This window comes from Flavobacterium praedii, assembly GCF_026810365.1.
Classification (GTDB): domain Bacteria; phylum Bacteroidota; class Bacteroidia; order Flavobacteriales; family Flavobacteriaceae; genus Flavobacterium; species Flavobacterium praedii.
The window spans coordinates 3,547,075-3,604,745 of sequence record NZ_CP113948.1; the positions used below are offsets into that span (position 1 = coordinate 3,547,075).

Sequence of the window (57,671 nt, forward strand, 5' to 3'; positions counted from 1 at the left end):
AAAATACGCTTTCTTGTTTTGACTTTGAATTTCTTTTCAAAGTAGATTTGATGCTGTTGACTCTGTTTTTAATAATTTGCAAATTTATTACAAATAAAACGCATAAACAGACAATTTGTTTAAAAAATAACAACAAAAATTTAAAAAATAGTGATTATTGTTATATTTTATGTTGAAGATATTTGATATAAAAGAGTAAAAAAAACAATTTAGTGAGCTGAAAATAATGCTATTTTTGAGTTTTTAGACCTCCTTTTTTTTGCTAAAATACTACGACATCCAAAAAAGAGAAGAGATGAATATTTGATAGTAAAGAAGGTTTTCGGATGAAATAAAAACTATAAATCAGTTGGGCGTGACCGCGTTGAGAAAAGGGGCTTGATTATGATACCGCTCATACAGCCCCTTTCCTCAACGCGGTCGGGCTGTTGCTGCTACTTCGGTAGCTTAGCCCATCCCTCACGCGATCGCAAGGACATTTAGGAAGTTCTGTAAAAATTTATTTTACGAATGAGATTTAAAACGTACAGACAAGTGCCTCTTTTTTGTTAATAACTTAAGGCTTTCAATCCCCATAAAAAACCTAAATTTGAATTTCATTTTTTGAATTTACAATTAATTTTAAAGTGTTTATAACCAGTTAAATGCACTGCTAAAACCATAAAGGTTTTAGCCCCCTCCCTTTCGGGGAGGGCTGGGGAGGGGCTTATGTACTTAATATTCGATACCGAAACCACAGGATTACCCAAGAAATGGGGCGCACCCATTTCTGACACCGACAACTGGCCCAGATGTATACAAATCGCGTGGCAGTTGCATGATGACATGGGGAAACTCATCGAGCATCAGGATTATTTGGTAAAACCCGAGGGATTTAATATTCCGTATGATGCCGAACGTATTCACGGAATTTCCACTGAATTGGCGGAAGCTGAAGGGATTTCTTTGGGAGAAGTTTTAGAGAAATTCAATATTGCTTTAGGTAAAGCCAAGTTTATTGTGGGTCAGAATCTAGGTTTTGATATCAACATTATGGGTTGTGAATTCTATAGAATGGGTGTGACTTCGACTATGGGTTCAATGCCAATTCTGGATACTTGTACCGAGGTTACGGCGTCGTTATTGAAATTGCCAGGAGGACGTGGCGGGAAATTCAAATTACCTACTTTGACGGAATTACACTCTTATCTTTTCGATAAACCTTTTGCGGAAGCACACAACGCCACCGCCGACGTTGAGGCAACTACGCGTTGTTTCTTGGAATTAATTCGTCGTGATATTTTTACCAAAGAAGAGCTGGATGTAGAAATTGGTTATTTCAAGGATTTCAAAAATAAAAATCCGCATGAAATTGAGCTGATAGGGTTAAAACACATTAATTTAAAAGAAGCTTCGGAGAAAATCCGACTGCAATTTGGCGAGAAGCAAGCCGTCTCCGTTTCCAAAGAAGAACTAACGGAGAATAAAAAAGTATTGGTAGATGCCTCTTTTGTGCATTTACACAACCACACACAGTTTTCGGTTTTGCAATCGACTATTGGGATTGGTAATATAGTTTCGGTCACAGCTCAAAATAAAATGCCAGCTGTAGCCATGACCGATACAGGAAATATGATGGGGGCTTTTCATTTTGTGAGTGCAGTGATGAATCACAACAAAGCGGCATCAGCTAAAAACAAAGCCTTAGTAGAAAGTGGTGAGGAGCCTACAGAGACCGAGATAAAACCAATTGTAGGTTGCGAATTTAATATTTGCGAAAATCATTTGGATAAAACGAAGAAGGATAATGGTTATCAAATTGTGTTATTGGCCAAAAATAAAAAAGGCTATCACAATTTGGCCAAGATGGCTTCGATTGCCTATACTGAAGGTTTTTATTATGTTCCAAGAATTGACAGAAACATTGTTGAAAAATACAAGGAAGACATCATGGTTTTGTCCGGGAATTTATACGGAGAGATTCCGAGTAAAATTCTGAACATTGGAGAGAACCAAGCAGAGGAAGCTTTAATTTGGTGGAAAGCACAATTTGGGGATGATTTGTATCTCGAAATTATGCGTCACAATCAAGAAGATGAAAATCGTGTAAATAAAACCTTGGTTGAATTTTCCCAAAAACACCAAGTAAAATTAATTGCCACCAATAACACCTACTATTTAAAGAAAGAGGATGCGAATGCGCACGATATTTTATTGTGTGTCAAAGATGGTGAAAAACAAGCCACCCCGATTGGTCGAGGTCGTGGCTATCGTTATGGTTTGCCCAATCAAGAGTATTATTTCAAGTCGGGCGAAGAGATGAAAAAACTTTTTGCCGATTTGCCTGATGCCATAATTAACATTCAGGAAATTGTAGATAAAGTCGAAATCTACTCGCTGTATCGTGACGTATTGCTACCTAAATTTGATATTCCAGAGGAATTCATAGTTCCCGAAGACGAAGCGGATGGTGGAGTGAGAGGAGAGAATGCTTATTTGAGGCATCTAACAATGAATGGTGCCAAAAAAAGATATGGCGAAATTACTTCTGCTATTCAAGAACGATTGGATTTTGAGTTGTTGACCATTTCGAATTCTGGATATCCAGGTTACTTTTTGATTGTTCAGGATTTTATTGCCGAAGCTCGAAATATGGATGTTTCGGTAGGACCTGGTCGTGGTTCTGCGGCGGGTTCTGCAGTGGCTTATTGTTTAGGGATTACCAATATTGACCCGATTAAGTACGATTTACTTTTTGAGCGTTTCTTGAATCCGGATCGTGTGTCCATGCCCGATATTGATATCGATTTTGATGATGAGGGTCGTGGTCGAGTTATGGATTATGTGATCAATAAATATGGTAAGAATCAGGTAGCACAAATTATCACCTACGGTAAAATGGCAACCAAATCAGCGATTCGTGATACGGCCCGTGTATTGGACTTGCCATTGTTTGAAGCCGACAGGATTGCAAAACTTATTCCAGGAATGATGCCATCCAAATGGAATTTGGCACGTTTTATTTCTGAAAGTGAGGATGAGGTTAAAAAAGCCTTACGTTCAGATGAATTTGATAATGTAAAAGAGTTGATCGCAATTGCCAATTCGGGAGATTTGGCTGGAGAAACTATTCAACAAGCGAAAATTTTGGAGGGTTCTATGCGAAACACCGGAATTCATGCTTGCGGGGTGATTATTACACCATCGGATATTACGAATTTTGTTCCGGTTACTACGGCCAAAGATTCTGATTTGTATGTTACTCAGTTTGATAACTCAGTTGCAGAAAGTGCCGGATTGCTGAAGATGGACTTTTTGGGTCTGAAGACCCTGACTTTGATAAAAGATACCGTAAAATTGGTAAAGTACAGAACCGGAATTCAACTCGATCCTGATACTTTTCCGATTGATGATACCAAAACGTATGAGCTGTTCCAAAGAGGGGAAACCGTTGGGATTTTCCAATACGAGTCCCCCGGAATGCAGAAATACATGAAGGATTTGAAGCCAACGGTTTTTGGGGATTTGATTGCGATGAATGCTTTGTATCGTCCAGGACCTTTGGAGTATATTCCATCATTTGTTAGAAGAAAAAATGGCGAAGAAGAAATCAAATACGATCTAGATGCCTGCGAGGAATATTTAGGGGAAACTTATGGAATTACCGTTTACCAAGAGCAGGTAATGCTTTTGTCCCAATCGTTAGCAGGATTTACCAAAGGTGAAGCCGACGTATTGCGTAAAGCGATGGGTAAGAAGCAAAAAGAGGTGCTGGATAAAATGAAACCCAAGTTTGTTGCCCAAGCTGCCGAAAAAGGCCATGATGCAACCGTTTTGGAGAAAATTTGGAAAGACTGGGAAGCATTTGCGAGTTATGCATTTAATAAATCCCACTCCACTTGTTACGCTTGGATAGCCTATCAAACCGCTTATCTCAAAGCGCATTATCCAGCTGAATATATGGCGGCGGTACTCTCTAATAATATGAATGATATTAAGCAGGTGTCCTTTTTTATGGAAGAATGCAAGCGTATGGGCTTGCAGGTTCTTGGGCCTGATGTAAATGAATCGTTCTACAAGTTTACCGTAAATGATGATTATGCGGTACGTTTTGGAATGGGTGCCATAAAAGGGGTTGGTTCTGGAGCGGTTGCGACTATTGTGGAAAACAGAAAAGATGGAAAATACAAGTCTATTTTTGACTTGACCAAGCGTATTGATTTGCGCGCTGCTAATAAAAAAGCACTGGAGAATTTAATTTTGGCGGGTGGTTTCGATTCGTTTGAGGGAACGACCAGAGCGCAATATTTTCATGATGATGGTGACGGAATAACCTTCTATGAAAAATCCATTAAGTATGGATCTAAATTTCAAGAGAATGAAAATTCATCGCAAGTAAGTCTATTTGGAGAAACTAGCGAGGTGCAAATTGCCGAACCCGTTGTGCCTCCTTGTGAAGACTGGAGTACGATGGAAAAATTGGCCAAAGAGAAAGAGGTGGTTGGGATTTATATTTCGGGGCATCCGTTGGACGATTACAAATTTGAGATGAAATATTTTTGCAATGCTAAACTCGAAGCCCTCAAAAACATGGAGATGTATGTGGGTAAAAATCTAACTTTTGGAGGGATCATTACCAATGTACAACACCGTGTAGCCAAAAACGGAAAAGGATGGGGGACTTTTGTGTTGGAAGGCTATGATGAGAGTTATGAGTTTAAAATTTTTGGCGAAGAATATTTAAAGTTCAGGCATTTCTTTATTCAAAACAATTTTACTTTCATGAAAGTGATGATAAAAGAAGGTTGGGTAAATCAGGATACAGGTAAAAAAACCGATCCTAGAATGCAATTTGTATTAGTGCAATACCTTCAGGATGTGTTGAGTACTTTTGCGAAAAAACTCATTCTTTTGTTGAATATAAAGGATTTGGAAACCGATTTTATCCACCAATTGAACCGACTGTTTCAAGAAAATAAAGGAGACAACACCGTGACTTTTGAAATTATGGAATTAGAAAAAATAAAACGAATCGTCGAGACCACTTCTGAGTTTGAAGAGAGCGAGGATGAATCTTTTGTGGATGAAAACGAAGAAGCAACCGAAGTGATTGAAACAAAAACAGTCACCGAAGTTGAAGAAATAAAAGTGGTGACCAAATTATCGATGCCAAGTAGAAAATTAAAAGTTCAAATTTCAAATGAATTATTGTTTGAATTGGAGAAAATGCAGATTAATTTTAAATTGAATTAAAAATAACAATTAAAAATATGCTCGCATAATATATTTTTACTAATATTGCCGTGAATTACAACGATTTCGCATCAATTCAATTAGATACAAAGTCTTGTCAATTTGAATAACTTAAATAACTCATACATACATGAAAACAAAATTATTTTTATTAGGATTACTAGCTTCTACAATGACTATGGTAGGGCAAACTTCAGGGACTACAGACGCATCAGGTAGTAAAAGAGGTTGGAATTTTTATGCTGGCGGATCTTATTTCGGATCAGTTGTAGCAACAGAATTTCCAACTGTAGGTGGTAATGATGCATTAAGTAAAGTTTACTCAGGAACAACACTTATATCAGAAGAAAGTATTACTGGGTCTTTTGGAGAAGGTTTTCGCTACGGAGGAGGAGCAGGTTACCGATTTTCAGAGCGTTTTGGTGTGCAAATGAGCATTAACTATTATACCAGTAACAGCAAAACAATGGCTCAAACTTCTGGATATACTCCTGCTACTGGAGCTCCAGGAACACCTTTTAATTTTAAAGCAGAAGGTAAAATTAGAGCTTTAGACTTGGCTCCAGCTGTAGTGCTTTATTTGGGAGAAGTTAAAGGTTTTGAGTCTTATTCTAAAGTGGGTGTAATTGTACCAGTAAATGGTTATTTAGAAATTAAAACAGAAGCAGAGCCAGTTACAGGTGCTATGAAAATAAGTAAAACGGATAAAATTAAACCAAACCCTACTTTAGGTTTTATGGCTGCTTTGGGGACTGCTTACAAAATAGGAGGTAATTTTTCTGTTTATGGAGAGGTTGAATACCGTAATTTTACAGTACACGGGAAAACTAAAGAAACTACTTCGTATTCTGTAAATGGGGTGGATAAATTAAGTACACTTTCAGTTTCTTCAGTTCATACAAATTATACTGATGTATTGACAACAGCTTCTAATAGTAAAGTAACAAATGCTGCTGGTTTTGACAGCACTAAAGCTACTGATGACATTAGTTCTTATGTTGGAATTTCTGGATTAGGTATGACTATTGGAGTGAAATACAGTCTATAATCAAATACGATTGAAAATATATTGAAGACCTTCTGAAAAGAAGGTCTTTTTTGTTGCCTAATGTTTTTTGAAATTCGAAGAAGCTAATTCTGCAATAGAAATCTACTATATCTGGATTCTTCTGAAGAGCCCAAATTTACGCCTAATCTTAGAATCGAAAGAGAAGATTCTTCCTTTATTAAATAGTCCGTTAGTACTTGTTTTATTGAGTAATCTAGCTTCGTGATGAAATATAATGTGGAATTTTAGGTTGAAGCCCTAGCCCTGATGGAAGTGAAAAGCCTTTTGAAATAAAAGGCCCTTTTTCTTGAACAAAAAGAGCGACCAGAGGAAGCTCCTTTTTATTCTTAGAAAAAGGGCGTTTTATGATAAAGCTTGTAGCAAACAGCAGGATTAAGCTCCTTATTACTACAGCTTCTTTATTTTGGCAATGCTGTAAATCCCATATTGTATAAAGTAAAGGCTTGTATGTCGCAACTTTCTTGAATGGTAGCGGCCAATGATTTTCCGGCTCCGTGACCTGCATTGATGTCGATTCGGATTAAAACGGGGTTGTTTCCGGTTTGCTTTTCCTGTAACTCGGCTGCAAATTTAAAACTGTGTGCTGGAACAACTCTGTCGTCATGATCGCCCGTGGTGACCATCGTGGCGGGATATTGAACTCCTGCTTTTACGTTGGCTACTGGTGAATATCCTTTGATGTATTCGAACATTTCTTTGCTGTCTGCCGAAGTTCCATAATCAAAAGCCCAACCGGCTCCCGAGGTAAAGGTGTGGTAACGCAACATGTCCATTACACCAACGGCAGGCAACGCCACTTTCATTAAATCGGGGCGCTGTGTCATAGTGGCGCCTACCAATAACCCTCCGTTGGATCCTCCGCGAATGGCTAGAAAATTGGACGAAGTATATTTTTGCGCTATTAGATATTCGGCTGCGGCGATGAAATCATCAAATACGTTTTGCTTTTGCATTTTGGTTCCTGCATCGTGCCATTTTTTGCCGTATTCTCCGCCTCCGCGCAAATTGGCTACTGCGTAAATACCGCCGTTTTCCATCCAAACGGCATTGGAAATACTAAAACTAGGCGTTAAACTGATGTTGAAACCTCCGTATCCATAAAGAATAGTTGGGTTTTTGCCGTCGAGTTTCAATCCTTTTTTGTGCGTGATAATCATTGGAATTTTGGTTCCATCTTTGGACGTATAAAACACTTGTACGGATTGGTAATCTTCGCTTTTGAAATCGACTTTTGGCTTTTGATACACGGCCGATTTTCCCGATTTTGGTTCAAAAGAATAAATTGAAGGCGGCGTAATATAATTGGTAAAGGAATAATACAGAATTTTTTCTTCTTTTTTACTTCCAAATCCAGAGGCTGTACCTATTCCTGGTAATTTAATTTCGCGAATCAATTTTCCAGAATAATCATATTGTTTGACTACCGAAACGGCATCTTTCATGTAATTGGCAAAGAAATACCCGCCTCCTGTTGTTGGGGTCAACACATTTTCGGTTTCGGGGATTACATCTTTCCAGTTTTCTGGTTTTGGATTGCTCACATCTACACTTACAATGCGTTTGTTGGGCGCGTTTAAGTCGGTTTCTATGAATAATTTTTCGCCTTCGTTTTCAATGATGTTGTTGTCACTATTAAAATTATCCACAATCGTTACTATCGGACTGTTGGGTTTGGTCAAATCCTGAATGTACAATTCGTTTCCGTAAGTGGCATTGGAGGCAGAAATCACTAGATAATGATTGTCTTCGGTCACGCCTCCGCCTACATAACGGCGTTTTTGGTCTGCTCCAAAAATGACCTGATCGTCTTTTTGAGCCGTTCCCAATTTATGGTAATACAATTTGTGTTGGTCGGTTTTGGCCGAGAGTTCACTTCCTTTTGGTTTGTCATAACTGGAATAATAAAATCCTTCGTTCCCTTTCCAGGAGATACCGCTAAACTTGACATCGACCAAAGTGTCTTCGAGTTTTTTGAAAGTGTTGACATCCATAAGGACTACTTTTCGCCAGTCACTTCCGCCTTCAGAGATAGAATAAGCTACTTTGGAGCCGTCTTTAGAAAAATCTACTCCTCCCAAAGAACTGGTTCCTAATTTTGAAAAGGTATTCGGGTCCAGAAAAACTTCTTCTTTGCCTTTGGAGTCTTTTCGATACAAAACCGATTGATTTTGCAAACCGTTATTTTTGTAATAATAAATAAAACTTCCTTCTTTGAATGGTGCTCCAATTTTTTCGTAATTCCACAGTTTTTCGAGTCTGGATTTCAAAGCATTTCTAAAAGGGATTTGATCCAAATAATCGTAGGTTACTTTGTTTTCTTCTTTTACCCAAGCAGCTGTTTCGGGAGATTTATCGTCCTCGAGCCAACGGTAGGGATCGTTTACTTTGGTGTCAAAATAGACATCAACCGTTTCCCCCTTTGCTGTTTTGGGATACGTTAATGGAGTTGCTTTTTGGTTTTGCCCTAGAGAAGTTAACGAAGTTGATACTGCCATCAGAAATAAGATTTTTTTCATTTTGAAGTTAGTTTAAGTACCTAACAAAAATAGGCAAAGTTTTTTTAGTAAATTGTATCGAAGGAAGGATTGGAAAACAAAAGTTCTCAGGGTCAACAAAGAAATTTGGGGCATTACCAAAAAGGTCATAGCCATTCTTTTTTTTAAACCATTAAGAAATTAAGATTCATTAAGATTCGAGGTCGTTTTTAATGAATCTTAATTTCTTAATGGTTCAATTTTTCTGAGAATTTATTGCTCCCTTTTTTTCAGGACTAGACATAAAAAAACCCAAACAAGGTTTGGGTTTAGTGAGTGGAGAATATCGGATTCGAACCGACCACCTCTTGCCTGCCAGGCAAGCGCTCTAGCCAAATGAGCTAATCCCCCAATATTTTAATAGAATTCAAAAGTTTTATAACTAATTAAAACCGAACCTTCCCGATCATTATCGGGACGCTCTAGCCAAATGAGCTAATCCCTCAAGTACGGCGCAAATATAACATTTAATTATAGGAATATGCAAATTTCAAAATCACAATTCTTCAATTCCTAAAAAAATATATTTTGCTATGATTCCTTTTTTTAACTTTACATCAAAATATACCTTATGCTTACACCAGACAAAAACGGAACATTACTAACAACTATAGAAAACAAAATTGCTACGGTTCAGTTTGGTCATCCAGCAAGCAACTCTTTTCCAAGAGTATTACTCGATAGATTGACAAATGAGCTTACTTTTTTGAGTGATAATCCAGAGATTTCTGTAATTGTATTAAAAAGTGAAGGTACAGGCGCTTTTTGTGCAGGTGCTTCTTTTGATGAACTTTTGGCAGTAAGTACACTTGAAGAGGGGACACGCTTTTTTTCTGGATTTGCCAATTTGATCAATGCTATGCGTACTTGCAAAAAAATAATAGTAGGGCGGATACACGGAAAAGCAGTGGGAGGAGGAGTTGGTATTGCTGCCGCTTGTGACTATGCATTGGCCACCTCAGAAAGTGCTATTAAATTATCTGAATTGGCTATTGGTATTGGCCCTTTTGTAATTGAACCTGCTGTGAGTCGAAAAATTGGAAAAATGGCAATGTCAGAAATGACTTTGGACGCACACGAATGGAAATCGGCTTCATGGGCTCATCAAAAAGGACTTTTTGCTAAAATAGTGAATTCACAAGAAGAATTAGATAAAGAAGTTGTTGCATTCTCCAGAAAACTGGCACTTTATAATCCAGAAGCACTTTATGAAATAAAAAAAGTATTTTGGGAAGGAACGGCGCATTGGGATAAACTTTTAAAAGAAAGAGCTGCAATTTCAGGTAAATTAGTACTGTCCGATTTTACAAAAAACGCTTTAATTAAATAAAAAATGACTCATATTATTCTATTACTTCAAAATGTAGATATTGCAAAAAAAATTAAACAAGCTCCCGATGAAGGGTATCAAATTGGGGTTCTAATTGGTTCTTATTTGCCTTTTGTAATTTTAGTAGTATTGGCTTATTGGACCTATAATCGAGCCAAAAACCGAAAAGAGTAACTTTTAAATTTCCCCTTTTGAAAAAAATAGTTCTTATTGGGCTCATAGTCTGTTTCTTTTTTTCCTGCCAACAACAAGAACAGCCAATTGTCTCTTTTTATTATTGGAAAACAATTTTTAGGCTTTCGCCAAAAGAAAAAAATACCCTGATATCAAACAAAGTGAAGCGAGTTTATATTAGATATTTTGATGTCGACTTAAATCCAAAAACACAAAATCCGTATCCTAAAAGTCCAATTCGTTTTGAGGATTCAACTCTTAATTTTGAAATCGTACCTGTAGTATATATCAAAAATAAAGTAATGCTTGATAAAAAAGTAGATCTTTTGGATTTGGCACAAAAAACAAACCATTTTATCCAACAAATCAATACTAAAAACAATATCAGCATTGAAGAAATTCAAATAGATTGCGATTGGACTTTGAGAAGTAAAGATAATTATCTGCGTTTTATTCAAATTTTTAAAAAAATTTCAAGCAAGCAACTCTCCGCAACGATACGACTTCATCAAATTAAGTATTATGAAAAAACAAAAATCCCTGCTGTAGATCGGGGTGTTTTAATGTACTATAATATGGGCAAAATTGCTCCAGATTCCCTAAATTCAATTTACGATCGCAACATAGCCAAACGTTATTTAGCAAGTCTAAAAAATTATCCACTACCAATAAATATTGCATTGCCAATCTATTCATGGGGTATACATATTAGAGACGGAAAAATAATTGGTTTAAGAAATAAAATTGATGTTAATAATTTAAAAAATTACAGTAGTTTTGTTCTTACAAATAAAAATTGGTTTTTAGTTAAAAAAGCAACCTTTCAAAATGGTATTTATTACAAAGAAAAGGACCAATTAAAAATAGAAACCATTTCAGAGTCTGATTTGTTTGAAATGGCAAATGATTTAAAAAAACGCACAACTCAAAATCCAAAAGAAATTATCTTTTACGATTTAGATGAATTTAATTTAAAAAACTATGATGCAGCCATTTTTAAAAAAGTTATTGATTGCTTTTAGTACCATTTCTCTTTTGGTTTACGGTACCATTTATGCCTGTTCAGATGGCGATTGGGGTTGGTCTTTTGATTCCAACTTTGCTCCAGAAACTTTTGTAGACAAATCGTATTCTCCTTTGTTTTTGTCTACCGATTTCTTTTATGAAATAGGATATGATACCGAACATCGCACCCGTTTCAACTCAGATAATATCAAAGACTGGAATACGTATCTTGAAAGGAAAATTAACGAAAAAGAGCTGGCGTTTTTCTTAACCGATTCCAGTAGTGCTGATGTGGCCGATTTGATGGTATATTATAAAAAAGAGAAACCGAATAAAGTCTCTGAGAAATGGAATAAAAAATTCAAATTAAGTGAAGCAAAAATTAAAGATTTTTTCTTTTTTTTAAATGAAGCACAAATTATTGAAACCTATTCCACCCAGCAATATGATTCTTGGAATTATGATGAAACGGTAAAACCAGAAGTTTTATCCGATAGCAATTGGATTAAATCACTGGAAAAAAAATACAACGATACCAAAGATCCTTTTCTAAAAAACAGGTATTGGTTCCTTGTTATAAAAGCAAGTTTTTATAGTGATAGACAAGTAAATGGGGTGACATTTTTCAATCAAACTGAAAAGACAATGCCAAAAAACACCTTGTATTATAGAGCACTTGCTTATGTTGCCGGAATCGAATACAAACAAAAACACTATGCGAAATCCAATTATCTCTACAGCCAGGTTTTTGATAAATGTTCTGCAATGCGCGTAGTTTCAGCTTATTGTTTCCATCCTCAAGAAGAAAAAGACTGGAAACAATCCTTGGCGATGGCCAAAACGAATGACGAAAAAGCGGCGCTTTGGGCTATTCAAGGGTATTATAACGATGAAGAAAAAGCAATTAGTGAAATCTATAAATTACAACCCAAAAGTCAGCATCTCGACTATTTATTGACTCGATTAATAAACAATCAAGAAAATAAAATAGACCGTAATTTTAAAGACAGATCCGTTCTTGAAAATAAAAAAAGCACCAAAGACAGTATTAATAAAACGACAATTGATCTGGTCAATAAAGTAGCACAATCCGATAAAACGACAAAACCCTATTTGTGGAATGTAGCAGCTGCTTACCTTGAAACCTTAAACGGAAACTTCAAACAAGCCGACAAAAATTTTGACAAAGCCGAAAGTAAGATGCCAAAAACTCCTCTGGCCATTGCTCAAGTTCGTTTGCTTCGTTTTGTAAATAACCTTAGCAAAATAGATCAATTGAATCCTGAAAATGAAAAAACAATTCTAGCCGATTTGAATTGGTTGTATCTAGAATTGCCAAAAAGTGCGATTGAGAATCTTAGATATGAAAATGCAACCGCTTGGAGCAAAAATTATTTAGCAGCGCTTTACCGCTCTCAAAAAAATAGTGTGATGAACGAAGTTTTCAATCATAATTCCAGTTTTTATGATTCAGAGCAGCAACTTTTAGATATGAAAGCATTTCTTTCTAAAGAAAATAAAACGGAAATTGAAAAAATTGGTGCTTCCATTTACGAAATAAAACTAGCCGATATAAATTATTTTCAAGGAGTCAAAGCAACTTTCGAGAACAAAATTCCAGAAGCCATTGCTTTTATGAAACAAGCAGAAGGAATTCAAACAACGGTTTTTTACGGGAATCCATTTTTAGGAAACATCAAAGATTGTCATGATTGTGACCATCAAGCTCCACAAAAAAAGAAATACAGCATGCTTGATTTTTTGACAATAATTCAAAAAATGCAAGACAATTTAGCCAAAAAAGTGGATGTTTACAACAATAGTCTTTTACTTGGAAATGCTTTTTATAACATTACACATTTTGGTAACGGTCGCCTTTTCTATGAAGGAAAAATAGCAGGAGAAGGTTCAACTCCAGACTATTTTAGAGAATCTATTCGAGATATGATTATCAATTGTTCTGTGGCAAAAGCCTATTACGCAAAAGCTTTTCAAGCAACCAAAAACAACGAACAGAAAGCCAAAACCCAATACCTGTTAGCCAAATGTGAGCGCAATGATTATTACAACAAAAAATATTATTCACTGAATTTATCTACTTGGGACATTCAAGATGACCAAACCAATTTTATCGCTTGGCAAGGCTTCAAAAATCTAAAAGAAAATTATTCGAAAACTAAATATTATAAGGAAATTATAAATGAATGTGGGTATTTCAAGACCTATGCTCGAAAATAGTTTTAAAATTAGTAGGGCGTGCCACCATAAGGAAAAGTGGCCTAACTTAGAAACCGCTTATTCGGCCACTTTTCCTTATGCTGTCGGGCTGTTTGCGCTACTTCGGTAGCCAGCGTCCATCCCTCACGCATATTTACAAGGCCTTTTAGTCTAACCCAGATACAGTAGATTTCTAACGCTGAATATGGCTTTTATCTAGATATTTAATTTTTCTAACACATATTTCATCCCCTAACGGGCCTCCATGACTGGTTAAAAAAAAAGGAAATCAAGAATGTGCCATCGCCATACAAACAATACTAATTTTTGCTCCCGGAATTTTAAGCAATGCTTTTGAACAAGCTTCGAGCGTAGCGCCTGTGGTCAATACATCATCAATCAATAGATAATGTTTGTTCCAGTCTTCTTCACAGAAATCAACATCAAAAACCGTTTCAATTCCTTCGATTCTCCCCAAAAGATTCTTTTTTGATTGCGTTTTTGAATATACTTTTCGCATTAAAATAGAATCGTTCATTGGAGTTTTAAAATGCTCAGCCAAAGCCAATCCAAAATTAGTAACTTGATTATAGCCCCTTTCTTTCATGCGTTTTTTATGCAATGGAACAGGAATGATACGATCTACATCCTTTATAATCGGATTGTCTTTTAGCTCGGAAGCGTACCATTCGCCCAAAACGGTTCCAATTTCTTCATGACCTTTGTATTTCAAATTATGTATGAGTTCTTGAACCATTCCCTTTTTATGAAAATACAACAATGCAGAAACATGTTCTACGGGAATTCGACCATAAAACTTTTTAAAGGCTTCATTTTCTGGATTCAAATGATGATTGGTCAAAGGCAATTCATGACGACATACGGTACAAATTACATTTTCATTTGTACCAATGAATGATTTGCAGCCGGCACAAACGGGCGGGAAAAATAGATTGATCAAGGAATTAAGCATATAAAAGTAGATTTATCCATAAAAATAAGAAAATCACCATTTCTAACTTCATTTTTTTCTTTTTTTAATTTCCCTTTTTATATTTTTGCACTATTATGGCAAAACAAGAAGATTTATTTAAGAATGTAGTTTCGCACGCAAAAGAGTACGGATTTATTTTTCCGTCAAGCGAAATATACGATGGTTTAAGTGCAGTCTATGATTATGCACAAAACGGAGTAGAATTAAAAAAGAACATACGCGAATATTGGTGGAAATCGATGGTTCAAATGAACGAAAACATCGTAGGACTAGACGCGGCTATATTGATGCACCCAACCACTTGGAAAGCATCGGGTCACGTGGATGCCTTTAACGATCCATTGATAGACAACAAAGATTCCAAAAGAAGATACAGAGCCGATGTCCTGATTGAAGATTATGCCGAAAAGCTAAATCTAAAAGCTATCAAAGAAATCGAAAAAGCGCGTGCTCGATTTGGGGATGCGTTCAACGAACAAGAATTTGTGACCACCAACGCAAGAGTGATGGAATACAAAGCAAAAGAAAGACAAATTCTGGAAAGAATGGGTCGCTCTTTAGGAGCTGGTGATCTAGACGATGTAAAAGCATTAATCGAAGAACTGGAAATTGCTTGTCCAGAATCAGGTTCTAGAAATTGGACCGAAGTGCGTCAATTCAACTTGATGTTTGGTACTAAATTAGGTGCTTCTGCAGATTCGGCAATGGATTTGTATTTGCGTCCAGAAACAGCTCAAGGTATTTTTGTGAATTTCTTGAATGTTCAAAAATCAGGAAGAATGAAAATTCCTTTTGGTATCGCTCAAACCGGAAAAGCTTTTAGAAACGAAATTGTAGCCAGACAATTCATCTTCCGTATGCGTGAGTTTGAACAAATGGAAATGCAATTTTTTGTACGTCCAGGCGAAGAAATGCAATGGTACGAACACTGGAAAACTACTCGTTTGAACTGGCATTTATCCCTTGGTTTAGGAAAAGAAAATTATCGTTTTCACGATCATGAAAAACTGGCTCATTATGCCAATGCAGCAGCTGATATTGAATTTAATTTCCCTTTTGGTTTCAAAGAATTGGAAGGAATTCACTCCAGAACTGACTTTGACTTAAAAGCTCATGAACAATTTTCGGGTAGAAAATTGCAGTATTTTGATGCCGAATTGAATCAAAACTACGTTCCTTATGTGGTTGAAACTTCAGTAGGATTGGACAGAATGTTCTTGGCTGTTTTCGCTACTTCCTTAAAAGAAGAAACACTAGAAGATGGTTCAACAAGAACTGTATTAAAATTGCCAGCCGTTTTGGCTCCAACAAAAGCAGCTGTTTTACCATTGGTTAAAAAAGATGGATTACCTGAAATTTCCAAAAAAATCATTGATGATTTGAAATGGGATTTCAATGTTTCCTACGATGAAAAAGATGCAGTAGGAAGACGTTATAGAAGACAAGATGCTTTGGGAACTCCATTTTGTATCACTGTTGATCACCAAACAATAGAAGACCAAACGGTAACCATTCGTCATAGAGATACTATGAAACAAGACCGTGTCGCTATTGCCGACTTGAAATCAATCATTGAAAATGAGGTTTCTATGAAAAACTGGTTGATGAAAATGTAATTTTTTATTTAAAATAGATGAAAATGCTTCTCAGTTGGGAGGCATTTTTTTTTGCCTGAAATTTTAAAAAATAAGCTGATACAGTGATTGTTTGAATTTCTAAACCAATGCATATTAATTTTAAATTATTTTTATTAACCCATACTAAAAAAAACATAACTTTGAATGTTTTTCTTTAAAATTATATCGTAATTAGTGTGATTTTTGTTAATTAAATAGGATAGATATTATAAATGGTTATTTTGAATTTTAGAAAAAGTAAATAATAGAACATAAAAATAAAGTATTCCAACGAAAAAATGAATTATACCTACATAATCATAGACGATGATCCAGAAAGTGCTTTGCGAACAAAGGTTATTGCCAGTGAGTTTTCCGAATTAAATTTTCTCGGTACTGCAGATAATTATGCAGACGGAGTAAATCTTATTTTAGAACACATGCCCAAACTGGTTTTCTTGGAAATAGATCCTATTAATAAAAATAGCAATTTATCCTTACAGTTAATCAATGGATTATTGATGTATTTAAAGGAGTTGCCTAAAATAGTAATTACAACCAAGAAAAAAGATTTTGCATTTGATTGCATCAAATATGAAGTTATAGATTATTTGCTAAAACCATTATTAGTAATCGATTTTGTAAAATTGATTCATAAATTAAATAAAATAAATACTGATGATGAAGTATTATTGGTGCAAAGTCCAAATGCAAAGGAAAGACTAGCGCTAGAGAATTTTGAAATAAAGAAAAATAAAAAATCATTTATATTATGTGTTAAATCATATGGCGATCATAGGTATATTGATTCGGATGACATTTGTTACTTTCAAGCAGATAATAATTCTACTGATATTCATTTAAAAAGTGGTGAGATGATAACAGCTTTCAAGACATTAAAGCATTTTGAAACTGTTTTGACAAATCCCTTTATCCGAATACACAATAGTTATATTGTCAATCGAAATTACATCTCAAGAATCCATACGGGAAACTCGTTATGTTATATAAAAAAAACCACTATAAAATTGCCTTTTTCTAAATCTTACAAAACCAATGTTGACTTTATAATAGCTGAATTTGCCAATGAAAATTATATCGAAACCTAATTAATTGTCATTTGCCCTGATTTGCTATCCATTCACTATCAAACGAATACCATTGACCATAAACGCCTTTTTTTGAATTGATTATCTCGGTTTACTGTTTAGTTTTACAAAAGAATTCCAACACAAATGGAATCAAAAAAGTAAAAAATAACAACAACATAAACCCCAGAAATCATGAAAAAAGCAACTTTAACAATCGGATTATTTACATTAGTATTGGTACTAACTTCATTTGCAAATCCTACAACAGCAACGGCCTCAAATCTTGACAATACAGTCATAACTGGAATTGACGGAACTGGCGGGCAAGATGTTGGAGGAAATAAAAAAGTGGATTACAATGGTAATTCATTAATAGTTAATTCAACTAATAAAATCTTAGAAATTGATGGTAATGGAGGACAAGATGTTGGAGGAAATAAAAAAGTGGACTAAAAAGAAACCTAAATATTATTGAAAGGCTGTCATTTATTTGTCAGCCTTTTTTTATATGAAAAGTTTTAGTATTTTTGATTGATTTGAAATTCTACTATTGAAAAAACTATATTACATATGTTTACTTTTATTGGTTATTCTTTTTGGCTGTACTAAGAATAAAGTAGCCAAACAAAATTCCAGTATCTCAGAAGATAGTGTTTCTACTTATCTTACTTTGGCTAATGATGATCATTTGCCTTATGCTTACAAAAAAAAATACTCTCAAAAGGCATTGGCTATTATTTTGACTCAAAAAGACGATTCGATTAACAAAGTCAATCTCTTTAGGGTAGCCAATCGCTTTTATAATATGAGCGATTGGAAAAGCTATCTTGAAACTTCTAAACTCATTTTGGAACGTTGTGAAAAAAGCCATGATACTGTAAATATGGCTAAGGCTTATACTTATCTGGGAGATTATTATGTAGAAAAGTCTATTTCTGATACTGCTTTTTACAATTTTTTTAAAGCAGAAAAGCTTTATCTTAAACTCAATAATAATTACAATCTAGCAAAAACGTTAATAAGTAAAGCTAATTTGCAATTCAATGAAAGTGATTATTCAAATAGTGAAATAACAGTATTTAAAGCGTTGCGAGTGCTGAAAGATGGAAAAACAAATGATTTATTATACCAGTCTTATAATATTTTAGGTGTTTTATACAATGAAAGAGAAGAATATGGTAGAGCTTTAGAATACCATAATAAAGCACTAGTCAGTATTGATGATAAATCTATTCCATCAGTATTCCAATCGAAAGCGTCTTCTTTCAACAATATGGGCTATGTTTATTTGAATTTAAAAAACTACAATCAAGCAAAAAATTATTTCGAAAAAGGGCTCGAACAAGAACATTTATTCGTGGATAAACCTAAGCTATATGCAATGTTGTTGGATAATTTAGCTTATGCCAAATTTAAACTTAATGAATCTGAAGGTCTTCCTGATCAATTTTATCAAGCATTAAAAATTCGGGATAGTTTAAAAATTACATCTGGGATTATTGTAAGTAAAACTCGTTTGTCAGAATATTTCGCTTCTAAAAAGGATACCTTAAAAGCGGTTCAATATGCCAAACAAGCGCTATTACTTTCTCGTAGTACCAATCGCTTGAGAAGTATTTTGGAAGCGCTGAAACAAATGGAAGCGGTAGATCCCAAGAATGCTTCTACTTATTCCAAAGAATACATCCTTATTAATGATCGTTTGCAAAAAGCAGAACGTAAAATGGGGGAGAAGTTTTCTCGTATAGAATTTGAAACAGATGAAATAAAAGTTGAATACATTAATCTAGAGGGACAAAACAAGACACTTTTATTGATTTTTGCTTCTTTTGTGATCTTAGCGGTATTATTATATACCATTAAATTACAAAAAGTTAAACAACGCGAATTATTATTTAAGCAACAGCAGCAACAAGCCAATGCCGAGATATATAATTTATTAATCAATCAGCAAAACACAATTGAAATCAATAATATAAAAGAGAAAAAAAGAGTAGCAAGAGAATTACACGATGGTGTTTTAGGAAGAATGTTTGGAGTTCGAATTAATCTAGACAGTTTAAATAAAATTAAAGACGATTCTGGAGTAGAAAGGCGATTGAATTATTTGACAGAGCTTAAAAATATTGAACAAGATATTCGTGAAATTTCACATAACTTGAATAGAGAAAAATCAGAATTAATTAATAACTTCGTTGCTATAGTCGCTAACTTATTTGAAGAACAAAAAAAGACATATGCTTCAAAGTTTCTTGCTCACATAGACGCTGCAATTAAGTGGGAGTTTATCGATAACACTATAAAAATCAACATTTACAGAATTATTCAAGAATCTCTTCAAAATTGTAATAAATATTCTAAGGCTACAAAAATTAAAGTAGAATTTAGAAAGCAGGAAGATAATATAGTATTAAAAATAAGTGATGATGGAATTGGGTTTAATGTTTTACGTGCAAAAAAAGGTATTGGTCTTCAAAATATAAAAACAAGAACTATAGAATGTAATGGGACTCTAGATATTAAATCAAAAAAAGGAGAAGGCACGACCTTAACAATAGTAATACCAATTAAAAAAATATAAAACCTACAATATAATGATAGAGGATATTAAAGTGGAAAGATTAATTAAAAAAAATATTTTAATAGTTGACGACCATCCCTTTATAATTGACGGATATAAAAACGCAATCACCCGATATAAGCCGAATCTTTATGAATATTCATTTTCGCAAGGAAAAGATTGTAAAACAGGTTACACTATTATAACAGATCCTGACACCTTACCTTTTGATGTTGCTTTTTTAGATATAAGCATGCCGGTATATGAAGAAGAAGGCATTTATTCAGGTGAAGATTTAGCCAAATTGATCATGGAATTAATGCCTGATTGCAAAATTATCTTGCTTACCATGTTTAATGAGTTGCTGAAAATTAAAAACATTATTGATACCATAAATCCATCAGGATTGGTAATAAAAAGTGATTTAACCTTTGATGAATTGCTTTTTGGTTTTGATATTATTTTGAAAGACGAAATTTATTACAGTCACTCCGTAATTAAAATGGCCAATCAAGATATTACTGATGTTGAAGGAATTGATCAATTTGATAAGTTAATTCTTTTTCATATTTCTAAAGGAACCAAAACCAAAGACATCCCGCAATATATTCCCATTTCTTTACAAGCTATAGAAAGGCGAAAAGTAAATCTTAAAGAACTTTTTAAGATAGAAGATGGAAGTGATATCGATTTGATTCAAGAAGCAAAAGTTAGAGGGATTATTTTTTAGCTCTCCTATTAAACGAAAAACGACACTATTACAGTGTCGTTTTTCGTTTAATTGCTATCGAATTAATTTTATAATTCGCTTATGGCATCCCAACCTCTCGCTTTTAAGGGTATTTTGGTATTGGCGCGTGTTATCAGATGTATACCTTCACTTTCTTGAGTCATATGCCCAATAATGCTGAAATTTGGATTCCCTTTTATTTTTTCGAAATCTTCCATAGCAATTGTAAATAGTAATTCATAATCCTCACCGCCATTTATTGCAACTGTAGTACTATCAATATCAAATTCCTCGCAAACATTTATGAATTGGGGGTCAATTGGCAATTTGTCTTCATACAAGTTGCATCCTACGCCAGATTGTTTGCATAAATGCATAATTTCAGACGATAAGCCATCGGATATGTCGATCATTGATGTGGGTTTTATTTCTAGCGCGTGCAATAAAGTTCGAACGTCTTTTCTAGCTTCTGGTTTTAATTGACGCTCAATAAGGTAGGTGTAAGCATCCAAGTCAGGTTGTGAATTGGGGTTTACTTGAAATACTTGCTTTTCTCTTTCTAATACTTGTAATCCCATATAGGCCGCGCCAATATCACCAGTGACTACTAAAAGATCGCTTTGTTTGGCTCCATTTCTATAAACGATTTCGTTTTCATCCGCCTCACCAATGGCAGTGATACTTATGATTAATCCTTTTTGTGAAGAGGTTGTGTCTCCTCCAATTACATCAACTTTGTATTCTTGTGCTGCGTGTGTAATTCCTGCAAATAATTCTTCTAATGCTTCTAGAGGGAAACGATTGGAAACAGCAATAGAAACCGTAATTTGAGTTGGTTTAGCATTCATCGCACAAATATCCGAAACATTGACAACTACCGCTTTATACCCTAAATGCTTTAGAGGCATATAAGATAAATCAAAATGCACACCTTCTATCAATAAATCTGTTGAAATGACTACTTTTTTATCTTTGAAATCCAATACTGCGGCATCATCTCCGATCCCTTTTAGTGTTGAAGGTTGGTTGATTTCGAAGTTTTTTGTTAAATGGTCTATTAGACCAAACTCGCCTAATTGGGCTATACTGGTACGTTGAGGGGTTTTATCTTCAATCATTATAGTTGTATGTTTTTTTTTGTTTTTACAAGAAGGCAAAGGTACGAAGTTGATTATGTATTAGCTATAAATATATAGGAAAGGGAATTGTTGGTAAAAAAAAATATTTAGTTTAATGGTAGAATTAATGGTTTACGGAAAGTTGGATATGTTGTTTATTCGAATGGTTTTGCGAGCGCGTGAGGGATGGGCCAAGCTACCGAAGTAGCGGCAACAGCCCGACAGCATAAAGAGAAGTGGCCGAATATGCGGTATCTATGTTGGGCCACTTCTCTTTATGGTGGCACGCCCAACAATTTTTTATACTTGATATTTGAAATATTTTGTTTAAAAAAAATCCCATTCATTGTAAGAATGGGATTTAATTTTTTATTCCGGATCATTCATTTTGAAAGTATCCATGAAGGCAGTGGTGTACTCTCCTGCGATGTATCTAGGTTCATCCATTAATTGTCTGTGAAATGGAATAGTTGTTTTTATACCTTCGATTACAAATTCGTCTAAAGCTCTTCTCATTTTACTAATAGCTTCTTCACGAGTTTGTGCTGTAGTAATTAATTTGGCAATCATAGAATCGTAATTTGGTGGAATCGTATATCCAGAATACACATGGGTATCTAGACGTACACCGTGTCCGCCTGGCATATGAAGTGTAGTGATTTTTCCTGGTGAAGGTCTGAAGTCGTTGTAAGGATCTTCGGCATTGATACGACATTCAATAGCATGTAATTGTGGTAAGTAATTTTTACCTGAAATTGGCACGCCAGCAGCAACTAAAATTTGCTCTCTAATTAAATCGTAATCAACTACTTGTTCGGTAATAGGGTGCTCTACTTGGATACGAGTGTTCATTTCCATGAAGTAAAAGTTTCTGTGTTTGTCTACTAAAAACTCAACAGTTCCTGCACCTTCGTATTTTATATATTCTGCTGCTTTTACAGCTGCTTCACCCATTTTGGCACGTAACTCGTCGGTCATAAATGGAGAAGGAGTTTCTTCGGTCAATTTTTGATGGCGACGTTGTACTGAACAATCTCTTTCTGAAAGATGACAGGCTTTACCGTAAGAATCACCAACAACTTGGATTTCGATATGACGAGGTTCTTCAATAAGTTTTTCAAGATACATTCCGTCGTTTCCAAAAGCGGCCGCAGATTCTTGACGTGCACCTTCCCATGCTTTTAGTAAATCTTCTGGAGCCCAAACAGCTCTCATTCCTTTACCTCCACCACCAGCAGTGGCTTTTAACATTACAGGATATCCAAATTTATTGGCTAATTCTGCTGCTTGTTCGAATGATTCCAAAATCCCAACTGAACCTGGTACACAAGGTACTCCTGCTTCAATCATAGTGGCTTTTGCGGAAGCTTTATCTCCCATTCTGTCAATCATTTCTGGAGAAGCACCAATGAATTTTATGTTGTGTTCTTGGCAAATTTTAGAAAATTTAGCATTTTCTGAAAGAAACCCGTAACCTGGATGTATTGCATCTGCATTTGTAATTTCTGCAGCTGCAATAATATTAGACATCTTTAAATAAGATAAATTACTAGGAGGAGGTCCTATGCAAACAGCTTCGTCAGCAAATTTAACGTGTAAGCTTTCAGCATCTGCAGTAGAATAAACCGCTACTGTCTTGATACCCATCTCTCTACAAGTACGGATAACACGAAGCGCTATCTCTCCTCTATTGGCTATTAGTATTTTTTTAAACATATTTTTTAAAATTAGATAATTAGACGGTTTAGAGAATTAGACAAACCGATTATAGAAAAATGAAAAATAGATTCATAGTATAAGTGAAATTTATTTTCAAAAATGACAACTACATAAAACCTAAAACACTATTTCAGATTTAAAAACCTGAAATCTATAATCTGAAATCTATAATCTAAAATCTAAAATTAAGAAGGGTCTACTAAGAATAAAGGTTGGTCAAATTCAACAGGAGACATATCGTCTACTAATATTTTTACAATTTTACCAGATATTTCAGATTCAATTTCGTTGAATAATTTCATGGCTTCAATAACACAAAGAACATCTCCTTTTGCAATAGATTTACCAACTTCTACAAACATTGGTTTGTCTGGAGACGGTTTTCTATAAAAAGTACCAATGATTGGTGATTTTATTGTGATATAATGTGCGTTTTCTACAACAGCAACTTCTGGAGTAGCTGCAACTGGAGCAATTTGTTGTGGAGCAGCAGCTTGTGGAAGTGCATTTTGAGAAGGTAGCTGTTGAACATATGTTGTTTCGGTTACACTTCCTTCTAAAGTAGTTCTGATGGTGATTTTAACATCATCCATTTCTAATTTAACTTCTGCAACACCTGAATTTGCTACAAATTTGATTAGATTTTGAATTTCTTTTAAATCCATAATTATTTCTTTTTAGTTTAATTTATTTTTTATCGTAGGCCCAAGTTAAGTAAATAGATCCCCAAGTAAAGCCACCACCAAAAGCGGCAAAGATTATGGTATCTCCTTTTTTGAAAAGGTGTTCAAAATCATAAAGTACTAGTGGTAAAGTTGCTGATGTTGTGTTTCCGTATTTTTCAATATTCATCAATACTTTGGCATCCTCTAAGTTCATTCTGTGCGCTGTTGCATCAATAATACGCTTATTTGCTTGGTGTGGAACTAACCAATTGACATCTTCATTGGTTAAATTATTTCTTTTGAGAATTAATTCGCTAGCATCGGCCATATTGGTAACTGCATATTTAAAAACGGTTTTTCCGTCTTGTATAATATTATGCATATTGTCATTTACAGTGTCTAAGCTCGTTGGAAGTAGTGAACCTCCAGCTGGAATTTTCAAGAAATCACGACCTACGCCATCGCTTCTTAAATATTCATCTTGTAAGCCATATCCTTCGTAATTTGGCTCAAACAATACTGCTCCAGCACCATCTCCAAAGATTATACATGTAGCTCTGTCTTTATAGTCGACTATTGAAGACATTTTATCAGCTCCAATTAGTAATACTTTTTTGTATCTTCCAGATTGAACATATGCGGCAGCTGTAGACATTCCGTAAAGAAAACTAGAACATGCAGCTTGTAAGTCGTAGGCAAAAGCATTGGTAGCTCCTATTGCGGTTGCTACATATACACCAGTAGAAGCTACTGGCATGTCTGAGGTTGCAGTTGCCATTAAAATTAAATCAATTTCAAGAGGGTCAATGTTTGCTTTTGCTATTAAATCTTGAGCAGCTTTTATTGCAAGAAATGAAGTTCCTTTATCACTATCTTTTAGTATTCTTCTTTCTTTAATTCCTGTGCGTGTGGTTATCCATTCGTCATTTGTATCGACCATTGTTTCTAATACTTTGTTTGAAAGAACAAAGTCGGGAACATAACCACCAACTGCGGTAATTGCGGCTGTAATTGTACTCATTATATGCGATTATTTATTGTCAAATGTTGCCATTTGCAAAATTTTTAAAAGACTTTAAAATTACAATAAAAAAACTAAATTAGCTGTTTTTAAGTTTTCTTATTTGGGGAAATTATAAACAACAAAAAAAACTCTCACGTAGTGAGAGTTCCAATATTATTTACAAAAACGTATTAAGCAAGAGCTACAGATTTATCTATAACAACTTGTCCTCTGTAATACATTTTTCCTTCATGCCAGTAGGCTCTGTGGTATAAATGCGCTTCTCCAGTGATAGGACATGTAGCGATTTGAGCTACAGTAGCTTTGTAATGTGTTCTTCTTTTGTCTCTTCTTGTTTTCGAGATTTTTCTCTTAGGATGTGCCATTTTACTATATTATTTATCCGTTAATAGTTGCTTTAATTTGTCCCAACGTGGGTCTATATTCTCTTCTTTTTTCTCTTCTTTTTTTTCCTTCTTTTGTTCTTCAATTGCTAATTCTTTCAGTTTTGTCAAAGCTTCTGTTTTTAAACTTCCATCTTTGATTCCTGGATGAACCCTTCGTAATGGAATTGAAAGAACGATCATCTCATAAATATATTGAGAGATGTCAATCTCAAATTCGCCAAACGGTACGATTAACAATTCCTCATTATCATTATTATAAGTATCTCCAAATCGAACAATTAATTTTAATTTTCCTTTTACGGGTAAATCAAAATCTTCACTTGTTAGATCACAAGGCACATTAACTGTTCCTTTATGTTTGAAATCAATTTCTAAAAGGTTGCTTTTTTTGTCTAAAACTACACTTACTCTGATATCTGAATTTTGAAATTCATTATAATCAAAGATTTCAAAGAACGCGTTATTTATTTGATACTCAAATTTGTGTTTTCCTAGCTTCAATCCTACGAAAGGAATTACATATTCTTTAGTCTTGCTCATTTCAACAACAATTTGCCCTAAACTTCGGGAGTGCAAAGATATAAAATAAATGGAAATCTAATAATGTTATTCACCTTTTTTTGTTTACAACTGTTTTTCTTTTGTTTTTAGAGGCTTTTGGCTGATTTCAGCATATTGATTTCTGGAATTATAGATGTCAATTGCAAGATAAACCGCTTCTTTGAAAGAATTATAGTCGGCTTTATTTTTGCCAGCAATGTCATAAGCAGTTCCATGATCAGGAGAAGTCCTAATTTTATTTAGACCTGCTGTATAGTTTACGCCGTTTCCAAATGAAAGTGTTTTAAAAGGGATTAGCCCTTGATCGTGATACGTAGCGATAATGGCATCATATTTTTCATATTGATTGCTTCCAAAGAAACCGTCAGCGGCAAATGGGCCAAAAACTAAAGTGCCTTTTTCGAATAATTTTTTTAAAGCCGGCTTCAGTACAGCATCATCTTCGGTACCTATAACACCGCCATCTCCACAATGGGGATTTAAGCCTAAAACTGCAATTTTTGGTTTATTGATACTAAAATCTTGAATTAAGGTTTTCTTTATTGTTTCTATTTTCTTAAAAATCAACTCTTCAGTTAAATGAGAAGCTACTTCGTTAATAGGCACATGATCTGTCAATAAACCAACTCTTAAGTTGTCTTGAACCATTAACATTAAAGCATTGCCTTCCAATTCTTGATCCAAATAATCTGTGTGTCCAGGAAATTTAAACGTATCTGATTGAATGTTGTATTTGTTGATAGGAGCAGTTACCAAAACATCAATAGTTCCTTCTTTTAGTGCTTTAGTGGCTGCTATAAAGGACTTAATGGCATATTCCCCAACTTTTTCGTCATTTACTCCAAGATTTATATCAATCCCTTCTTTCCATAGATTAAAAACATTGACTTTGCCAACGACAATTTGATCTAATTTATCTATGCCATGAAGCGCAACAGTAGATTCAAAATTTTTTCTAATAAACGACAGTATCTTTACATTGGCAAAAATAACTGGGGTACAAAGTTCAAGCATACGAGAATCCTCGAATGTTTTTAGAACCACTTCGCTTCCAATACCGTTCAAATCTCCTATTGAAATCCCTACGATTATATTTTCTGCTTTTTTCATAATGTCCTTAAGTTATTTATTGCTATTTTTGAAGTGCAAATTTAGTAAAATAAAACAAGAAATGTTTACAGGAATTATTGAAACACTAGGAACTGTTCAAGAAGTTAAAAAAGAACAAGATAATCTCCATATTACTATCGATTCTTCCATCACTGAAGAATTAAAAGTAGATCAAAGTGTGGCGCATAATGGAATATGCTTAACCGTTGTTGCTATAGATAAGGATCTTTATACTGTTACTGCTATAGGAGAAACAATAAAGAAGACAAATATTTCAACTTGGGATGTAGGTGATAAAATTAATCTAGAACGAGCGATGAAATTAGGTGATCGATTAGACGGTCACATCGTACAAGGACATGTTGACCAAGTTGGGACATGTGTTGCGGCAAATGAAACTAATGGGAGTTGGTTTTATACCTTTGAATACGATTCTTCATTACAAAATATTACTATTGAAAAGGGATCTATCACTGTAAATGGGGTTAGTTTGACAGTTGTGGATTCAGGTAAAAATAATTTCAGTGTTGCAATTATACCTTATACTTATGAGCACACCAATTTTCATACTTTTGTAGTTGGAACCAAAGTGAATTTGGAATTTGATGTAATTGGGAAGTATGTCTCTAGACTTTATAGTAACAAATAAATTACAGATAATGTCTGTATCAAAAAAGCGTCAATTAAATTGACGCTTTTTTGATTTTTATGTGTTTGTAAATTGTATACAAGCCGTATAGAGTTACTATTGTTAATACAATTGTTAAATTCTCGTCTATTGGTAGATCTGGAGGTTGTCCTTTACCTGTTGGTGAAGGGGGATTTGGTCCAGCAAATCCAAACATACTGAACAGCAAAAGAATAAGTGTGCTAAAGGATTTTTTGAAGACCATATTTATAACTTATTGTAAAAACAGAAAATAAATTTATATTAATTCCAGAAGTAATTTAGTTTTTCTAAAAAAAACATTCTTTACTAATTTTAATGCGCAAACTTACAACTATTTTTTTTATAAGCTTAATTGAAAATAGCGTCAATCTGCATAATTTAACGCTTAAAATTTAACTTATTGCTATTTTTGTATGAAAAGTAAGAGTAATTTAAAAAATAGTATCTTTTTTAATACAAACCAAAAAGCGTAGAATTTCATAAATTCTTTTTTTGAATAGTATGATACCAGCGAAGAGGATTCAATTAAACCTCATGGTGTTAAAAATTAATATTGTTCTGTAAATTTGATTAAGGTGAAAATATCTGTTTTTTAAAGAAGTTATTTTTCTAAAACAATGCATTACTATTTTTCCACACAATCCAAAGAAACAATCCCAAATACATCATACAAACCACAAATTTCATAAAAGAAGAAGCCAGAAAGCCCAGAAGGGAGCCTGTAGCCGCTTTCAAAGCACGTTTGTGGTTTTTGTTGTCATATATAAGTTCTCCTATAAATGCACCAACAAACGGCCCGATAATAAAGCCCAAAGGAATTGGAGCAAAAATACCAACAATCAAACCAATATTGGTTCCCCAAATGCCATAGGAACTTCCGCCAAATTTTTTGGTTCCCTTGGCAGGAATGATATAATCCAAAACGGTAAGCACAATAGTAATCAACAAGGAAATACCCAAAATCCAATAGTTGGCGGGAACAGCAGTCGTAAAATACAACAATACAATTCCAACCCAGCTTATGCTTGGTCCAGGCAGAACAGGCAAAAAACTCCCAAAAACACCTACAACAACACAAACAAAACCCAATGACAAAAGCAGGATATCCATAAAAATATTTTTAGTAATTTTGATGCCAATAATACAAGACCTTAATCATATACGAATATGAGGAAAATAATTGTATTTTTATAACATATTTGTCCCATTCAAAAAACAAACATTGAAGCAGTTTCCCTTTTTTATAGTCTTTATACTTTTTAATTCCTGTCAATATTTTGACAAGCAGGTTCCTTCCGAAAAGGAATTGTTGCAAAAGGAGTTGAAGTCCATCAATTGGAAAGAGGTAGACGAATATCCATCGGTTGTCGATTGTGACAAAATCGAGGATAAAAAACAACGCCAACAATGTTTCTTTGAGGTTTTAACCCAGTTAATTCAAGAGAAATTGTGCAATGACACCTTAGCCATGCTTTATCCGGAGTTGGACACGATTGAAGTCAAAGTGACCGTTTTCCCGAATGCCACCATGAAATTTGAACCGCAATTCCCCAAAGATTCAGTGGCTTATGATACCGTAAAAATTGACAGTATCCTGAAAGCTCGTTTAGTCGATTTTCCTAAAATAAATCCAGCAATCAAAAGAGGATTGCCCGTGAAAACGCAGTTTATACTTCCTGTAATTTTAAAGGTCGAGTAGTTTTTTAAGGAGCAATTTCCAGCTGTACACTATATCTGTTGCCCTGAACCCCAGGACAACAGGATGCCGTTTCCATCTGGGCTAGGGCATTCATTTTCATTACAAGATTTGTTTAAAACCGTCTTCCTTTCCATTCGTATTTTCCGAACAAGCAAAACAAAGCCACAGCAGTGCTGAAAACGGGATACCACAAACTACTTAAAAGCAAATAATGGATTTTATGCTTAGTCAAGAATCTATTTGTTTGCTGAATCAGCACAGTGTCAATTCCAAATTTGATCAGGAAATAAAACACAGGAGAAAAATAGGGAAGAATTCCAAAAACGGTCAGCCCCAAACAACAAACCAACCCAAAATTCATCACAAACACAAGCAGTCCCAGTCTTTTTCCAAAATCACTTTGGTATGAAGTAGTTTTGGATGCCCAGCGCATGCGTTGGTAAAACAATGATTTCCAGTTATTCAAAGGTTTTGTGGTAACAATGGTATTTTTCGATTTTAAATAAGCTACTTTTTCAGGGTATTTGGCAATTGCCTTTTGCAACAGAAAAACATCATCGCCACTCGCTATTGCAGAATTTCCATCGAAACCTTTTAATTTTTGAAAAAATGATTTGGTATAAGCAAAATTGGCGCCATTGCACATAAAACCCTTTTTAATTCCAAAACTGCCTATGGTAGCCCCTTGCAAACTCGCCAAATCCAATTGCTGAAAATGATGCAAAAACGAATTCCCGCATTTGTAGGTAACCGCTCCAGCAATCATTGAAACGTGATGCAACTGAATGTAGTTATCCAAAGCCAGCAACCAATTTTTATGTACCACACAATCAGCATCAGTGGTGATGACCCATTCGGTTTTTACGATTTGCATAGCCGTTGTAATGGCATCTTTCTTTGGTGAATTTGAAATCCGAACAGTATTAACAACCGAAACGTTAAACTTTAAACCTGAAACTTTAAACTCTTTATCCGATTGATCATCAACCAAAATCACTTCAAACAAATCCGTCGGATAATTCAATTGTGAAAAGCTTTCTAATAAAACGGGCAAATTGTCAGCTTCATTCCGAAAAGGGACAATAATGCTAAAGCTGGTTTTTGGCGGTAAGCCAATGAATTCGAACTGATTTATTTTGGTAAAACCATAAATGAGCCAGCCAATTGTTATTAGATACATTAGTATAATCAAACCAAAAATAATCACACTCATACTTTATATGTTTAATGGCTGTCTTTCATTCCCTCTTCGTAGGCGAGGGGGCTTTTGAAATTCAATACATAATAACTCCCAATAATTACTGGTAAAACTACATTCAAAAACCACATTAACGTAGTGACAAAAACCACTACCCATTCATTAACGCCCAATATTCCAAAGAAATAAACAGCTACACTTCCTTTTACAGCAAAATCTAAAAACTGAAAAGTAGGCAAAGAAGAAGCTAGAAAGTAAACACTGGAAATGGCTGAGATGAGAATTAAATAAGGTAAATCAACATCAAAAGTCAAAAACAAAAAGTAGTATTGATGCGAGAAAACCAAATATCGTAAAATAGCCAAAAGGGTATTTTTTTGATGAATCGATTTTGGAATTTCGTTAATTTTATGAATCAGTTTTTCTATCGAATAGCCTTTGATTTTGATTTTTTTGACTAAAAATAAAACAACAAATAGGATTATCAGAATTCCGAAAAGTACAGCAACAGTTTCGGTCGTAATCACATTGTATTGTGCATTGAAATACAACAATCCAAAAATCCCAAAAACGACAGTTAAGATCATTTGTATTCCATTGCAAATCAAATTTAAAAACACGACCTTTTTGGCTTCTTTTTTTTCAAAATACAATGCTTTTCCGGCATATTCTCCAACGCCATTTGGAGTAAATAATCCTGCAGTCAAACCTGCCAAAACTTGCTTGGTGGCTTCTGCCAAAGAAATAGGATGGAGGTAGGAAACCAAATATTTCCATTTTAAAATTTCAAAGAAGCGGTTCAAGACACTCAAAAGCAGAATAAATCCAATTCCCAAAACAGACTGATTTTTATGAAACAATACCAAGAATTTTTGCCAGTCGAGTTTGTCATTGTTGGCCAATTGATTGTATATAAAATAAAAGGCACCACCTACAATCAAAAGTTTGACTAGAAGTACGAGGAATTGCTTAGTTTTGTGTGAAATTGAAATCATACCGCAAAGTAAAGGAAAATCGTCGTGAAAATGCTATTTCGCAAAGATTCGCAAAGACTCTTTATTTTGTTAGCGAATTCAAACTTCGCGAATGGCTGTGTGAACTTCGAGTATCTTTGCCTAATAACAGAAATGATTCAAATAAAACAAATTTTAAAAGAGATGAAGAATAACAAAACTTGGCACGAAAAACATAAAGAAGCATTAAGTTTTGGTAGTCGTTTGGCTGATTCTGTTGCTAAAGGAATGGGGTCTTGGAAATTTATTATTATTCAAAGTGTTTTTGTAATAGTATGGATGGGATTAAACCTTCTCGCGTATATGAGTCATTGGGATGTCTATCCTTTTATATTGCTGAATCTTGTTTTCTCCACTCAGGCAGCTTATGCGGCACCAATTATTATGATGTCGCAAAATAGACAAAGTGAAAGAGATCGAATTCAAGCGCAATCTGATTACCAAACCAATATAGATGCAAAGTTGGAAATTGAAGCTTTGACCATTAAGTTGGATAAAATTGAAGCCGAAAAATTGGATAAGATAATTGCCATGTTGGAAGAGATGAAAAGCAATTCTAATAAATAAAAAATATCAGTACCACAATTTAAAAACAAAAGGTGACAAAAGAACGCATTATATTAGGAATTGACCCTGGAACCACGATTATGGGTTTTGGATTGATAAAAATTGTGAATAAGAAAATGGAATTTTTGCAACTTAACGAATTGCAATTGTCCAAATATGACAACCATTACCAGAAACTAAAAATAATTTTTGAACGAACCATAGAATTAATAGAAACGCATCATCCAGACGAAATTGCGATTGAAGCTCCGTTCTTTGGCAAGAATGTACAATCGATGCTGAAGTTGGGTCGCGCGCAAGGTGTGGCAATGGCTGCGGGACTTTCCAGAGACATACCAATAACTGAATACGAACCCAAAAAAATAAAAATGGCCATCACCGGAAACGGAAATGCCAGCAAAGAACAAGTGGCCAAAATGCTTCAACAATTATTGGGACTGAAAGAATTACCTAAAAACTTGGATTCAACAGATGGCTTGGCAGCAGCAGTTTGCCACTTTTTTAATTCTGGGAAAGTGATCGGTGAAAAAAGCTATACAGGTTGGGATGCATTTGTAAAACAAAATGAGGAAAGAGTTAAGAAATAGTGATCAGTGGTCAGTTTTTTAGTGATCAGTCGCAAAAAGTAATCAGTTTTCAGAAGTAGTGTTTAAAATAGAATATTCAATTTAAAAAATCCATATATGAGATTTCAGGATTTATTAGCTTTTAAAAAATCATTTTCGTTAGCAATGAAGATTTTTGAAATAACAAAAAGCTTTCCAAAAGAAGAGACCTATTCATTGACTGATCAAATTAGACGTTCATCCAGAAGTGTTCCTGTTACTATTGCCGAAGCGTATAGAAAAAGAATTTATCCAAGACATTTTCACAGTAAATTAACCGATTCTGACGGCGAAAACTCAGAAACACAAGTTTGGTTAGAATTTGCATTTGCGTGTAAGTATATTTCAGAGACGATTTATCAAGAACTTATTTCGGAGAGTTTAGAAATTGGTAAACTCGTTAATTATATGATATTAAATCCAGAGAAGTTTGGAGTAAAGAAAGAGTAATTAGTGTTCAGTTTTTTTAGTATTCAGTAATAATCTGACGAAATTCAATAAGTCTGACCACTAAAAAACTGACCACTTATCCTAGACTGATCACTAAAAAACTGAACACTGAACACTACTAAATGAGCGGCATCTATATACACATACCCTTCTGCAAGCAGGCTTGTCATTACTGCGATTTTCATTTTTCGACTTCAATGAAGAAGAAAGAAGTGATGGTTTTGGCTATAGCCAAAGAATTGCAAATGCGCAAAATTGAGTTTCAAAATGAACTTGTTGAAACCATTTACTTTGGTGGAGGAACACCTTCGGTATTGACAACGGAAGAAATTGAATTTTTGATTGCCGAAGTTTACAATCATTATAGCGTTGTTGAAAATCCAGAAATTACCCTTGAAGCGAATCCAGATGATTTGACAAGTGAGCGAATTGCAGAATTGTCCAAAAGCCGAATCAACCGACTCAGTATAGGTATTCAATCTTTTTTTGAAGACGATTTGAAGATGATGAATCGTGCTCATAATTCGGTGGAGGCCAAAAAATGCCTGGAAGAAGCGACACACTATTTTGATAATATTTCCCTCGATTTAATTTATGGAATTCCAAGAATGAGCAATGAAAAATGGAAGCATAATATCGAAACTGCTTTGTCTTTTGGAATACCGCATATTTCCAGTTATGCCTTGACTGTCGAACCCAAAACGGCTTTGAATAAACTCATTCAAACTGGAAAAATAGCCAAACCCAATGACGAAGTAGCCGAAGCGCATTTTCAGATTCTTGTCGAAACGCTTGAAGCAAACAATTTTATCCATTATGAATTGTCCAATTTTGGAAAAGAAAATTATTTTTCAAAGAACAATTCAGGGTATTGGTTGGGAAAGAAATATTTAGGGATTGGCCCATCATCCCATAGTTATGACGGTGTTTCTCGAAGCTGGAATGTCTCGAATAATTCCTTGTATTTAAAATCCATACAGGAAGATAAATTACCCAATGAAATTGAGATTCTCTCCGTTGCCGACCGTTACAACGAATATATTATGACTGGTTTGCGAACGATCTGGGGTGTTTCTTTGGATAGAATTGAAACTGAATTCGGAAGTGATTATCTTGATTATTTGCATAAACAAGCTCAGAAGTTTCTTGACGATGACTTACTTGAAATCGTCACTTCGAGTGATTCCGCTTTTGGGCGGAATAGTATCGAGAAGATTTTGAAACCAACTCCAAAAGGAAAATTTTTGACAGATGGAATTGCAAGTGATTTGTTTTATTTAAATTTGGAATGAAAAAGAACGCTGATAAAACGGATGCGAGCAACGCTGATAATAATCCGTAGAATCCGCGTTAGTATATCTGTAAAATCCGCGTTCAATTATGATAGCAACCATCAACAACGAATTTAAAGTCGATCTATCAAAACCGATTGATATTTCGATTCCGTTAACTAATTCAGACGAGAATCCAATTGCTTGGTACATCGAAAAACCAGTAATAGAACCCGTTGTTTTTGGTGATTGGATAGGAAGCATAAAAGAAGGAGCCTCTACAAATTTCAATAACATCTCCTTCAATCCGCACGGTCATGGAACGCATACAGAATGCCTGGGTCATATTACTCGAGAGTTTTACAGCATCAATCAATGTTTGAAACAGTTTTTCTTTTTGGCCGAACTGGTTTCAATTGTGCCGGAAATGCAAGCGGAAGACTGGGTGATCAGCAGAAATCAGGTTAAAAAAGCATTGGGCTTGAAAACTCCTGAAGCAATCATTATTCGAACATTACCCAATTTTAAAATAAAAAAATCACAGAAATATTCTAATACCAACCCGCCTTATTTGGCAGAAGATGCCGCACTTTTCATTCGCGAAAGCGGAATTAAGCATTTGCTGATCGATTTACCGAGTGTGGACAAAGAGCACGATGAAGGAAAATTATTGGCACACAAAGCATTTTGGAATGTAAAAGATGTCAACAATTTAAATGCTAGTGCACGCTTGGATTGCACGATTACCGAAATGATTTATGTCGCTGATGAAATAGAAGACGGAAGTTATTTGTTGAATTTGCAAATTGCTTCTTTCGAGAACGATGCGAGTCCGAGTAAACCTATTTTATACCAGATATGATACAAGTTTCCACCGATAAAAAGAAACTCGATATTCCTTTTATTCAAAATTTTCTAAAAGATATTTATTGGGCTGCGGGCAGAACAATTGAAGAAGTGCAGAAAACAATTGACAGCTCGGTTTGTTTTGGTATTTATTTGGATGAGCAACAAATTGGTTTTGCTCGGGTAATTACCGATTATGTGGTTTTTGCCTATGTGATGGATGTTTTTATAACTGAACAACATAGAGGAAAAGGATATTCGTCTATTTTGGTTTCGGCAATGATGGAAGAACCTATTTTGCAAAATATTAAAATATGGAGATTGGCAACCAAAGATGCTCATTTTTTATATGAGAAATTTGGTTTCAAAGCTTTGGCACACCCAGAAAGAATGATGGAAAAAATAGTATGATGAAGACAATTGTTAAACTCGAAGAATTAGGGTTATTTATACTCGGTATTTATTTTTTTAGCCAATTGAACTATGCGTGGTGGTGGTTTTTGGTCTTAATTTTAGTTCCAGATTTCTCTATGATTGGCTATGTATTTGGAGATAAAGTTGGTGCTTTTTGTTATAATTTGGCTCATCATAGAGGCATTGCCATTGCGGTATATTTGATTGGAATTTATTTTTCTAATACTGCAATTCAGCTTTCAGGAGTAGTTTTATTTGCCCATTCGTCTATGGATAGATTGTTTGGTTATGGATTGAAATATGAATCGGGTTTTAAGTTTACCCATTTGGGCGAAATCGGAAAATAATTAAATATGAACCTAGAAACCTATTACGAATATTGCCTTTCTAAAAAAGGAGTCACGGAACATTTTCCTTTCGACGAAGACACTTTAGTTTTTAAAGTAGGCGGAAAAATGTTTGCTTTATCCTCTTTATTGCAATGGGAAAAAGGCAATCCTTCCGTGAATCTTAAGTGTGATCCCGAACGCGCACAAGAACTACGAGCCGAATACGATGCCATACAACCCGGTTTTCACATGAGCAAAATACATTGGAATACAATTGCTGTAAATCAAGATGTTCCAGATGTTTTAGTGAAAGAATTGATCGATCATTCGTATGATTTGGTTTTTATAAGTTTAACCAAGAAAATTCAAAAAGAAGCCGAAGGGTGGTAAAACCTTCGGCGGATCTTCACGTTCAAGATTTGTTTTTGGAATTATCGCTGTTCTAACTTTTTTAAAGTATTTTTCCATTCCTCAAGTTCTTTTATCATTAATAAAAACCGAATAATGGACCAAAACACCAAAAAAGTAGTTATAATTATTAAAGTAATGGAGAAAAAGGAAATTAGCCCAAAACCAATAAAATAGAAAAGCAAGCTAAGTGCAACTACTACTATCGAAACTTTTTTGTGAGTTAAGCCAGCAGTCAATAGCAAATGATGTAGATGAGATTTATCAGCACTAAAGGGTGAGTTTCCTCTTTTAATGCGCCCCATATAGACTCTTAAGGAGTCCAATACTGGGATAGCAAAGAAAGCCAGTAATAATATAAAACCATAACCATAACTAGTGTTTGTTACATTTGATTGTTTTTCCATGAGTTGTATTCCTAAGGAAATTAATATAAAGCCCAAAAAGAGAGAGCCTGCATCACCCATAAATATTTTTTTTGCCGACAAATTAAACCTTAAAAAACCAATAATTGCTCCGATAAATACAATACTAATGTACCCTAAATTTGCATCTTTGAAATAAAAGGAGGATAGCAAAAACATGGTGAATCCTAGTAATGATAAGCCGCCAACAAGGCCATCAACACCATCCATTAAATTAAAAGCATTGACTACACCTGTAATCACAATGATCGTTAACACATATTGTGCCCAAACAGCAATTTCATAAATACCAAATAAACCAAAAAGAGATGTAATTCGAATAGAAGAGGCAGCAATTATAAACGACAATAACAATTGAATCGCTAATTTGTATTTAGCTTTTACATCCATTTTATCATCAATAATGCCGACGATTAAAAGTATAAATGCTGACACTAATATGGTTATGTATCCTTTTGTATAGGTAAACAATAAAGATTGAATAGCGAATACTAGAAAAAAAGTGATTGCAATTGCAATTCCACCAACAAGAGGAACAGCATCTTGATGTATTTTTCTGTAATTGGGTTTGTCTACAAGATTGACTTTTACTGCTATTTTTTTAAAAAATGGAATAAGAATTAAAGTAAGTAGAAATGATAATATTCCAAACGATGCATATATAATATTAGTTTTCATAATTTTTCTTTTTTAAAAAGGTATACTTTATAATTATCGATTTTCATAAAACAAGAAGTTATTGTGTAAGTGCGCCAATTGATATTCTTGTAAAAAGGAAAGTTCTAAACTTTTTATTTCAGCATGTACGCTATGTTTGTTTTTTGTAACTAGAGCTTCTTGAATTAATAATTCATATTGTTTGGCAATTACTTTCCAAGTATATCTTCGATTGGCAATGCTTTTCATTTCATATTTTAAAACCTCTTTTTGTGCAATTGATAGCGTATTTAGTTTTTGGATTAATTCTTTCGATGTTGAAAAATATATTGCTTTATTTTCTGTTGTCGTAATATTATAAGAAACTTTGAAAGCAAGAACCGGAAGTGCCAAATACATGGCCTCTACAAGTGAAGGATTTGTTCCTCCGGCCGAATGGCCATGTATGTATAAAGTGGCATTTCCTCGAATTAAATCGATTTCTCGTTGATTGTAAATGGGGTCAAAAAGGGAAATGTTTGGGGTACTCATGTAGGTTTCTTTTAATAGTTTTCCATAATCGCTGTTGTTCCAATTGCCAACAATTACCAAATTTATTTCTTGTTGCATTTTAAAGGCTTCCAGAACCAAATGGACATTGTTTTCGGGTTCGATTCGGCAAACTTTTACAGCATAATCATTTTTTAAAAAAGGATACTTTTCAATATCTTGAAGTGTAGGTTTTACTTCAAGCGTATGATCGGCTCCATATTCAATCACTCGACTTAAGGTTTCGTATCGTAGTGCAGTATAATCTTGTATGGATTCATTGTCAGAAATGTCAATATGCGAAAATCGAACCGCCATTTTTTCGGCCCACCACAAATACAGTTTAGCCAACATAGACCATTTATCTCTTTTCCATTCAATACCATCAATGGAGATAATGATTTTTTTGTTGGAAAATAAACGAACAAATGGCAATATCCAAGCACCAGCCACTCCCAAAATAAGCAATACATCTGAAGTGAATACAGCATGAAGTATTGAAATCGTATCGTAAGGAATGCTTTGTACACCATTTGCTTCAAGCGGAATGTACTTTAGTTTAGCACCTTTATAATTTTTGACTTGCTCTTCCTTTTTGTATTTTTTTTGAGAGCAATAAACCGTAAAATCATATTGATCAGACAAATGGGTTACCAAGTGTTCTGCGAGGGTTTCAAATCCGCCGTATTTTGCGGGTAATCCTACTGTGCCAATGATGGCTATTTTATCTTTTTTCATGTTAGTTCCATTTGATATTAGTATGCCAATAATCATGCTATTATTTACAAATCCAATAAAACAGGGGGTTCATTAAATTGGCACAATTAAATATTTTCCATATTTTGGAATATTTGCAATTAATTGGAAAGAATTCGGGTAGATTCATTTTCAAAATAGTCCTCACAAAAGAACTTACTATAGGCCAATGCGCTTTCACTCATTTGAGAATATAATGTAGAATTTAGCAAAAGATCATTTAGTTTTTTTGAAATAAGAGCAATGTTTTTACTGTCTATTAAATACCCATTTTTACCTTCTTCAACAAGTTCTATAACCCCTCCAATTGGAGGCACTATCGTTGGTAATCCATACGCCATTGCCTCAAGAATGGTTAACCCAAATGTTTCAACCCATAAATTAGTATCGGATAAATTGAGTACCACACTCGCTTCTTTATAAAAGGAATGCGTATCTTTTTGAGTAGGATAGATAATTAAATTACTCGGAATATTTTCTTTTTTAAAATAATCATTGATTTCATTTTGAGAGGCATTTACAACCAGTTTAAAGGTGAATTTTGAATTAACTTGTGCCAGTTTTAGAAATTCATTTACTCCTTTGTAGGCTTTTAACGAACAAATCATTAGGACTATTTTGGATCGTTTTTCTGGATTAAAATTCAAGCGGGATTGTTTGATAAAACTGCTTTCCAGAACATTATAAATTACATTTTTTTTCACTTTCAAAGGTTCCTGATTGGCCAGAAAATTGGAGACATAAACCACTTCAGAAGCCGTTATTTTAACTATTCCAAAAAGGAATAATTTTAATATTTTAGGTTTCATCGTAGTCTCATGAATGTGATACATGACTTTACAACTTCTTAATTTGCCTGCAATTGCCGCTCCAAAAGGCAGAACAGTATTGATATAGACAATATCATTTTTTTGTAATTTAAAAAGTAATTTAACAAAAAGGAGAAATTGACTTGTCATTAAAAACAATAGTCGGATAAAGGGATTTTTAGCAAAACGATACCAATAAAAATGGTTTTTTACCTGTGTAATATTTGATAAAAATCCATCTCTCCCGCTGCAGGTGTATAGATGAGTTTCTATATTTTTTTTAGTCCAGCCTTTTAGTAATTGCATTAATACTTTTGGGCTTCCGCTATAATCGTTTAATAAATGGATGGCTATAATTCTCATGGCTATAATTGATTATAAATGGTTTGTAAATGTTGACCTCGGCTATTCCAAGTAAATTTTTCTTCGTATTTTTTTCTTGCATTTATACTCATTTGATGTAATAAATCTGGATTTGAATATAATTTTTGAATGGCTTTTTTTAAATCAGTAATTGTTTCGAGGTAATCTGATTTAGGAATTGCAAATCCACAATTGTTGTCAATATATTGTCCTGGACCTTCGTTGTCCAGGCAAATGATGGGTAACCCAAAGGACAATGCCTCAGCGACAACCATTCCTGCTCCTTCATGGGATGGAAATAAAAAAACAGCCGATTTTTCATATAATTTCATTAATTCAGATCGGTCAATCCATTCTATAATTTCAACATAGTCTTGAATGTTGTTTTGAATCATGATTTTTTTATATAATTCTTTTTCAGGTCCAGATCCCACTAGGGTAAGTTTGCATGTTTTTCTCTCGGATAATGTGAGCGAATTAACAAAAGCAGCATAAGCGTGCAACGTTAAATCAAATCCTTTGAGAGTCACAAAACGACCTACACTTATAATATGGAAGTTTTCCTTTTTTGGAATAACAGTAGTATAAAAATCCTCCGAAGCTACTGATGGAAAAATAGAGAACGACTCATTTTTTAGTTTTAAAGCACTTGGAACACCATTATTCATACACCAAATATGATTGGCATTTTTGATGGTTTTGTTCAATGCAGGTGACAATTTCCAAAAGAAATTTTTTACTAGCCACGTTAAACTGTCTTTTGTTTTAAATGAAGTGGACGCCAATTTTAAATACTGTTTTGGAATAATGGGATGATGGCCTACAGGTCCCCAAACCATTGGTTTTTTTAATTTATATAAAAAACTCGGGGTCCAATCATTATGAAAATTTACGTTGTGCGCGATATCAAAATCAATATTTTTCTTTTTGATGAAACGCACAATTCCTTTTTGCCACATATAATAATACAGCATTGCACCGCGGCCACCTTTTTTCCAGAATCGCATCCAATAGGGCAAATCAAAATAAAGGAATGTAATATTGTTGTATACAGTGTCTGGGTTTTGACTCATATATTTCTCTATAGATTCTTGGTTATTTTCTCTTGTAACAGCAAATACTTTATTGAAACGGGCAATTTGGTAAACAAAATTCCATCCCATTCCGTCTTCAGAGCCTTTGTATGGATTTATGGCATAGCAAGTGGCTACTATAGTTTTGTTACTCATGATTTCTATTTTTTAAAAGTTTGGCAGGAACACCACCAATTATACTATTCTCAGGAAATGATTTGTTTACGACACTCCCAGCGGCTATGATGCTACCGTCTCCTATTTGTACTCCATCCAGTATGGTTACTTTGCTTCCAATCCAGCAATTTTTTCCAATTTTAATACCTTTTCTAGTCACTCCTTGGTGTCTTATAGAAACATTCAAATCTTCATAATTGTGGTTTTCGGGATGACAGCTCCAGTATTGGCCAACAATGCATTCGTCGCCAATTTCAAGACCGCCAGCACCACCCAAATACGCAAATTCTCCAATTCCTACGCTGTTGCCAATGATGATTTTATCTCCAAGATCGTGTAATGAAGTAGAAACAATAATCCGACTAAAGGCTCCAATGCTTACATTATCGCCCAATTGAATGCCATTTTTACTCAAAGCAGACAAAGAGACTTGATTGCCTAATCTTAGAAATTTACCCCATTTTATTTTGGAACTATTAAAAAAAGAAACCCCAGTTCCCAGCAACATTCCTTTTGGATTTCGGAACAAAAAAAGAACTTTGCACCCTCTCAATAAACTCCAAATTTGAATCCAAATAAATTGAATCAACGCGCCAGAATTTAATGCTTCATCAAAGAAAAAGGTAGGGTTTCTTAATTGGATGATTTTTAAGAGGAGTGTTTTCATTTTTCATTTTGTATTAAAGTACCTACTATTCTATTTAAAGTAATTTCCAATTCTATGTTGTTAATGGTTTCATAAGTTGAGAAATGACTTTTTGAACTCAACGATTCGAATAATGAATGATAGTCATGAGTTAATTTTTCGATGGTTATTTTACTCAATTCTTGCTTTCTTTTTAAAATAATGTCCGCATCTGCAAAAAGGAAAAAATTGAATTTTGGTTTTAATAAAAAACGATAGCAAAACACCGTTAGTTTCTTTGGTAATTCGATATTGCTTCGCTTGCTGTCATTTATAAAATCAAAATAATAGCGGTCATAAATTACCACATAACCTCGAAAAATGTGTTTGAAATAAACAACAAACTGACCCAAAATGTAATCCGTATAATAATAAGAGAATCGAAATAAAGAAGATACCAAACTATTGTTTTTTCCTTGTCTTGGTAAACTTTCTATGGCGTCTTGATGTGCTTTTTCTTTCCCTTTTGTCCAAACACTCAATATGGGCAAAACCGAAGGACGGTGACGCAATACAACCACTTTTTTGCGCAATTGTTTTTCGACTCTTACCGCTATATTTTCTATGACAGTAGATTTTCCGGCACCATCAACACCGCTAAACGTGATTACAAAACCTTTGTTGTTCAAGCTGTTTTTTAGGGTATCCATTAAATAATTCATTGTGTTTTTGATGTAATGAAACGAGGTATTTGGTTTTTCTTTTTTAATAAAATTCAACACCTCTTTCGGGCTATTTTGAAGCATTATATCAAAAGAAGAAGTAGTGTTTTTAATGTAATTTTGGGTTGCCAGATATTTTGTTGGAATTTTTGAACCATTGAGTAAATAGAACAAAGCGATAAATTGTGCCGTATCTCTATCTGATGCATTTTTAACGCCATATCTATTTCGAGAACCGCTTGCAATTAATTTTTTTGCATCCATTATCTCAATGTTTTTTACTTTCAACTGTGTGATTAAGTCTAACGCCAATAATGAACCATCCTTTAAAAAAACAAGAATACTAGTCATGAACGATTTTTTATTGGTTTTGATTTTTGAGACTAATGCATGTTTTTTTAGAAAATAGACTAAACTTTTACTGGTGTTTTTATTTACAATCAAGTCAATATCCGAATTCTCGTTTAAGGATTCAGGAAAACCAAATTCTAGTTTCAAACCGGCATATTCTTGGTTTTGAATACAATCAAAAACATCCATAATCAGTAATTCTCTAGCAGATTTTTCATCGGATATAAATTCATTCAAAGCCTCATTCCAAACGGGTAGTAACCACTCGATTTGTGGATGCCATTTGGGTTGTGCAGCATATACTTTCAGATAATACATGCAATTCAATATGAGATACCATTTTAAGTATTGTTTCATTTGATCAATATCATTATCAAATAGCGTAGTTGCAAATGCGCCAGAACAGTTTTCTTTTATGGATTTATAAATTTCTGTCCAACTTTTTCGTTCGACCATAACGCCATTTTGAATGATGAAATGGAAATAATCAAAAGCTTTTGGCCGATCAAAGCTGGCAAGTTCCCAGTCATAAAGAGCGATTGTTTCGTCTACTTTATACATATTCCATTGTGTAAAATCGCCGTGGGAAAGTGTAAGGTTTACTTTTTCATATGGGTTCGCATTATCTAAAAGGATGTTCATCTTTCGAATCATATTTACTGGGATTCTATCGTCATTTAAATTTTTAAAATTATTTTTTAAGGTTTTATAAAACTTCCAATCTTTTAATAAAATGGTATTACTTCTTTTAGAACTTATGGCTGATAAAATGTTGAGGTGTGTTGGAGTACAATTTTTGGATCTTTTACCATCTTTTGAAACATCCGTTAAGAGAATTATTTCATTTGATATTTTGATGGATTGTGGAGTTTTCAAATTTGGAATTGATCCATGAACTTCTTGCAACATTTGATGCTCATTGTCTATTAATTTTTGCGCAGAAAGGGAAGTGGCGATTTTATAAAATGAATTATTAGTATATAAAATGGCTTTATTATTGGGGCCAACTGTACCGGTAAATAAAGCCCAGTTATCATTTAAGTTGAATAATGGATTCAGTTTGTTTACAACAAAAAACTTTTTGCTAGGGAAAACTAATTTTTGAAGTTTTGCATAAAACAATACACGAATCATTGCCGCAAACATTTTTGCTCTAATACTGCTAGTGGAATAGAATTTTAAAAATAATGGTTGATTTTGGGTTTTACTCCAAATCCATCTTGGAGTGCCATCAGGATTTTTGATATAAAGAAATTCGACTACTTTTTCTGTAGAATTAATTGAGGCTTTAGAAATAGTGTATCCAAGAGTTTTAAAAATAGCTTCCATAATATTCGTTTTATAGTATGACTATTAGAAAAACCGTGCCAAAAAATAAAAACCCTTGTATTATAAGGGTTTTATGGCTTTTGCTATCGCACTATTTTCCATTATTTGGAAAAATTTTGTTTTTTGGAAATTTTAAATCACTAAATCAGGTCTTCTTTTTCTTAAATACAGTTTTTGAAGTGAGGTTAAATGGGGATTGTTTTTAAAAGAAACCGAGAAAATTATCATTTGGTAAAACATGATTCCATAGTTGCTTTCGCCAAAAATTCCAAACTCGGTAAAAGAATTGATAATAATAGGAATTAAAATTCCAATGAGCATTAAGCGTGTTTCTTTGTTCTCTGTAGTGAAAGCACATAAGGTAAAAAACATTTGGAGTAAGGCAATACACAAACCTATAAATCCTAAGTTCATCAGTACTTGCATGAAGGTGTTGTGCGTCATTTTGCCTGGATAGGTATGTACACTTTGAAAAAATTCTTTATAATCAATTCTCATATACCCAAAACCCAATAGTGGTTCCCTTGGAAGTCCTTCGGAAATTAGCGCTTGCCAAAATGGTAATCTCCCTGTTAAAGTTAATATTTCTTCCATTCTAGCTTTGTCTCCTCCTTTTAGAATGATTTGATTGATGGCAAATGGAATTACCAATAAAACACATCCAATTATCGCCATTTTTAAACCTTGTTTTTTGGTTTGATTAATGTGGAAAAAGATGATTATTAAAACACCAATTAGTGAAGAACGTGATCCCGTCATGAATAAGGCATAGAAAATAACCAAAATTTTGATAATGGTCCACGCTTTGTTTTCTTTTCGGTACAAATCAAAGATTAAGCAGGCCACACCAACTCCAGCAAGCATACCAAGCTCATTCGGGTTCATCATTACACCACCCAAACGCGCTTCTTCTCCTCCATTTGTTAATCGGAAGAAAGTATCTGGATCAATCCACATTCCCACCACAAAAATTAATTGTAAAACGAAAACGGTATTCCCCAAAAGATGGTACAAACGAATGTTGTGACCTTCAAAAAAAGAGTCTAATAGTTTGATGCTTTTTATAAAAAAATAGGCAAAAACAAAACTCTGAAAAGTCATAAACCATTGCAAAGCACTAAAGCCAGGGTTGGTACTCCACATAAAAGACAAAAAGCCTAAACCCAAATATCCTAAATAGAGTAATGGAGAAAAAGTATTTTTATAGCCCAAAGTGTTTACCGCTCCGTAGCGTATAATTTTATAATAAATACCAATGGAGGATAGCATTAATCCCATTCTGCCCACCACTTTTATAGCTCTAGTAATGTTTATATTTTCACTCCAGGTAAAAAAACAGGCTACCATCAATAGTAAAATGATAAACATATAGTTGTTTATTTTTTTTAGGAAAGCATCGTGAATGGTGGTACTGGTTTGCATGACTAATGGTATAATTCGATGTTAAACCGAGATATAAGTTGTTTCCAATTGTAATTTTGTTTCACCATTTTGATGGCATTGTATTGCATTTCGATAAAATAGTTTGGATTTTTCCAGCAAGAGAATAAATCCGACATAGCATTTTCCAGTAAATTACTACTTTGTGCGTATATAGTTTTTCCTGCTTGGTTTTTAGTAATTAATTGACCAATATTTGTCGCATCGGTTACAATACAAGGTTTTCCAAAACTAGCTGCTTCAATTACTGAAAGTGGTAGCCCTTCATTGCGGGAAGGATGTACAAAAACATCTATTTTTTGAAGTAAGTCGTTTTTTTCTTCTCCAAATTTACTGCCAAATAGAACAACGTTTTGTGCAAATGCTTTGCCTTTTAGTTGTTGTTCTAATAGCACTTTTTCTGGGCTATCGCCTATAATCCAAAGTTTTGAATTGGGTACTTTTTCTTGAAATTTCTGAAAGGCTTCGAGTAAAGTATCTAAACCTTTGGTATAAATATCCAACCGACCGATAAAACCAAAAATAATTTCAGGGTTAGTCGATTTTTCTATTACAACAATCTTTTCATTCTCATAACCATAGGGTAATAAAATAGATTTGCTGTTTTTGAAAATCCTTTTTAAACCAATAACTTCGCTTTGACCAATACAATGAATTTTTGATGAATTGTTGAGTACTGTTTTTTCGAATAATAAGAAATATACTTTTTTTCTCCAAGAACTTCTTTGCATGGCAATTGTATTGTAAGCACCATGAGGAGTGAAAACAAAAGAGATGTTGTTTTGGTGCAATAATTTAGACAAAGTATAAAAAACAGGAATCCAACCACCGTGAAGATGAAATACAGCTTTATCTTTTTTTTGGATGATGGCGCTTTTTAATTCTTCAGAAATGGCAAAAGGATTTCGTTGTTTTAAAAACAATTGGGTTTTGTAATTGCGTTCACCATAATTGTTTTCTAAATCTTTGGTAATGCCCCAAACTGCAACTTTTTCTCCAAATTCAGTTTGCTTGGTCGCTAATTGATGCACTACTTTATTAACGCCATTCATTCTTTGAGGATTTGCTTTTCCTAATACGATGTGAATTATTTCCATAACTGAAATTGATTTTTTTTCAATTGATTTTGCCAAAACAAAATCATAATGATTTGATTCATAATAAGTCCCGAAACTGCTCCATAAAGACCAAAACTGTTTAATAAAAAATGAAAAGAAATTAAAGAAGAGACGAATGAAAGCACATATCCAAAAAAGAATATTTTGTTCAACACCAATATTCTTACCGCTATTCGAATGGGGTAACTCAAGAAAATAAAGAAGTATAAAACCGAAATAATTCGGACCACATAACCGTAGTTTTGATATTTCTGACCACCTGCCAAAACAATTATTTCATTAGAGAAAATGGAAAAAATACTCAAAAGGGTAGCAAATAACAATGCTCCAAATAAGGTGATTTCCAATAGATATTTCTTTGCTTTAGCGCTATTCTCGTTATAAATTGCTGCTACTTTTGGCAAATAATAGTTTTCAATTGTTTGCAGTCCTATATTTAGAATCCCAAAAAAAGATTGAACCAATCGTAAAGCACCAAGGGCTTCAATACCTAAATAGACACCAGAAACCAATACGAAAAAATTGCTGGAGCACCACTGCAAAAGAGCCACACTAAACAACCATTTGCCTTGAGCAAAATGATGATTTAAGAATAATTTCCAAGAACTGGGACGTTCAAAGTTTTTCGCAATAAAGTACATTCCCGGTAACGCAGTAATAAGATTTGACAATCCAATGATCCAAAGGGCATTTGATAATTGAATTGTCTCATCCAAGTAAAAAATAACAACTATTAACAACAAAAAAATAAAATCCATGGCAAAAACAATTTTTACTTTATTAATGCCTAAAAGTAATTTTCGGAAAAAATCATTTATGATAAAACCCAATATGAAACAGCTTATAGCATAAGTATTTATACGATATTCATTGCCATTAGATAAAAAAAGCACTGCAAATTGAATTATAAAAAATATTAAAACAGACAATCCTATCAATCCATAAGTCAAGAAAACCTGGTATTGTTTTTTTTCAATTATTCTAGAAATGGAAACCTGAAAAGGTTGAATGAGCAAGGCATTTGTAATGCTAACGATTAAATAGCTGACCAAAACTATGGCCGAAAACACACCAAAACTCCTATTGTCTAATTTTTGAGCCAAAAAAAGAGTCAACAAAAAAGTGGTTCCACTACTAATTGCTTGGTCAGCAAAGACCAAGAGAGTGGGAGATGACACTATTTTTTTTAGTAGGCTCATGTTTAGCATTTTATTTTGTAATGTATTTTTTCCAAAGTTTTTTTACTTCAAAAAACACGCTTGGGCTGTAGTTTAATTTATTTAATACAAACCAAACATTTGGTAATTTGTATTCATCTTTTAATAGTTCGATTTTTAGAACTGTTTTTTCGGCAGATTTTCGGCTGTCTAAAACAATTAGGTTTTCGCTTGCCAAACTCATAAAAAGCAACGCAAGTTTGTCTTCTTTTATAGCTTGATTGTGAATGATGCACAACTCAAAATGGCTCATTATTTCCTGAATTTCATTTTGAAATGCAGTTTTGGTATAGCTTAAGTATTTTGGATCTGAAAAATTGCGGTATTCAGCAGTTTCAAACTCATTTTCTAATTGTCCTGTTACATCAAATACAACGATTTTTCGTCCTTGTTTTTTGAAAGCAAAGGCTAAATTTTTGGAGTGAAATAAATGATCTTTATCACTGTCATAAGAACTTATGGCCAAAATATTTTTGTCTTTTATCATTCCTTTCAACTCCATTTGAATGGCTTCTTTCAAAAAGTTAGTTTTAATTTCTGAAGTTGATTTCAAAAAAGGGGTTGCTATTGCTACCGGAATAGTGCTGTTTTTTTCGATGGTATAGATGTCATTTACTTTTGCTTTTGCAAAATGAACAATATAGATCAGAACAACAGATCCAAACAATCCCATCAATGCAGCGACTACAATTATTATTCCGCGAATAGGAGAAACTGGAGTTTTCGAAATTTCGGCTGGAGTGATAATTTTATGAAAAGCAATTTTTGCAGATCGTGCAATTTCAGCATCAATTCTTTTTTCATTCAAAAAATTATAATTCGATTCATAAAGATTAAATTCTCGGTTTAAAATGGTTAATTCTTTTTCTTTTTCAGGCAAACCGATAAATACTTTTTCTGATTCGGTTATGTCATTTGTAAGATCGTTGTATTTTATTTGTAAATTTTTCTCCGTGTTTTTGATACTTTCAATTTGATAATCGATGAGGTCTTTTAGTTTTGCATCTATAATTTTTACTTTTTCATTTTCGGGTGTATAAGTCATCAATAAATCTTTTTTGTCCGATTGTAGTTTTTTGATGTTTTTTACCATTTCTGTTGAAAGTAAATCAGTAAAAGCTTCAAAATTGGGAGCCAAATCCAAATAATTTGTTTTTCCGGCTGCGATATATTTATTCAAATCTTTGATCGCATTTAGGTTCATTTTTATATTGGTTTGCTCAATTTTTAATTGTGATATTTTGCGTAAATCGGTTTCGGTTTCTTGTCTTACATTGACAATGTTTTTTTTATCTCTATAATTTTGAATATTATTTTCAGAACTGGATAATTTTTTATTTGAGTTACTGATTTCTTTTTGTAAAAAATCCACTGTGGTATTTGCGGCTCGAAACTTATTTTCGATATAATCTTTGATATACATTTCGGCCAATTTATTTACAAAAAGAGCTGCTTTCTCAGGCACATTACTTTTCATATTAATGCGAATCACAGGTACATCCTTGTCAACCGGGACGATATCTAAATTTTTGTTGATTTTTTCCATCAATTTTTGGTTACTCAAAAATTCAAATTCGTAAGTGTCAATTATTTTTACTTCTTTTTTGGATAGAATAAAAGGTTCGTTTAATGTAATTAAGAAGGTAGCACCATTAATTTTTAAAGGTTTGCCAAATTTCCCGGGTATGCTTTGATTTGAATTAGGGTAAAAAAACTGAAATTCTTTATCCGAAATGACATTTAAGGAATAGCGTTTGTCCAATGCTTTTTCGGTCTGAAAAGTACCTTCTATCAAAATGGGAGAGTTGCCAAACAATTCAACGGTTAGCATATCGCCTTTTCTGTATATTTCTTTATTGAAAGGGACTTCTTTTAAAGATTTTTGAATCAAATTTGCTGATTTTAATACTTCAATTTCAGTCGCTATTTTATTGGCAGATGCAAATACATCAAGATCCTTGAATAAATTAGCACTTGGCACTCCTTCTTGCACATCGGCAAGTTTAAGCATGGTGGTGCTTTCATACATAGGAGTTACATAATTTAAATATTTTTTGGCCGCCAAAACAGATACAACCATGACCAAGATGATGATTGGTAATCCTCTTAAAAAAGGCTTAAGTAATCGTATGTTTTCGTTCATGTTTCCTTTTTTAAAATAAGCCAATTAAAATCGCAGCTGATGTTATCGTGGTGGTAAGAGGTATAATAGTGGCTATACGTTTGTCAAATTCTTTGTTCTTTTTGGAAGGAACAATTACTACATCGCCAGGATGAAGCTGTATATTGGTGTTTACAATATCATTATCATTGGTCAAGTCAAGATTGGTTATTTTTACAGTTGTTCCTACTTGGCGAAGTATTTTAATTGATTTTAAGTTGGCATAAAAGTCGAAACCTCCCGATTTACTGATCATTTCGAATAGTGTCACATGATCTTTATCTATTTTTATGGTATTTGGATTTTTGACTTCACCAAGAATTGTAATTTCTTTATTCAATACTTTGATATCTACTATTGGATTCACCAGCCATTTTTTAAGAGCAGTTCTCAATTCTTCTCTCAATTCAGGAATTGTTTTGTTTACTACAATAGTTGGCCCAATTTTTGGAATTTCGATACTGCCATTTGTATCGACCATAAGCCATTTTCCATATACTTCATTTGAATCATAAATTCCATAAACCGAACCTACGCTCAAATTATCTTCGCCCCAAACAGAAATAGACAGTTTGTCATCTACTCTTATTTTATATTGATACGTTGAATCATATAGAAATGCAGCTTGATCTACAACAGGTTTTTTGCTGACCAATAGATTTTCTGTTTTACAAGATGTAAAAAATAAAGACAGTAAAAGTATTTTTAAAATTGTTTTCATTTGGGGTACTGTTTAATAATAATCCTAGAAAATGGATAAAAATCGTCTTGTTAAAGAAGGATTCGTTTTTTTGAGTTCTTCTTTTACTTTTATGATTTTAGAAATAATTAAATCCATTTTTTCACAAACCATTTTATCCTTTATGATATAATCAAAAGCGCCATATTTTAGTGCGTCTACTGCTGTTATGATATTTTCTTGACCAGAAATCATCACCACATAAATATTGGGATTTTGTCTTTTTATTTTTTTCAAAACTTCAAAACCTGTAATGTCTTCCATATTATGATCCAAGAAAATAATATCTGGTTTTTGATCAAGATTTTTTAAACAATCATTTCCATTACTATAATAAGTAATATCCGTATAATTTAAGTTCAATAAGTATTGTTCGTACATATTGGCATAAAACATATCGTCGTCTACGATAAAGAATTTAAATTGAGCTGAATTTTTCATAGTATATGTTATTTTGATAACAGCTATACCAATATCAAGCCAAAATTTCTAAATCATTGAAAAACAAGTTATTAACTGTTTTTTATGTTTTTTATTTTTTCCATATTTTGGAAAATTTTTCCATTTAAATAAAAATAAAGAATTATTTATTAAGCTCATTTTCATTAAGTAAGGAAATGACTTGGAGTAAAGTAGATTTGATAATCGAAAAAAGAGACGTTATTTGTTCTTTATCTATAGTTTCCTGTGCTACTTTTTCAAGGGATTTCATCTCCTCTTCGATAGATTTTATACCTAAACTTTCTACACTTGGTTTTATTTTATGAATCAATCTGCCTATTTCGGAAAAGTCATCAACAGATATTGCGGTTGTGATGTTTTCTATTTCAGTAGTAGTTTGTTTTATAAATAGGTGAATCATTTTGGTTACAAATTCCGAGTTTCCTCTGCTTAAGTTGTTTAGAGAGTTAAGGTTATAAAGATTTTCAGTATTCAAAGGTTTATTTTCTTTAAAATTCGCAATTTTTTTATGTACAGTATACTTTGCAATGGTATTTAACAGAATTGTTTCGTCAAACGGTTTTGTCACATAATCATTCATCCCAGCTTTTTTGCATTTTTCGATTTCGGCTTTAAAGGCATTGGCGGTAAGCGCAATAATTGGAGTAGTTACTTTAAAATCGTTTCTAATAATTTGGGTGGTTTCATATCCATCCATTTCAGGCATTTGAAGATCCATTAGGATAATGTCAAAATTTTGGTTTTTCAAAATAGTAATGGCTTCCATTCCATTTTCCGCCTCGGTAACAGTACAATCATAATATTGCAGCGTATTTTGCGCAACCATTCGATTCATTTCATTATCCTCAACCAATAAAATAGAAAGTCCATTGAGTTCTACCATCTTTTCTTGTTGTTTTAAATTCGCAATGTTTTCAGGATTTCCTTTTATAAAATTGACATAAATTCGAATTGTGGTTCCTTCATTTTTTTTACTTTGAATGTCAATTTTTGCATTCATTAATTGAATAAGTTCATAGGTAATTGCCATACCTAAACCAGTTCCGCCAAATTTTCTAGTAATGGTTTTGTCTTCTTGCGAAAACTTCCTGAAAATATTTTCAATAAAACTTTCATCCATTCCTATTCCCGTATCAGATATAGATAGGCATAATTCCTGAAAGGTGATATTGTCCTTAATTAGTTCACATTCTATGGATATTTTGCCTTTTGAAGTAAATTTTAAAGCATTTCCAATGAGGTTATAAAGAATTTGCTCCAATCGTAAGGTGTCCCCTTTTAATACGGTATTTACTTGGTCCGAAATTTTAAAATTGAGTTTTAATCCTTTCTCTTTGGCTTTTGGTTTTAGAATTCGGATAACATTTTTGATAGAATTTTTAATAATAAAATCTTCTTTTTCAAAGGCCATTTCACCTGCTTCAATTTTTGAAATATCCAAAATGTTATTAATTATGGAAAGCAAATGTTTGGATGCGATAGAACTGTTTTCTATGTATCTTTTTTGAATTTCAGTAAGTTCCTGTTTTTCTAGTTCTCTCAAAAAGCCAATAATTGCATTTAGAGGAGTTCGTATTTCATGACTCATATTGGCCAGGAAGGTTTCCTTTGCTTTAGACGCTTCTTCGGCTTTAATTTTCTCTGCCTCAAGGTCTATTTCAAGTTGCTTTTGCTCAGTAACATCTAAATGAATTCCTACTGAACCGATAAGGTTTCCATTGTCATCATAATTAGGACCTCCACTGATGGTCCACCACCTGAGTTCACCTCTTTTGTTTTTAATGGGAACTTGATATAAGTCGGATATGCCTTGTTCTCGTAATTCTATTTTCGAGGATATTTTTTCTTTATTTTCCCCAAAAACAAAAACATCTGATGGGTTTTTCCCCAAAAGCTCACTCATTTCGTATCCAGACATGGTGGCAAAACTCTGATTGACAAATCGTATAATCTCATTATTGTCAACTTCTATTAAGCCTAAATTCATGTTGGCAATAATATTTCGATATTTTTCTTCTTGAAATCTTAAATTGGATTCCGCTTTTTTTCTTTCGGAAATATCTTGAATAAAAGAACAAAAGAACAATTCATCATTCTCTCTAATAGGTACGATTGAAATTTCAATTGGAAATTCTATACCCTTTTTGTGCATAGCTGGAAGCTCTATTTGTTTGTTTAAAATTGGTCCTTCGCCTGTGTCGATATAATGTTGCATTCCTTTAGTATGTTCGGCCTTGTGTTGTTTTGGAATAATGGTTTGATTTAGTGTTTTTCCCAAAACTTCATTTTCGGACCAACCAAAAATAGATTCTGCTTGACTGTTCCAAAAGGTAATCTTTCCTTTTGTATCAATCATTATTATTGCATTCAAAGAGGCGTTCATAATATTACGGGATCGCTCTTCGCTTTGTTCCAGAAGTTTTTGATTTAGAATTCGATCGGTAACATCTGTATATTTCCAGAGATGTCCTTTGTATTTGTCATTAATAAAAAGAGGAATATAATCTCTTTCATAAAATGTATTTTGGGTTGTCTCTATTAGTTCTCCAATTATAGTTTTTCTTTGTGCTAATATTTCTTTAACTCTCGATACAAAATAATCGGGTTGTTTGTATAAAAGTTTATTTTCTTCAAATGTTATCGAAAAATCAATGCCTTCTTCGTTCTCAGGGGTTGTTTTTTTATTTTTCTGATCCCAAAATAGCTGATTGGAAAATAAGATGTATTGGTTTTCATCTTCAACCAATATTCCAGATTTGAGGTTATTTAATAATGTTTTTAAGAGTTCAACAGTTCGAGAAAGCTGGTTTTCGGCTTCTTTTCTTTTAGAGATATCTTGAATAAAGGCACAGAAAAACGTTTCTCCATTCTGATTGATTGGAATAATGGAGACTTCCGTTGGGAATATAGTTCCTTCTTTATTGATGGCATCCAGTTCTACTTGTTTGTTTAGAAAAAAGTCTTCACCGTTAGCCAGATAATGCTTAATTCCATTATCATAATTCTCTTTATTATAAGTTGGAACAATATAATCTGAAAATATTTTACCTATTATTTCTTCTTTTTTCCATCCAAATATAATCTCGGCTTGTTGGTTCCAAAACGTTATTTCTCCTTTGTCATCTACTGTGATTATAGCATTTAGCGAAGCATTCATGATCTGTCTGCTTCGTTCTTCACTTTGTTCTAATGATATTTGGTTTTGAATTCTATCGGTTACATTATTATATTTCCAAAGATGTCCTTTGTATTCATTATTTATATAAATCGGGATGTAATCTCTTTCTAGAAATCGATTGTCCGAAGTTTCTAGTAATTCATTGGTCACAATTTCTCTTTTGGCTAGTATTTCATTAATTCTGGAACAAAAATGTTCTGGTTTTTTGAACATCAATTTTGAATCTTCGGCAGAATTTGTGCAATCAAATCCAATCATAGATTCTGGATTTAAAGGTATCGAGAAAATAGAACAGAACATTAAGTTGGTAAACAGAATACTACGGTTTTCATCTTCAACTAGTATTCCAGAATTAAGATTGGCCAATAAAGTTTTTAATAATTCTACTGTTCTTGATAGATTTTTTTCAGTTGCTTTTCTTGATTCTATTTGTTGGTTCAAATACTTCGAAATAAAGAGTAAATCATCAACATTGTCATCTGGATTTATTCCTAAAAAACTGTCGTCTAAAGTTTCAATACTGTCGTATAAATTTGAAATGGATTCTTGTTTTAAAGCATACTCTTTTTTCAAATTTTGATTGATTTCATGGTATTCTTTCTCGCTTTCCTGAAACGAATGATCCATCAATTCTTTATCTCTTTCAAATGAAAAATAGGAATCGTTAATGGATTGTAGAAAAGTTTGCAACATTGGATCATTTACCAATTCATTTGGTAGATACTTTTTGATTTGTTTTTGTAGTTGTTTATGAAAATCCATACTTAATCGATTTCGTTTAAACATGTAATAGTCATGGTTTGATTGTGTAATTCACAATTAGCCATTGGTTTGAGAGGCGAAATTTCACCATAGGAATAGAAACCAGTGAGTAGGGTTTTGTCTCCAAATATTTCCGAAACGGCTTCAATTTCTTCTTCGGTTCTATTGCTTAATATGAGTTTTCTTCCTACACAACTTATTAAGATTGCCAATTTTGGATTACTCGTATTCATTTTTAAACAAGTAGAAGCAGCATCGCTAGCAGCATCAATCAAACGATCAAAATTGGCTTTCATAAAACGAACTTTACTTCCTAAAGGAATGTCACCTGCAAAAGTCATCGACTGATTTTTTTCGTCAATAGATAATATGGTACGTACAATTGGATCTTCACTTTCATTTAATTTTATGGATAAAGGAAATAATAATGCAGACCCTGGTAGTTCATCAGCATATTTGCCCAAGTAGGTTTTATACAAATCAAGCGCATTTTTGCCGTCTATCTCAAATAGCACATTATCGGTTGCTTTTGTAACAGTTCTTTCGAGTCCAAAACTTTCCCAACCCCCAAGAGATCCATGAGATACTTCCAGTTGGGAGCCATACAAACCAACTGCAATAATTTTGCCTATTTCTGGCACTTTATTTAAGCCTACATACGTTTTTTCAAATTTGGCACTATCTCCAGCTAATCCTCCAGTAATTAATACGGATTCCTTTTTGGTATGATTCATCCCTTTTACTAGTTCACTGCCATTTACTTTTCCTCCATCAGAAAGCACAAACACAAGCTTTAAATCTTCTTGGGGGAAAGTCTTTATTAAGGATGAACCTGCTTCAAAGCTGCTTGAAAAATCATGAATATCTACTTCGGTTGTTTTTATTTTGGTTGTTGAAAATGATAGGGCCGTAATTGAAATGGTATTGTCAATAACTTCATTGTCATAAATTTCTCCAGAGGAGGAACATAAAAGTATTTCTGCTTTTGGAAAGATATTTTTTATGGCTTCAAATGAATTTGGATTCGATATCAAGTCACGTGACCCGAATCCAAGGACTAAATGTGCTTGATCCAAAATTAAATTTTCTTTATTTTTTCCTTCAACAAATGAATTTTCTTTATAAAGTGATGCTGCTACTTTCATATGTTTTATTTTTTTAAATCCAAAGACTGAATTAAATTGTAAATGGTTGATTTACCTATGTCTAGTTTTTTTGCCGTTTTTAAAACATCATTGTTATTCTTTTTTAGGTAGTGCATTATTATTTCAGCATTATATTCTTTTAGTGTTTTCTCTTCCGAAAGAAAAAAATCGGTATCATGAATACTGTTAAATGAAAAATCATCGGCAAGAATTTCATTTGATTCACACATTACACAAGCTAGATCTATAACCGACTTCAATTCGCGAATATTTCCCGGAAAAGGATATTTCAATAATTTATCCTTTGCTTCTTTAGATAGTATAATTGGTTTCATTTTATTATCTTTTACAAATAAATCAATAAAATGCTTTGCCAATAGCAAGGTATCATTTCCTCGTTCTCTTAGAGGTGGCAACTCAATGGGTAATCCTATAATTCTATAATATAAATCTTCTCTAAAAGTTCCTTTTTTGACCTCTTGAGCCAAATCTTTATGAGTTGCAATAATTAACCTTGCATTGAATTTTATTTTTGTGGATCCACCTAATCGTACCACTTCTCTTTCTTGTAAAACTCGAAGTAACTTACTTTGAAGATTCAAATCCAATTCGGCTATTTCATCCAAAAAAATAGTGCCTCCATCGGCTTGTTCAAATTTTCCAATACGTCTAGTATCAGCACCCGTGAAAGCTCCTTTTTCATGTCCAAAAAATTCACTTTCTACTAATTCTTTTGGAATGGCGGCCATGTTTACCGCAATAAAAGGCTTGCTTTTTAATTCGGAATTATAATGTATGGCTTTGGCAACTACTTCTTTACCTGTTCCGGTTTCTCCAGTTATCGAAACATTTATATTGGTATTGATAGACTTGTTTATTTTATTAAAAACACTTTTTATAGCTTCACTTTGACCAATAATTGTTTTTTCAAAACTAAACTTCTGTTCTAATTTTTCTTTGAGTACTTCAACTTCATGAACTAAGTTTAGATTCCCTTTAATTTTAATAATCGAGTTCCACAACAAGTCT

At 33.5% G+C, this 57,671-nt stretch carries 49 protein-coding genes and 1 tRNA gene (1 of these 50 running past the window's edge); 21 read left to right on the top strand and 29 right to left on the bottom strand.

Going from position 1 to position 57,671, the window contains the following annotated elements; genetic code table 11:
• The first annotated feature begins 708 nt into the window (after positions 1 to 708).
• Both dnaE and OYT91_RS15050 read left to right on the top strand, forming a co-directional pair.
• The gene (gene dnaE / locus OYT91_RS15045; RefSeq protein WP_281238610.1) at positions 709 to 5,232 is read left to right on the top strand and encodes a DNA polymerase III subunit alpha; all 4,524 of its coding nucleotides are present in this window, start codon (positions 709 to 711) and stop codon (positions 5,230 to 5,232) included.
• 130 nt (positions 5,233 to 5,362) lie between these two features.
• Positions 5,363 to 6,280 carry an outer membrane beta-barrel protein gene (locus OYT91_RS15050; RefSeq protein ID WP_281238611.1) on the top strand — a complete coding sequence of 306 codons (918 nt, stop codon included), beginning with the start codon at positions 5,363 to 5,365 and terminating at the stop codon, positions 6,278 to 6,280.
• A gap of 419 nt (positions 6,281 to 6,699) precedes the next feature.
• Here the strand turns inward: OYT91_RS15050 and OYT91_RS15055 are convergent, their stop codons facing one another.
• Positions 6,700 to 8,817, bottom strand: a complete 2,118-nt coding sequence (locus tag OYT91_RS15055; protein ID WP_432419414.1) for a prolyl oligopeptidase family serine peptidase — start codon at positions 8,815 to 8,817, stop codon at positions 6,700 to 6,702.
• A 295-nt stretch (positions 8,818 to 9,112) separates the two neighbouring features.
• Positions 9,113 to 9,186: transfer RNA gene (locus tag OYT91_RS15060), tRNA-Ala, on the bottom strand.
• A gap of 220 nt (positions 9,187 to 9,406) precedes the next feature.
• Here OYT91_RS15060 and OYT91_RS15065 point away from each other — a divergent pair.
• From OYT91_RS15065 to OYT91_RS15080, 4 genes are all read left to right on the top strand, one after another.
• On the top strand, positions 9,407 to 10,165 hold the full coding sequence (locus OYT91_RS15065; RefSeq protein ID WP_281238612.1) for an enoyl-CoA hydratase/isomerase family protein: 759 nt from the start codon (positions 9,407 to 9,409) through the stop codon (positions 10,163 to 10,165).
• 3 nt (positions 10,166 to 10,168) lie between these two features.
• On the top strand, positions 10,169 to 10,339 hold the full coding sequence (locus tag OYT91_RS15070) for a hypothetical protein (protein WP_269224112.1): 171 nt from the start codon (positions 10,169 to 10,171) through the stop codon (positions 10,337 to 10,339).
• A gap of 161 nt (positions 10,340 to 10,500) precedes the next feature.
• Positions 10,501 to 11,361, top strand: coding sequence for a hypothetical protein (locus OYT91_RS15075; RefSeq protein WP_281238613.1), 861 nt, complete (start codon positions 10,501 to 10,503; stop codon positions 11,359 to 11,361).
• Positions 11,321 to 13,582 carry a hypothetical protein gene (locus OYT91_RS15080; protein ID WP_281238614.1) on the top strand — a complete coding sequence of 754 codons (2,262 nt, stop codon included), beginning with the start codon at positions 11,321 to 11,323 and terminating at the stop codon, positions 13,580 to 13,582. Before OYT91_RS15075 ends, OYT91_RS15080 begins: the two co-directional genes overlap by 41 nt.
• 268 nt (positions 13,583 to 13,850) lie before the next feature.
• On the opposite strand, the gene OYT91_RS15085 is transcribed toward OYT91_RS15080, so the two are convergent.
• Positions 13,851 to 14,534, bottom strand: a complete 684-nt coding sequence (locus tag OYT91_RS15085; protein ID WP_281238615.1) for a ComF family protein — start codon at positions 14,532 to 14,534, stop codon at positions 13,851 to 13,853.
• A gap of 95 nt (positions 14,535 to 14,629) precedes the next feature.
• On the opposite strand from OYT91_RS15085, the gene OYT91_RS15090 reads away from it, so the two are divergent.
• The 5 genes from OYT91_RS15090 to OYT91_RS15110 all read left to right on the top strand — a co-directional run bounded on the left by OYT91_RS15090 (position 14,630) and on the right by OYT91_RS15110 (position 20,552).
• A complete protein-coding gene (locus OYT91_RS15090; protein WP_281238616.1) occupies positions 14,630 to 16,171 on the top strand; it encodes a glycine--tRNA ligase in 1,542 nt (513 codons plus the stop codon).
• Between the two features lie 299 nt (positions 16,172 to 16,470).
• Complete coding sequence (locus OYT91_RS15095; protein WP_281238617.1) at positions 16,471 to 17,280, top strand: LytR/AlgR family response regulator transcription factor; 810 nt, start codon at positions 16,471 to 16,473, stop codon at positions 17,278 to 17,280.
• A 174-nt stretch (positions 17,281 to 17,454) separates the two neighbouring features.
• On the top strand, positions 17,455 to 17,715 hold the full coding sequence (locus OYT91_RS15100) for a hypothetical protein (RefSeq protein ID WP_281238618.1): 261 nt from the start codon (positions 17,455 to 17,457) through the stop codon (positions 17,713 to 17,715).
• Between the two features lie 97 nt (positions 17,716 to 17,812).
• Positions 17,813 to 19,843 carry a tetratricopeptide repeat-containing sensor histidine kinase gene (locus tag OYT91_RS15105; protein ID WP_281238619.1) on the top strand — a complete coding sequence of 677 codons (2,031 nt, stop codon included), beginning with the start codon at positions 17,813 to 17,815 and terminating at the stop codon, positions 19,841 to 19,843.
• A gap of 13 nt (positions 19,844 to 19,856) precedes the next feature.
• Positions 19,857 to 20,552, top strand: a complete 696-nt coding sequence (locus OYT91_RS15110; RefSeq protein WP_281238620.1) for a response regulator — start codon at positions 19,857 to 19,859, stop codon at positions 20,550 to 20,552.
• Positions 20,553 to 20,620: 68 nt separating this feature from the next.
• On the opposite strand, the gene thiL is transcribed toward OYT91_RS15110, so the two are convergent.
• The 7 genes from thiL to pdxA all read right to left on the bottom strand — a co-directional run bounded on the left by thiL (position 20,621) and on the right by pdxA (position 27,138).
• Positions 20,621 to 21,670, bottom strand: a complete 1,050-nt coding sequence (thiL, locus tag OYT91_RS15115; RefSeq protein WP_281238621.1) for a thiamine-phosphate kinase — start codon at positions 21,668 to 21,670, stop codon at positions 20,621 to 20,623.
• 369 nt (positions 21,671 to 22,039) lie between these two features.
• Positions 22,040 to 23,386 (bottom strand): acetyl-CoA carboxylase biotin carboxylase subunit, encoded by a 1,347-nt coding sequence (accC, locus tag OYT91_RS15120; protein WP_269224101.1) that lies wholly within the window; start codon positions 23,384 to 23,386, stop codon positions 22,040 to 22,042.
• 188 nt (positions 23,387 to 23,574) lie between these two features.
• Positions 23,575 to 24,054, bottom strand: a complete 480-nt coding sequence (gene accB / locus OYT91_RS15125) for an acetyl-CoA carboxylase biotin carboxyl carrier protein (RefSeq protein ID WP_269224100.1) — start codon at positions 24,052 to 24,054, stop codon at positions 23,575 to 23,577.
• A 22-nt stretch (positions 24,055 to 24,076) separates the two neighbouring features.
• On the bottom strand, positions 24,077 to 25,075 hold the full coding sequence (locus OYT91_RS15130) for a beta-ketoacyl-ACP synthase III (protein ID WP_281238622.1): 999 nt from the start codon (positions 25,073 to 25,075) through the stop codon (positions 24,077 to 24,079).
• 173 nt (positions 25,076 to 25,248) lie between these two features.
• Complete coding sequence (gene rpmF / locus OYT91_RS15135; protein ID WP_022828950.1) at positions 25,249 to 25,443, bottom strand: 50S ribosomal protein L32; 195 nt, start codon at positions 25,441 to 25,443, stop codon at positions 25,249 to 25,251.
• A gap of 9 nt (positions 25,444 to 25,452) precedes the next feature.
• Complete coding sequence (locus OYT91_RS15140) at positions 25,453 to 26,004, bottom strand: YceD family protein (protein WP_281238623.1); 552 nt, start codon at positions 26,002 to 26,004, stop codon at positions 25,453 to 25,455.
• Positions 26,005 to 26,088: 84 nt separating this feature from the next.
• Complete coding sequence (gene pdxA, locus OYT91_RS15145; RefSeq protein WP_269224559.1) at positions 26,089 to 27,138, bottom strand: 4-hydroxythreonine-4-phosphate dehydrogenase PdxA; 1,050 nt, start codon at positions 27,136 to 27,138, stop codon at positions 26,089 to 26,091.
• 58 nt (positions 27,139 to 27,196) lie between these two features.
• On the opposite strand from pdxA, the gene OYT91_RS15150 reads away from it, so the two are divergent.
• Positions 27,197 to 27,784, top strand: a complete 588-nt coding sequence (locus tag OYT91_RS15150) for a riboflavin synthase (protein WP_281238624.1) — start codon at positions 27,197 to 27,199, stop codon at positions 27,782 to 27,784.
• Positions 27,785 to 27,818: 34 nt separating this feature from the next.
• On the opposite strand, the gene OYT91_RS15155 is transcribed toward OYT91_RS15150, so the two are convergent.
• A complete protein-coding gene (locus OYT91_RS15155) occupies positions 27,819 to 28,028 on the bottom strand; it encodes an Fjoh_0651 family PID-CTERM protein (RefSeq protein WP_281238625.1) in 210 nt (69 codons plus the stop codon).
• Positions 28,029 to 28,414: 386 nt separating this feature from the next.
• The gene (locus OYT91_RS15160; protein ID WP_281238626.1) at positions 28,415 to 28,915 is read right to left on the bottom strand and encodes a DUF456 domain-containing protein; all 501 of its coding nucleotides are present in this window, start codon (positions 28,913 to 28,915) and stop codon (positions 28,415 to 28,417) included.
• A 112-nt stretch (positions 28,916 to 29,027) separates the two neighbouring features.
• On the opposite strand from OYT91_RS15160, the gene OYT91_RS15165 reads away from it, so the two are divergent.
• Entirely contained in the window at positions 29,028 to 29,504 is a 477-nt protein-coding gene (locus OYT91_RS15165; protein ID WP_281238627.1) for a hypothetical protein, read from the top strand.
• Positions 29,505 to 29,616: 112 nt separating this feature from the next.
• Here the strand turns inward: OYT91_RS15165 and OYT91_RS15170 are convergent, their stop codons facing one another.
• A complete protein-coding gene (locus OYT91_RS15170) occupies positions 29,617 to 30,717 on the bottom strand; it encodes a glycosyltransferase family 2 protein (protein WP_281238628.1) in 1,101 nt (366 codons plus the stop codon).
• Positions 30,718 to 30,728: 11 nt separating this feature from the next.
• Positions 30,729 to 31,697 carry a lysylphosphatidylglycerol synthase transmembrane domain-containing protein gene (locus OYT91_RS15175; protein WP_281238629.1) on the bottom strand — a complete coding sequence of 323 codons (969 nt, stop codon included), beginning with the start codon at positions 31,695 to 31,697 and terminating at the stop codon, positions 30,729 to 30,731.
• 162 nt (positions 31,698 to 31,859) lie between these two features.
• Between OYT91_RS15175 and OYT91_RS15180 the strand changes: the two genes are divergently transcribed.
• The 8 genes from OYT91_RS15180 to OYT91_RS15215 all read left to right on the top strand — a co-directional run bounded on the left by OYT91_RS15180 (position 31,860) and on the right by OYT91_RS15215 (position 36,587).
• Positions 31,860 to 32,282: a DUF1003 domain-containing protein gene (locus OYT91_RS15180; RefSeq protein WP_281238630.1), complete on the top strand. Its 423-nt coding sequence runs from the start codon at positions 31,860 to 31,862 to the stop codon at positions 32,280 to 32,282.
• A 32-nt stretch (positions 32,283 to 32,314) separates the two neighbouring features.
• Positions 32,315 to 32,869, top strand: a complete 555-nt coding sequence (ruvC, locus tag OYT91_RS15185; protein WP_269224091.1) for a crossover junction endodeoxyribonuclease RuvC — start codon at positions 32,315 to 32,317, stop codon at positions 32,867 to 32,869.
• Positions 32,870 to 32,965: 96 nt separating this feature from the next.
• Positions 32,966 to 33,337, top strand: a complete 372-nt coding sequence (locus tag OYT91_RS15190; protein WP_269224090.1) for a four helix bundle protein — start codon at positions 32,966 to 32,968, stop codon at positions 33,335 to 33,337.
• 122 nt (positions 33,338 to 33,459) lie between these two features.
• Positions 33,460 to 34,629, top strand: coding sequence for a radical SAM family heme chaperone HemW (gene hemW, locus OYT91_RS15195; protein ID WP_281238631.1), 1,170 nt, complete (start codon positions 33,460 to 33,462; stop codon positions 34,627 to 34,629).
• A gap of 88 nt (positions 34,630 to 34,717) precedes the next feature.
• Positions 34,718 to 35,470: a cyclase family protein gene (locus OYT91_RS15200; RefSeq protein ID WP_281238632.1), complete on the top strand. Its 753-nt coding sequence runs from the start codon at positions 34,718 to 34,720 to the stop codon at positions 35,468 to 35,470.
• Entirely contained in the window at positions 35,467 to 35,865 is a 399-nt protein-coding gene (locus OYT91_RS15205; protein ID WP_281238633.1) for a GNAT family N-acetyltransferase, read from the top strand. Before OYT91_RS15200 ends, OYT91_RS15205 begins: the two co-directional genes overlap by 4 nt.
• Positions 35,865 to 36,215, top strand: a complete 351-nt coding sequence (locus OYT91_RS15210) for a DUF4260 domain-containing protein (RefSeq protein WP_281240389.1) — start codon at positions 35,865 to 35,867, stop codon at positions 36,213 to 36,215. The genes OYT91_RS15205 and OYT91_RS15210 overlap by 1 nt, the downstream gene beginning before the upstream one ends.
• A gap of 6 nt (positions 36,216 to 36,221) precedes the next feature.
• Positions 36,222 to 36,587: an MmcQ/YjbR family DNA-binding protein gene (locus OYT91_RS15215; protein ID WP_281238634.1), complete on the top strand. Its 366-nt coding sequence runs from the start codon at positions 36,222 to 36,224 to the stop codon at positions 36,585 to 36,587.
• A gap of 41 nt (positions 36,588 to 36,628) precedes the next feature.
• Here OYT91_RS15215 and OYT91_RS15220 read toward each other — a convergent pair whose 3' ends face one another.
• From OYT91_RS15220 to OYT91_RS15290, 15 genes are all read right to left on the bottom strand, one after another.
• Positions 36,629 to 37,708, bottom strand: coding sequence for a glycosyltransferase family 4 protein (locus OYT91_RS15220; protein WP_281238635.1), 1,080 nt, complete (start codon positions 37,706 to 37,708; stop codon positions 36,629 to 36,631).
• 33 nt (positions 37,709 to 37,741) lie between these two features.
• A complete protein-coding gene (locus OYT91_RS15225) occupies positions 37,742 to 38,953 on the bottom strand; it encodes a DUF1972 domain-containing protein (RefSeq protein WP_281238636.1) in 1,212 nt (403 codons plus the stop codon).
• Between the two features lie 119 nt (positions 38,954 to 39,072).
• Positions 39,073 to 40,143, bottom strand: coding sequence for a glycosyltransferase family 4 protein (locus OYT91_RS15230; protein WP_281238637.1), 1,071 nt, complete (start codon positions 40,141 to 40,143; stop codon positions 39,073 to 39,075).
• A gap of 2 nt (positions 40,144 to 40,145) precedes the next feature.
• Positions 40,146 to 41,372, bottom strand: a complete 1,227-nt coding sequence (locus tag OYT91_RS15235; RefSeq protein ID WP_281238638.1) for a glycosyltransferase family 4 protein — start codon at positions 41,370 to 41,372, stop codon at positions 40,146 to 40,148.
• A complete protein-coding gene (locus tag OYT91_RS15240; protein WP_269224077.1) occupies positions 41,365 to 42,060 on the bottom strand; it encodes an acyltransferase in 696 nt (231 codons plus the stop codon). Before OYT91_RS15240 ends, OYT91_RS15235 begins: the two co-directional genes overlap by 8 nt.
• Positions 42,057 to 44,420 (bottom strand): nucleoside/nucleotide kinase family protein, encoded by a 2,364-nt coding sequence (locus OYT91_RS15245; protein ID WP_281238639.1) that lies wholly within the window; start codon positions 44,418 to 44,420, stop codon positions 42,057 to 42,059. Before OYT91_RS15245 ends, OYT91_RS15240 begins: the two co-directional genes overlap by 4 nt.
• A gap of 132 nt (positions 44,421 to 44,552) precedes the next feature.
• A complete protein-coding gene (locus OYT91_RS15250; RefSeq protein ID WP_281238640.1) occupies positions 44,553 to 45,842 on the bottom strand; it encodes an O-antigen ligase family protein in 1,290 nt (429 codons plus the stop codon).
• Between the two features lie 2 nt (positions 45,843 to 45,844).
• Positions 45,845 to 46,957, bottom strand: a complete 1,113-nt coding sequence (locus OYT91_RS15255; RefSeq protein ID WP_281238641.1) for a glycosyltransferase family 4 protein — start codon at positions 46,955 to 46,957, stop codon at positions 45,845 to 45,847.
• Entirely contained in the window at positions 46,948 to 48,177 is a 1,230-nt protein-coding gene (locus OYT91_RS15260; RefSeq protein WP_281238642.1) for a lipopolysaccharide biosynthesis protein, read from the bottom strand. The genes OYT91_RS15255 and OYT91_RS15260 overlap by 10 nt, the downstream gene beginning before the upstream one ends.
• Positions 48,178 to 48,187: 10 nt before the next feature.
• Positions 48,188 to 50,338 (bottom strand): GumC family protein, encoded by a 2,151-nt coding sequence (locus tag OYT91_RS15265; protein ID WP_281238643.1) that lies wholly within the window; start codon positions 50,336 to 50,338, stop codon positions 48,188 to 48,190.
• 10 nt (positions 50,339 to 50,348) lie between these two features.
• Positions 50,349 to 51,077, bottom strand: coding sequence for a polysaccharide biosynthesis/export family protein (locus OYT91_RS15270; RefSeq protein ID WP_281238644.1), 729 nt, complete (start codon positions 51,075 to 51,077; stop codon positions 50,349 to 50,351).
• 24 nt (positions 51,078 to 51,101) lie between these two features.
• Complete coding sequence (locus OYT91_RS15275) at positions 51,102 to 51,536, bottom strand: response regulator (RefSeq protein WP_281238645.1); 435 nt, start codon at positions 51,534 to 51,536, stop codon at positions 51,102 to 51,104.
• A 142-nt stretch (positions 51,537 to 51,678) separates the two neighbouring features.
• Positions 51,679 to 55,497, bottom strand: coding sequence for a PAS domain S-box protein (locus tag OYT91_RS15280; RefSeq protein WP_281238646.1), 3,819 nt, complete (start codon positions 55,495 to 55,497; stop codon positions 51,679 to 51,681).
• 2 nt (positions 55,498 to 55,499) lie between these two features.
• Positions 55,500 to 56,642 (bottom strand): FIST signal transduction protein, encoded by a 1,143-nt coding sequence (locus tag OYT91_RS15285; protein WP_281238647.1) that lies wholly within the window; start codon positions 56,640 to 56,642, stop codon positions 55,500 to 55,502.
• Between the two features lie 5 nt (positions 56,643 to 56,647).
• Positions 56,648 to 57,671: the 3' portion of a sigma-54-dependent transcriptional regulator gene (locus OYT91_RS15290; RefSeq protein ID WP_281238648.1), read on the bottom strand. It continues 326 nt past the right edge of the window; the window shows 1,024 of its 1,350 coding nt (coding positions 327-1,350); its start codon lies beyond the right edge, outside the window; the stop codon is at positions 56,648 to 56,650.

Excerpts from the sequence above, each read along its gene's own strand:
- OYT91_RS15175 (WP_281238629.1), bottom strand. The coding sequence starts at position 31,697 with ATGATTTCAATTTCACACAAAACTAAGCAATTCCTCGTACTTCTAGTC.
- OYT91_RS15180 (WP_281238630.1), top strand. The coding sequence starts at position 31,860 with ATGAAGAATAACAAAACTTGGCACGAAAAACATAAAGAAGCATTAAGT.
- OYT91_RS15055 (WP_432419414.1), bottom strand. The coding sequence starts at position 8,817 with ATGAAAAAAATCTTATTTCTGATGGCAGTATCAACTTCGTTAACTTCT.
- OYT91_RS15265 (WP_281238643.1), bottom strand. The coding sequence starts at position 50,338 with ATGAACGAAAACATACGATTACTTAAGCCTTTTTTAAGAGGATTACCA.
- OYT91_RS15160 (WP_281238626.1), bottom strand. The coding sequence starts at position 28,915 with ATGGATATCCTGCTTTTGTCATTGGGTTTTGTTTGTGTTGTTGTAGGT.
- OYT91_RS15070 (WP_269224112.1), top strand. The coding sequence starts at position 10,169 with ATGACTCATATTATTCTATTACTTCAAAATGTAGATATTGCAAAAAAA.
- rpmF (WP_022828950.1), bottom strand. The coding sequence starts at position 25,443 with ATGGCACATCCTAAGAGAAAAATCTCGAAAACAAGAAGAGACAAAAGA.
- OYT91_RS15250 (WP_281238640.1), bottom strand. The coding sequence starts at position 45,842 with ATGCAAACCAGTACCACCATTCACGATGCTTTCCTAAAAAAAATAAAC.
- thiL (WP_281238621.1), bottom strand. The coding sequence starts at position 21,670 with ATGATTGAAGATAAAACCCCTCAACGTACCAGTATAGCCCAATTAGGC.
- OYT91_RS15245 (WP_281238639.1), bottom strand. The coding sequence starts at position 44,420 with ATGGAAGCTATTTTTAAAACTCTTGGATACACTATTTCTAAAGCCTCA.
- OYT91_RS15050 (WP_281238611.1), top strand. The coding sequence starts at position 5,363 with ATGAAAACAAAATTATTTTTATTAGGATTACTAGCTTCTACAATGACT.
- OYT91_RS15210 (WP_281240389.1), top strand. The coding sequence starts at position 35,865 with ATGAAGACAATTGTTAAACTCGAAGAATTAGGGTTATTTATACTCGGT.
- OYT91_RS15275 (WP_281238645.1), bottom strand. The coding sequence starts at position 51,536 with ATGAAAAATTCAGCTCAATTTAAATTCTTTATCGTAGACGACGATATG.
- OYT91_RS15085 (WP_281238615.1), bottom strand. The coding sequence starts at position 14,534 with ATGCTTAATTCCTTGATCAATCTATTTTTCCCGCCCGTTTGTGCCGGC.
- OYT91_RS15080 (WP_281238614.1), top strand. The coding sequence starts at position 11,321 with ATGATGCAGCCATTTTTAAAAAAGTTATTGATTGCTTTTAGTACCATT.
- OYT91_RS15215 (WP_281238634.1), top strand. The coding sequence starts at position 36,222 with ATGAACCTAGAAACCTATTACGAATATTGCCTTTCTAAAAAAGGAGTC.
- OYT91_RS15130 (WP_281238622.1), bottom strand. The coding sequence starts at position 25,075 with ATGAGTACAATTACAGCCGCAATTACCGCAGTTGGTGGTTATGTTCCC.
- accB (WP_269224100.1), bottom strand. The coding sequence starts at position 24,054 with ATGGATTTAAAAGAAATTCAAAATCTAATCAAATTTGTAGCAAATTCA.
- OYT91_RS15140 (WP_281238623.1), bottom strand. The coding sequence starts at position 26,004 with ATGAGCAAGACTAAAGAATATGTAATTCCTTTCGTAGGATTGAAGCTA.
- dnaE (WP_281238610.1), top strand. The coding sequence starts at position 709 with ATGTACTTAATATTCGATACCGAAACCACAGGATTACCCAAGAAATGG.
- OYT91_RS15240 (WP_269224077.1), bottom strand. The coding sequence starts at position 42,060 with ATGAAAACACTCCTCTTAAAAATCATCCAATTAAGAAACCCTACCTTT.
- OYT91_RS15170 (WP_281238628.1), bottom strand. The coding sequence starts at position 30,717 with ATGAGTGTGATTATTTTTGGTTTGATTATACTAATGTATCTAATAACA.
- OYT91_RS15200 (WP_281238632.1), top strand. The coding sequence starts at position 34,718 with ATGATAGCAACCATCAACAACGAATTTAAAGTCGATCTATCAAAACCG.
- hemW (WP_281238631.1), top strand. The coding sequence starts at position 33,460 with ATGAGCGGCATCTATATACACATACCCTTCTGCAAGCAGGCTTGTCAT.
- OYT91_RS15100 (WP_281238618.1), top strand. The coding sequence starts at position 17,455 with ATGAAAAAAGCAACTTTAACAATCGGATTATTTACATTAGTATTGGTA.
- OYT91_RS15090 (WP_281238616.1), top strand. The coding sequence starts at position 14,630 with ATGGCAAAACAAGAAGATTTATTTAAGAATGTAGTTTCGCACGCAAAA.
- OYT91_RS15155 (WP_281238625.1), bottom strand. The coding sequence starts at position 28,028 with ATGGTCTTCAAAAAATCCTTTAGCACACTTATTCTTTTGCTGTTCAGT.
- OYT91_RS15260 (WP_281238642.1), bottom strand. The coding sequence starts at position 48,177 with ATGAGCCTACTAAAAAAAATAGTGTCATCTCCCACTCTCTTGGTCTTT.
- OYT91_RS15095 (WP_281238617.1), top strand. The coding sequence starts at position 16,471 with ATGAATTATACCTACATAATCATAGACGATGATCCAGAAAGTGCTTTG.
- OYT91_RS15110 (WP_281238620.1), top strand. The coding sequence starts at position 19,857 with ATGATAGAGGATATTAAAGTGGAAAGATTAATTAAAAAAAATATTTTA.
- OYT91_RS15150 (WP_281238624.1), top strand. The coding sequence starts at position 27,197 with ATGTTTACAGGAATTATTGAAACACTAGGAACTGTTCAAGAAGTTAAA.
- OYT91_RS15270 (WP_281238644.1), bottom strand. The coding sequence starts at position 51,077 with ATGAAAACAATTTTAAAAATACTTTTACTGTCTTTATTTTTTACATCT.
- OYT91_RS15255 (WP_281238641.1), bottom strand. The coding sequence starts at position 46,957 with ATGGAAATAATTCACATCGTATTAGGAAAAGCAAATCCTCAAAGAATG.
- OYT91_RS15190 (WP_269224090.1), top strand. The coding sequence starts at position 32,966 with ATGAGATTTCAGGATTTATTAGCTTTTAAAAAATCATTTTCGTTAGCA.
- OYT91_RS15220 (WP_281238635.1), bottom strand. The coding sequence starts at position 37,708 with ATGAAAACTAATATTATATATGCATCGTTTGGAATATTATCATTTCTA.
- OYT91_RS15065 (WP_281238612.1), top strand. The coding sequence starts at position 9,407 with ATGCTTACACCAGACAAAAACGGAACATTACTAACAACTATAGAAAAC.
- accC (WP_269224101.1), bottom strand. The coding sequence starts at position 23,386 with ATGTTTAAAAAAATACTAATAGCCAATAGAGGAGAGATAGCGCTTCGT.
- OYT91_RS15225 (WP_281238636.1), bottom strand. The coding sequence starts at position 38,953 with ATGAAAAAAGATAAAATAGCCATCATTGGCACAGTAGGATTACCCGCA.
- OYT91_RS15205 (WP_281238633.1), top strand. The coding sequence starts at position 35,467 with ATGATACAAGTTTCCACCGATAAAAAGAAACTCGATATTCCTTTTATT.
- OYT91_RS15280 (WP_281238646.1), bottom strand. The coding sequence starts at position 55,497 with ATGGATTTTCATAAACAACTACAAAAACAAATCAAAAAGTATCTACCA.
- OYT91_RS15235 (WP_281238638.1), bottom strand. The coding sequence starts at position 41,372 with ATGAGTAACAAAACTATAGTAGCCACTTGCTATGCCATAAATCCATAC.
- OYT91_RS15285 (WP_281238647.1), bottom strand. The coding sequence starts at position 56,642 with ATGAAAGTAGCAGCATCACTTTATAAAGAAAATTCATTTGTTGAAGGA.
- OYT91_RS15230 (WP_281238637.1), bottom strand. The coding sequence starts at position 40,143 with ATGAGAATTATAGCCATCCATTTATTAAACGATTATAGCGGAAGCCCA.